This is a genomic window from Paraburkholderia sp. PAMB 6770, from assembly GCF_057748135.1.
Map to the genome: position 1 here is coordinate 111,625 of NZ_CM173238.1, position 55,493 is coordinate 167,117.

The window sequence follows — 55,493 nt, forward strand, 5'->3', positions numbered from 1 at the left end:
CGGTCTGGATCCTGAACCGCACCGATCGCATGCTCGCCGACGTGCGCAAGGCCGACAGCGAAGTCGCCGATCCTCACACCGAACATCCCTTCTCGATGCCGTTGCCGGCGTACTGCAACAACGAGTACCGCTCGCGGCCCGATCACAAGAACGTCCTCGTCGCCGTGGCGGTCTGCACGCATCTCGGCTGCACGCCGACGCCGCGCTTTCAGGAAGGTCCGCAACCGAATCTGCCGGACGACTGGCCCGGCGGCTTTCTGTGCCCCTGCCACGGCTCGACCTACGATCTGGCCGGCCGCGTCTTCAAGAACAAGCCCGCGCCGCAGAACCTGGACATTCCGCCCTACATGTTCACGTCGGATACCCAGGTCGTGATCGGCAAGGACGAGAAAGGAGAAGCGTGATGGCGCTCGAACACGAAGTGGAGACAACCGGGCTGGCCGGCTGGATCGACCGCCGTTTCCCGATGACGGCGACGTGGAAGAAGCACGTGTCCGAGTACTACGCGCCGAAGAACTTCAACTTCTGGTACTTCTTCGGCTCGCTCGCGCTGCTCGTGCTGGTGAACCAGATCGTCACGGGCATCTTCCTCACGATGAACTACAAGCCCGACTCGACGCTCGCGTTCGCGTCGGTCGAGTACATCATGCGCGAGGTGCCGTGGGGCTGGCTGATCCGCTACATGCATTCGACCGGCGCTTCGCTGTTCTTCGTCGTCGTGTACCTGCACATGTTCCGCGGGCTGCTGTACGGCTCGTACCGCAAGCCGCGCGAACTGGTGTGGATCTTCGGCTGCGCGATCTTCCTGTGCCTGATGGCCGAGGCGTTCTTCGGCTATCTGCTGCCGTGGGGCCAGATGTCGTTCTGGGGCGCGCAGGTGATCGTCAACCTGTTCTCGGCGATTCCGTTCATCGGCCCGGACCTGTCGCTGTGGATTCGCGGCGACTACGTCGTGTCGGACGTCACGCTGAACCGCTTCTTCGCGTTTCACGTGATCGCGATTCCGCTGGTGCTGCTCGGTCTCGTGTTCGCGCACATCGTCGCGCTGCACGAAGTGGGCTCGAACAATCCCGACGGCATCGAGATCAAGGCGAAGAAGGACGAAAACGGCATTCCGCTCGACGGCATTCCATTCCATCCGTACTACTCGGTGCACGACTTCATGGGCGTGTGCATCTTCCTGCTGATTTTCGCGGCCATCGTGTTCTTCGCGCCGGAGATGGGCGGCTATTTCCTCGAAGCGAACAACTTCATTCCCGCCAATCCGCTGCAGACGCCGCCGGAGATTTCGCCGGTGTGGTACTTCACCGCCTTCTACGCGATGCTGCGCGCGACCACCGACCCGTTCAAGATCGTGCTGATGATCGTCGTCGCGCTGCTCGGACTGCTTGCGCTCGTGCGCGCGCGCGGCAAGTGGCGGGTGGGACTGCCGGTGCTGGCGGTGCTGGTGATCGTTGCGATGTACGTGACCCAGTCGAAGTTCTGGGGCGTCGTCGTGATGGGCAGCGCGGTGCTTTCGCTGTTCTTCCTGCCGTGGCTCGACCGCTCGCCGGTCAAGTCGATCCGCTACCGGCCGTTTTTCCACAAGGTGTTTTACGCGATTTTCGTCATCGCCTTCCTGACGCTCGGCTTCCTCGGCACGCGGCCGGTTTCGCCCGCGGCGACGCTGATCGCGCAGGTCTGCGCGCTGCTGTATTTCGCGTTCTTCCTCGGCATGCCTTTCTGGACGCCGCTCGGCACCTTCAAGGAACCGCCCGAGCGGGTGCGCTACAAGCCCCATTAACTGCGAGCCAAGGAGACACGGACATGAAAACGATGCTTTCCCGGCTCGTGTGCTGCGGGGTCGCGGTGCTGACTGTCGCGCTCGCGCTCTGCGCGGCGCCGGCATGGGCCGACGACAGTTTTCCGCTCGACCGCGCGCCCGATAACGCCGACAATCTCGCGTCCTTGCAGCGTGGCGCCAGAATGTTTGTAAACTACTGCCTGAATTGCCACAGTGCGAGCCTGATGCGCTACAGCGAATTGACCGAACTTGGCATTTCGCCGCAGGAAATTCAGGCAAACCTGCTTTTCACGACCGATAAAATCGGCAACACGATGACGGTAGCCATGCAGCCGAGCGATGCGAAAGCGTGGTTCGGGGCGGCGCCGCCGGATCTGTCGGTGGAGGCGCGGGCGCGGGGCAAGGACTGGCTGTACACGTATCTGCGCAGCTTCTACCGGGACGATACGCGGCCGACGGGCTGGAACAATCTCGTGTTCCAGAATGTCAGCATGCCGAATGTGCTGTGGCAGCTTCAGGGGGAGCGCACGGCGAAGTTCGAGGACGAAGTCGACGAAGAAACCGGGGAAAAGGTGCGCAAGTTCGTCGGCTACCAGCAGGTCACGCCGGGGAAGCTCTCGCGGGTAGATTATGATTCGTCTGTGGCCGACCTCGTGTCGTACCTGGCCTGGATGGCCGAGCCGACGAAGCAGACGCGTCACCGTGTCGGCGTGTGGGTGCTGCTGTTTCTCGGCATCCTGAGCTTCTGCGCCTGGCGATTGAACGCCGCGTACTGGAAAGATATCAAATAATCACGCCGTGACTGGCGTGGGGCCAGCGCAAGGAAAGACCCGCTGGACGGTTTTTCCGTGTGCTGGCCCTTCAGCTTTTTGAGGAAACGCAAACATGATGGTTCTGTATTCCGGCACGACGTGCCCGTTCTCCCAGCGTTGCCGGCTGGTGCTGTTCGAAAAGGGCATGGATTTCGAAATTCGCGACGTCGACCTGTTCAACAAGCCAGAAGACATCGCCGTGATGAATCCGTATGGGCAGGTACCGATTCTCGTCGAACGCGACCTGATTCTGTACGAATCGAACATCATCAACGAATACATCGACGAACGCTTCCCGCACCCGCAGCTGATGCCGGCCGATCCGGTGCAGCGCGCCCGCGCGCGGCTGTTCCTGCTGAACTTCGAGAAAGAACTGTTCGTGCACGTGGCGACGCTCGAGAACGAGAAGGGCAAGGCGGCCGAGAAGAATCACGAGAAGGCGCGCCTCGCGATCCGCGACCGCCTCACGCAGCTGGCGCCGATTTTCCTGAAGAACAAGTACATGCTCGGCGAAGAGTTCTCGATGCTCGACGTCGCGATCGCCCCGCTGCTGTGGCGCCTCGACCATTACGGCATCGAGCTGTCGAAGAATGCGGCGCCGCTGATGAAGTACGCGGAGCGTATTTTCAGCCGCCCGGCTTATATCGAAGCGCTGACCCCGTCGGAAAAGGTGATGCGTCGTTGAGTGTGGCTTGAGGGCGGCGGGACTCGCGCACGATCCGGCGGTATCCGGCGGACTGAGACGGAGTCTGCGCCCCTCTGAGAGGACTGTTGATGCAAGAAATCTCCACCAAGCCGTATCTGCTGCGCGCGCTCTACGAGTGGTGCACGGACAACGGCTACACGCCGCACATCGCCGTGCGGGTCGACAATCACACGCGCGTGCCGCGCCAGTTCGTGCGCGACAACGAGATCGTGCTGAACGTCAGTTTCGAGGCGACCAGCCAGTTGCAGATGGGCAACGAATGGATCGAGTTCAGCGCGCGGTTTTCCGGCAAGGCACACAAGATCGAAGTGCCGGTGGCCAACGTGCTGGCGATCTACGCGCGGGAGAACGGTCAGGGCATGGCGTTTCCGGTCGAGTCCGCAGGCGGCGAGGCCACCGATTCCGGCGCGGACGATAGCGCGGAAGACGTGTCCGCCGCGCCCGAAGGCGTCGCGGCGGCCCCCGCTGAGGACGCGCAACCGGCGGCCGGTGCCGACGCGGGGAATACCGCGTCCGCGCGCGGTCCCGGCGAAGACGGCTCGAAAGGGCCGGGCCGGGGGCATCTGAAGGTCGTCAAGTGATCTGACGGGCGGGCGGTTCTTCAGACGGTTTCAAAAACAAAACGGGCTACGCAAATCTTGCGTAGCCCGTTGCATTTCTGGTGCCCCCTGTCTGATTCGAACAGACCACCTCATGATTACAAGTCAAGTGCTCTACCAAATGAGCTAAGGGGGCAAATCAGCGTGGGATTATAGGCCAAGACGCTCCCCGCCGCTACCCGGCCCAAGGGTTCGGGTACCATGTAGCCCTGTTCGATATGCCCGATATGTCGAACCCCCGCTCTCTGTCCGATGACTCCCATTTCCGCGCCCGCTCCCACCCTCACCTGGCCCGATGCCGATGGCCCGCGCACGCTCCGCTGGCGCTCCGAAGCGGCAGTGCCGCCGCCGCGGCGCGTCGTGCCGGCCGACGACCGGATGACGGCGGACGCCGCCTACCGGCTCGCCTGCGAGGGGACCGCCTTGCTGTGGCAGGGCGATTTCCAGAATGCGCGCCAGCTTCTCCAGGCGATGTCGCGCCGTGTCGATCGCCGTCCCCGCAAGCCTGCCGCAACGCCCACCGACGCCTTTCACCAGCACCGCCAGGCGCAGTCGCAGCGTGCCCGCACGCTCGGCATGCTGCTCATCCCGCTCGACGGCGACTACGGCATTGCCTTGCGCCGCGCGCCCGACGTGCGCGAGGCGTGCACCGAGGTCTACGGGCCGCCGGATGGGGAGGCGTCGGCCGTATCGCTGCGGGAGTTGCAAGGGCTGATCGGCGCGCACGAATGGCGCAGCAAAGGGGTGGAGATCGCCGCGCTCGGCGCACGCATTCACCCGTACTACGGGGTCTTTTCTCCGGTGCGGGGCGAGTATCTCGATCTCGTCGCGCGTGTGCCGCTGCCGTCGCTGGAGCGGGCGTTCGATATCGGTACGGGCACCGGCGTGCTCGCCGCGATTCTCGCGCGGCGCGGCGTGAAGCATATCGTTGCGACGGACCAGGATCCGCGCGCGCTGGCGTGCGCGCGCGAGAATCTCGCGCGGCTCGGTCTGTCGGCGCAGGTCGATGTCGTCGAAGCCGATCTGTTCCCGGCGGGATGCGCGCCGCTCGTCGTCTGCAATCCCCCGTGGGTGCCGGCGCGGCCGGCGTCGCCGGTCGAGCATGCGGTATTCGACATGGATAGCCGGATGCTGCTGGGATTCCTGAACGGACTGCCCGCCCATCTGACGCCCGATGGCGAAGGCTGGCTGATCCTGTCGGACTTCGCCGAGCATCTGGGCTTGCGCACCCGCGCGTTCCTGCTCGATGCGATTGCCGCGGCCGGCCTGGTGGTGGCGGGGCGAGAGGATATCCGGCCGAGGCACCCGAAGGCGGCCGACGCGTCGGATCCGCTGCACGCGGCGCGCGCGGCGGAGGTGACGTCGCTGTGGCGGCTGCGCGTCGGCGCGCGGTGAGCGCGTATCACGCTCACCTTGTCGATTCTGGACTTTTTGGTCTATTTATGGGCGCGCCGGATGGGTGAGGGGGGCGGCAAGCCGGACAGCGGACTGGCCGCGCACGCACGCACGCCGGTCGGTCCGCAAGAACGCCGCGGCAGGGCGGCCGGCTTCGCGTCGCCCCCTCCGTTCAGCGCGTAGGTCGACCCGGCGTTCAACCCGGCGTTCAACCCGGATAGGCCTCGTCGATCTTCAGCCCCGCGAGCTTGAAGATGACCCGCAGCGTTTGCGGCTTGATGTCGCGCCGCGATGCGAGCGTCGTCATCACGAAGTCGAGCACCTTCGCGTATTTGAGCAAGGTCAGGCAGGTTTCGAGGTCGGCGTTGCCGTCGCGCATCAGCTCCGCCAGCCGCAGCATCTCCACCGAAATGTCGCGCGCCATTTCGAGTTCGAGTTGCTGCTTTTCCGTCCATGCGGGCGTAGCGGTCAGCTTCGCCAGCAATTCCTGAAACTTCTGTTCGGCTTTGCCGTTCGGTATCGCATCCATTGCCGCCTCATCTTTTCTCTGAGCGCGCTTCCGGTTGAGATCGCGGCGCACTGTCAGGTTACGTAACGTTCGCACCCTTGTTCCGGGTGCGTCCTCCCCACACGTTTCCGGCTCGCCTGCGTACATGGCGCGGCGGGTCGCGGTCGGCGCCCGCCGGGCCTTATGCCACAGGCCTTGCCGGGACGACTTCCGGCGGCGCGCCGCTTGCGGCATTGCGCGCACGCCTGTCCGAGCAGGAAGCATTCCAGCCGCGCCGTTTTCGGGCCTTGCGCGGCAAACAGTCGATGCGGATGCCGCGCTTTGGGTAAACTGACAGACACTTTTTTCTTCTTCCGTCGCCTGTCGCACGTTCCATGAGCGATCGGCGGCGGTCTTCGCGATGTCCAGCAAAACTTACGAAGTCCGTCCCAACCAGTCCGTCGAGCTGCTGAAAGAGCTGCACATCCTCACGCGCGACGGCAAGATGAATCAGGACAGCCGCCGCAAGCTGAAGCAGGTCTATCACCTGTTCCAGTTCATCGAGCCGCTGCTCAAAGACCTGAAATCCGCGCGGCCCGATCTGACGCTGGTCGATCACGGCGCGGGCAAGTCCTATCTAGGTTTTATCCTCTACGACCTGTTTTTCAAGGAGCAGCAGGATCATTCGCACATCTACGGCATCGAGACGCGCGAAGCGCTGGTGACGAGCGCCGAGGCACTCGCGGCGCGGCTGGGTTTTCGCGGGATGTCGTTCCTGAATCTGTCGGTTGCGGACTCGATCACGTCCACGCAGTTGCCGGCGCAGGTGGACGTCGTCACTGCGCTGCACGCGTGCAACACGGCGACCGACGACGCCATCCGCTTCGCACTGCACAAACGCGCACAGTACATCGTGCTGGTGCCCTGCTGCCAGGCGGAGGTGGCGGGCGTGCTGCGCAAGAACAAGGGGAAGTCGCTCGGCCATGCGCTTGCCGAGATCTGGCGTCATCCGCTGCATACGCGCGAATTCGGCAGCCAGATCACCAACGTGCTGCGCTGTCTGCAGCTTGAAGCGCATGGCTACCAGGTCAGCGTGACCGAGCTGGTCGGCTGGGAGCATTCGCTGAAGAACGAACTCATTATCGCGCAATACAAGGATTTGCCGCGGCGGCGCGCCGCGCAGCGGCTCGACGAAATCCTGCAGACGCTCGGCCTCGACGAATTGCGCGAGCGATTTTTCAGCGGCGTCGCCGAAGCCTGAGCGGCTGGGTGCGCGTTATCCGTCGGCGCGCGTGCTCATCCAGCGGCGCCAGCCGGCGAGGCCGAGCCGGCGCAGCGTGTCCTGATTGCGCTCGTAGATGTCGGCCGCGTCCGGGAATGCGTCGACCGCGCGGTCGATGCTCGCTTCGCGCAGCAGATGCAGGATCGGATACGGCGCGCGATTCGTGTAGTTCTCGATGTCGTCCGCTTCCGTTCCGTCGAACTGGTAGTGCGGGTGAAAACTCGCAATCTGCAATTCGCCTTCGAGCCCGAGTTGGCGCAGCAGTCGCTCGGCGAAATACAGGCTGTCGTTGAATGCGAGAAAGTCGGCGAGCGCGTGCGGCACGATCAGCAGGGTTGTGTCGATGTGCGCGGGATCGGCTTGTACGAGCGTGTGCAGCTCGGTTTCGAGATCGCTGAGGACACCTGTCAGATCGGTTGCTTCGCTGATCACGTAGCAGATCTGCTCCTTCACGTAGACGGCTTTCGCGAATGGGCACAGGTTCAGGCCGATCACTGCGCGGGTCAGCCAGTGGCGGGTCGCGTCGAGGATCGCGGCGGAATCGGAAGAGGACGGCATGGCGGGTCCGCTGGCGGAAAGCGTCATTTTATCGGCGTGTTCGGCAGATTCGGCAGATTCGGCAGATTCGGCAGATTCGGCAGATTCGGCAGATTCGGCAGATTCGGCAGGTTCGGCAGGTTCGGCAGGTTCGGCAGGTTCGGCAGATTCAGCACGTCAGCCGTCGTGCCCTTTTTCGCGCCCGGCACGTCGGGGCGGCGCCGCTTCGACGCCGGGCGTCGCGTGCGGCGGCGTACCGGCGACCCCGACGAGCGGCGCGTCCGGACAGGCTGCCGCGATCAGCTGCGCCGCGACCCGCGGCGCGGCCAGGATCGGGCCGCAGCCGGGCCCGTAGGTCTGGCTCGCGGCGTACACGCCTTCGATCAGCAACCCGAGCGCGTCCGCGAGCGCAGCCGGATCGTCCGCGCGCGCGTCCGCCGCGAGTCCCGCGAGACGCGCGTGCAGCCGCGCCTTGTTCGCCGCAACGTACTGGCGCGCCGCGTGCGACGCGTCCGGAAACTCGACCGCCACATTGACGAACGGACAGCCGCGATACGCGTGCGCGGACGCCCGTGCGGCGAGATCCTCGAAGAACTGCAGAAGCTGGCGCGCCGGCGCGCCCGGGTGCCGGGCGAAGCTTGCTTCCACATAGCCGAAGAACTGCTCGTTCTTGCGCGCCAGATACGCGAGCACGAGTTCGTCCTTGGACGAGAACTGCCGGTACAGGCTCATCTTGTTCACGCCGGCCCGCTCGACCACCGCGTCGACGCCCACTGTGTGGACGCCTTCCCGGTAGAACAGCTCGCCGGCCGCGCGCAGCAGGTGCTCTTGCGCGTCGCGTGCCGCGGTTTGTGCGCGCCGGGGCGCGGCCGGTCGGATAACTTCGTTGCGTCGCATCATGACCTAGGTTTTTCTGACAGACACCTTGACATGTTACAGAGTGGTCACTAGTATCGCAACGCTAGTGTGACTGATCTGTCACACATCTTCGATGCAGCATTTCAACGTGTGACATTGCGCGGCGCGATCGGCGGCGCGCGCCAGGAGGCCGGATGAACCGGGTAGCGAAACTGATCGGCGGGCGCTTCCATTACGGCTGGTTTGCCGTCGCGGTGGTGTTTCTCGTGCTGCTGGCCTCCGCGGGCACGCGCGCGACGCCGAGCGTGATGATGGTGCCGCTCGAGCACGAATTCGGCTGGAGCCGCGCGACGATCTCGCTGGCGATTTCGGTGAATATCGCGCTGTATGGCTTGACCGGGCCGTTCGCGGCCGCCGCGATGCAGCGCTTCGGCGTGCGCCCGACGGTGCTCGTCGCGCTGGCGACCATGGCGGCGGGCGTCGCGCTGTCGTCGCTGATGAGGCACCCGTGGCAGATGATCCTCACCTGGGGCGTGATGGTGGGCAGCGCGACCGGCGTGGCGGCGCTGACGCTGTCGGCGACGGTCGTGAACCGCTGGTTCGTCACGCGGCGCGGCCTCGTGATGGGCATCCTGACCGCCAGCTCCGCGACGGGGCAACTGGTGTTCCTGCCGATGCTCGCCGCTATCGCCGAGCATCATGGCTGGCGTCCCGTGGTCTGGGTGGTGGCCGGCGCAGCCGTGGTCGTGCTGCCGCTGGTCGCGCTGCTGCTGCCCGAGCGCCCGGCGGATCTCGCGCTGCGCCCGTTCGGCGCGCCCGCCGACGCGCCGCTGGACGGCGCGGCGTCGAAGCAGAACCCGCTCGCCATCGCATTCGGCACGCTGGCGATGGCGGTCCGAAAGCGCGATTTCTGGCTGCTCTTTTTCAGCTTCTTCATCTGCGGCGCGAGTACGAATGGCTATATCGGCACGCACCTGATCGCGATGTGCGGCGATTATGGCCTGAGCGAAGTGCAGGGCGCATCGCTGCTCGCGGCCATGGGCGTATTCGACCTGTTCGGCACGACGATGTCCGGCTGGCTGTCGGATCGCTTCAGCAGCCGCGTACTGCTGTTCTGGTATTACGGGTTGCGCGGACTGTCGCTGATGTATTTGCCGCATGCGTTCGGCATCGATTTCTACGGGTTGCCGCTGTTCGCCGTGTTTTACGGTCTGGACTGGATCGCTACCGTGCCCCCGACCGTGCGCCTCGCAACCGACGTGTTCGGCAAGGAGGCCGCGCCGGTCGTGTTCGGCTGGGTGGTGGCGGGCCATCAGCTCGGCGCCGCGTTCGCCGCCTTCGGCGCAGGCCTGCTGCGCGCGGACCTCGGCACCTATACGCTCGCGTCGATGGTGGCGGGCGGCCTGTGCCTTGTCGCATCGGTGATCGTGCTGCGCATCAATCGCGGCACGCGGCGAGCGGCGCCGCAGCCGGCCTGAGCGGACGCGATGCGGTGCGCGGTGCAGCACGCGCGGCGCAGCGCGGGTATGCTATGGGGCCCGGGCGCAGCCCGCCGATCATGAACCTCAGCGAGAGAAGCGCATGACCCATAAACCCGCCGCCACCGAAGTCTCCATCCACGAACTGATCGCCGGCCGCTGGAGCCCGCGCGCGTACGCCAACACGCCGGTCAGCCGGGAGCAGCTGCACGCCGTGCTCGAGGCGGCGCGCTGGGCGCCTTCGTCGTACAACGCGCAGCCGTGGCGCTTCGTCGTGTTCGACCGCCACGAGGACGAAGCGTCGTTCAAGCGCGCCTTCGCGACGCTCGTGCCGTTCAATCAGGGCTGGAACGCGCCGGTGCCGGTGCTGATCGCAGTCACCACGCAGACGCTCAACAGCAAGGGCGAGGTGAACCGCTGCGCGCCCTACGATGCGGGCGCGGCGGCGATGGCGCTGGTGCTGCAGGCGCACGCGCTCGGCCTCGCCGCGCACCAGATGAGCGGCTTCGACGTCAACGCATTCCGCGAAACGTTCAAGATTCCCGACGATGTCGAAGTGATCGCGATGATCGCGCTCGGCCATTACGGGGACGCCGAAAAGCTCGACCCGGTGCTGCGCGAGCGCGAAAAATCGGCGCGCGCGCGACAGCCGCTCGGCGAGGTCGTGTACCGCGGCGCGTGGAAAAAGCCGTTTTGACGCCTCGCAGGCCGAGCCGATAATACGAGGATCACGTGCGCGCCGGCATCCGGCGCCGCGCGGCTGGCCGCCGCCGGGCGTGCCGGCCCTCCCCCGGGCGCCGCGCCGGACGGCATGCGCCGCCGGGCAGGCCACATGGACAGTTGCTCTGCGTGGCCTTTTTGTGATAAAAACCGGCTCCTTTCTCCGCGAGTATCCGCCCAAAGCGGCGGATTCCAGCCATGACCTATTGCGCGATAGATTTCGGCACGTCGAATTCGGCCGTTGCGGTGCCGGACGGCAACGCGCTACGGCTCGCGCCGGTCGAGGATAGCTACACGACGCTGCCTACCGCCGTCTTTTTCAACACCGACGAAAATACCCGCGAGTACGGGCGCGCCGCGCTCGAGGCGTACATCGACGGCTTCGACGGCCGGCTGATGCGCTCGATGAAGAGCATCCTCGGTTCCCCGCTCGCCGAACATTCGACCGATCTCGGCGACGGCAGCGCGATCCGCTACATGGACGTGATCGCGCTGTTCGTCGATTACCTGAAGCGGTGTGCGCAGGCCTGTACCGGCTCGCCCATCGGCCGCGCGGTGCTCGGCCGGCCGGTGTTCTTCGTCGACGACGATCCGCGCGCCGACCTGCTCGCGCAGCAGCAGCTCGAGGCGGCCGCGCGCAGCGTCGGCCTGCGCGAGATTCACTTCCAGTACGAGCCGATCGCCGCGGCGTTCGATTACGAATCGCACCTGAGCGCCGAGGAGCTGGTGCTGGTTGCCGACATCGGCGGCGGTACGTCCGACTTTTCGCTGGTGCGCGTCGGGCCGCAGCGGATGGCGCGGCTCGAACGCAAGGACGACGTGCTCGCGCACCACGGCGTGCACGTGGCAGGGACCGATTTCGACCGCCGCGTCGAACTCGCGACGATCCTGCGCGAACTGGGCTACCGGGCACTGGATCCCGAGGGGCGCGAGGTGCCGAACCGGGTCTACTTCGACCTCGCGACGTGGCACCTGATCAACACCGTCTACGGGCCGAAGCGCGTCGGCGAACTCGCGCTGATGCGGCATCTGTACACCGAGCCGCGGCATCACGACCGCCTGATGCGGGTGGTCGAGCAGCGTTTCGGCCATGCGCTCGCCGCGCGGGCCGAGGAAGCGAAGATCGGCGTGGCGGCCGGCGGCGAGACGATGATCGATCTCGAACAGGTCGAGGAGAGCCTGCGGCTGGCGTTTGACGAGGCGCAACTCGTCGAGGCGGGGCAGGAGGACATGCGGCGCATCGTGCAGGCCGCGCGCGATACCGTGCAGGCGGCCGGCGTCGCGCCACGCGACGTGAACGCGGTCTACTTCACCGGCGGCTCGACGGGGCTCGCGTTCCTGTCTTCCGCACTCGCGGCGGCGTTTCCTCAGGCGCGTCCAGTGTTCGGCGATCGTCTTGCCAGCGTCGCGACCGGTCTGGGGATCCACGCGCGGCGCCTGTTCGGTTAAGAACGCGCCGCAGCCATAAAAAAAACCTCGCCGAAGCGAGGTTTTTTGCGTCCAGAAGACGGCGCTTACGCCGGCTTGATGTTCGCCGCTTGCTTGCCCTTCGGGCCCGTCTTCACGTCGAACGTCACCTTCTGGTTTTCTTGCAGCGTCTTGAAGCCTTCAACGCGAATTTCCGAGAAGTGCGCGAACAGATCTTCGCCGCCGCCGTCCGGAGTGATGAAGCCAAAGCCCTTCGCGTCGTTGAACCACTTGACGGTACCGGTTTCCATATTACATTTTCCTAAAGAGAGTAAACAAGGCCAAGCCCGCGAGGCTTGAACCCAAGGTGTGCATGAAAATCAAGGAAGGGGGTAATGGAACAACCGGAGTACCGTTGAGGGGCGACCTACGAAAGACCACTTCACGCGCCGCTTGAAATCCTGCTCCTCCTTTATACGGCCATTTTGAGAGAAGGTCAACAGCTAAGCGCATTTCTTACAAGGTTTTTGTAGGCTTATGTAAGAGAATTCTTAAAATTCGTGCTGAATCGACTTTTCATCCAGGGATAACCCTAGTTTCACTGCAATCCGTCGGTGCAACCGGTAAACTACGCGCCGCGCTCGGGTTGCACCTCGTTTAGAGGGCAACCCGCGCTCATGCATGGCCGTCATCCGTCTCCAGCGTCAAAAGCAATGCAAGGCGGTGCGACATGTTTTTGATACAGGAGAGGATGTGAAGAGTTCTATACAACGAAACATTGGCCCGTTCGCGCTGATGCTGACCGGGCTGGGTTCGATCATCGGGTCGGGCTGGCTGTTCGGTGCATGGAAGGCGGCGAAGATTGCGGGTCCGGCGGCGATCTGTGCGTGGATGATCGGGGCGGTGGTGATCCTGGCGATCGCGCTGACGTATGCGGAGCTGGGGGCGATGTTCCCGGAGTCGGGCGGGATGGTGCGTTACGCGCGCTACTCGCACGGGGCGCTGGTGGGGTTCGTCAGCGCGTGGGCGAACTGGATTGCGATCGTGTCGGTGATTCCGATCGAGGCGGAGGCGTCGATCCAGTACATGAGCACGTGGCCGTATCCGTGGGCGCATGCGCTGTTCGTCGACGGGTCGCTGACGACGCACGGGCTGCTGCTCTCGGCGCTGCTGGTGATCGTGTACTTCCTGCTGAACTACTGGGGGGTGAAGCTGTTTGCGCGGGCGAACACGACGATCACGGTGTTCAAGTTCGTGATTCCGGCGGCGACGATCGCGGGGCTGATGTCGGCGGGTTTTCATCACGAGAACTTCGGCGACGCGTCGAGCTTTGCGCCGTACGGGTGGTCGGCGGTGTTCACGGCGGTGGCGACGAGCGGGATCGTGTTTGCGTTCAACGGGTTCCAGAGTCCGGTGAACCTGGCGGGGGAGGCGCGCAATCCGGCGCGCAGCGTGCCGGTTGCGGTGATCGGCTCGATCCTGCTGGCGCTGGTGATCTACGTGCTGCTGCAGGTGGCGTATCTGGGGGCGGTGAATCCGGCGGAGGTGGCGAAGGGGTGGAGCCACTTCAACTTCAAGTCGCCGTTTGCGGAGCTGGCGCTGGCGCTGAACCTGAACTGGCTGGCGTTCCTGCTGTACGTGGATGCGTTCGTGAGCCCGAGCGGCACGGGCACGACGTACATGGCGACGACCACGCGGATGATCTACGCGATGGAGCGCAACCACACGATGCCGAAGATTTTCGGCGCGGTGCATCCGCTGTACGGGGTGCCGCGCCAGGCGATGTGGTTCAACCTGCTGGTGTCGTTCATTTTCCTGTTTTTCTTCCGGGGGTGGAGTTCGCTGGCGGCGGTGATTTCGGTGGCGACGGTGATCTCGTACCTGACGGGGCCGATCAGCCTGATGTCGCTGCGGCGGGCGGCGACGGACCTGGAGCGGCCGCTGCGCATTGCGGGGATGAAGGTGATCGCGCCGTTTGCGTTCGTGTGCGCGTCGCTGGTGCTGTACTGGGCGAAGTGGCCGCTGACGGGGGAGATCATCCTGCTGATGGTCGTGGCGCTGCCGGTGTACTTCTACTTCCAGGCGAAGTCGGGGTTTGCGGGGTGGGGCAGGGACCTGAAGGCGGCGTGGTGGCTGGTGGCGTATCTGCCGGTGATGGCGGTGCTCTCGCTGATCGGCAGCACGCAGTTCGGCGGGCGCGGCGTGCTGCCGTACGGGTGGGATATGGGCGTGGTGATCGTGGTCGCGCTCGGGTTCTACTACTGGGGCGTGCACTCCGGCTATCGCAGCCCGTATCTGGATGAGCGAAAGGATCACGACGAAGTGCTCGAAGGCATCGGCGCGCACTGATCGCGCGCCCGGTTTGCGTCGGCGGCGCGCGGCACCGGCCGGCGCCGAGGTGAATGCCTGAAAGCCCGCCTGAGCGAGTCAGGCGGGCTTTTTTGCGGTCACCGGAAACGCACTGCCGACGGGCGTCACGCGCTGCCGAAAATGTAGTTCGTCATCGCCAGCGATTTCTGGAACGTACCGAGCGACTGGATCGCGAGCGCGTAATCGTCGTCCGCGGCGCCGAGCGCCGCGAATACCGGCAGCAGATGTTCGTCGGTCGGATGCATCAGTTGCGCATGCGGGGCCGCGCGACGATAGTCGAGCAGCGCGTCGGTGTCGTGCGCAGCGAGCTTCTCTTCGAACCAGCCGGTGAACTGCGTCACGCGCGGGTCGGCATCCTCCGGGCGCGCGGAGAAGTCGGCGGCGCGCAGGTTGTGTGTAATCTGCCCCGAGCCGATCACCATCACGCCCTGTTCGCGCAGCGGCCGCAGCGCGCGCCCTACCCGGTAGTGATGCGCGGCGTCGAGGTGCGGCTGGATCGACAGTTGTGCGACGGGGATGTCCGCGGCCGGGAACATCAGCAGCAGCGGCACCCAGGCGCCGTGGTCGAGTCCGTGTGGTTGGGTGCCGGCGGGCAGGCCGGCGTCGCCGAGCAGCGCGGCGGCGCGGCGCGCGACGTCGGGCGCACCCGGCGCGGGATAGCGGATTTCATAGAGCTCGCGCGGGAAACCGTAGAAATCGTGGATTGTCTCCGGCTGCGCAGCGGTACTCGCGAGCGGCTGCGCGGAGCCCCAGTGGGCCGACAGGATCAGGATCGCGTCGGGGCGCGGCAGACTCGCCGACAACGCACCGAACCGGGCGGACGGCATCGACGGATCGATCGGCAGCGTCGGCGCGCCGTGAGAGAGGAACAGCGACGGCAAACGGTTCATGGCAGCAGCATGCCGCATCGGCGGCATCATTCGGTTGGATTGTCCTCACTATAGAGGCCAACTGCCGCTTGATAAACGGGCCAGCCGAGATTTGATTGCGTCGCGAACGTTGTGAATGACGGCCGCTCGGCACGCCGCTCAGGATGACGGACCGGTCGGTGCGTCACGCAGCCCCGGCCACGCGGGCGCAAGCGCGGGGCCGAGCGCGAACAGGTCGAGCACGCGCGCGCTCGTGTGATCGACCATCTCGTCAATCGATGCCGGCTGGCTGTAAAACGCCGGCAGCGGCGGAAAGATCACCCCGCCCATCTCGGTGACGGCGGTCATGTTGCGCAGGTGGGCCAGATTGAACGGCGTTTCGCGCACCATCAGCACGAGGCGGCGGCGTTCCTTGAGCGTCACGTCGGCGGCGCGCGCGATCAGATTGTCCGACAGGCCGTGCGCAATGCTCGCGAGCGTTTTCATCGAGCAGGGCGCGACGATCATGCCGTCGGTCGAAAACGAGCCGGACGCGATGCTTGCGCCGACATCGCGCACGGAATGGACAACGTCGGCGAGCGCGTGAACCTCGTCCTTGTGCAGATGCAGTTCGTGCTGGATATTCAGCCAGCCGGCGCTGGAGACGAGCAGATGAGACTCGACGCCGCCGATGCGGCGCAGGATCTCGAGAATCCGTATGCCGTAGATTGCGCCGGTGGCGCCGGTGATCGCGACGATCAGCCGGCGCGGTGCCGCAGGGGACGCTTGCATGGCGGGCGGCGCCGGGGACGGACCCGCGCGGAATCAGGCTGCGGTGAACAGTTGCTGCAGTTCGCCGTTCTGGTACATCTCCATCATGATGTCCGAGCCGCCGATGAATTCGCCCTTCACGTAAAGCTGCGGAATGGTCGGCCAGTTCGAGAATTCCTTGATGCCCTGGCGGATCGCTTCGTCTTCGAGCACGTTGACGGTCTTGAACGTGTCGACGCCGCATGCCTTCAGGATCTGCACGGCGCGGCCCGAGAAGCCGCACATCGGGAACTGCGCGTTGCCCTTCATGAAGAGGACGACGGCGTTTTCGTCGACGATTTGCTTGATACGTTGTTGCGTGTCCATGGACTGGCCTTGCGGTGCGGGAAATGTGATCGGGATAGAGCGAAATGATAGCGGATTTCGTTGCGCCGGGCTGACCGTGCGCGGGCGCGGCGTCATGCGTGCGGCGTCCAGACGCCGCCGCTCGCCCGTTCGATGCCGGCGAGGTCGTGCAGCGAGCGCACCGCGTCAAAGCCCTGCGCGGCGAGCAGCGCGCGCACGGCGCCGGCCTGATCGTAGCCGTGTTCGAGCCAGAGCTGCGCGCCGCGGTCGGCAAGACGGGCCGGCGCGCCGGCCACGATCGCTCGCAGCGCGCTCAGGCCATCTGCCTCGTCGGTGAGCGCGCCGCGCGGCTCGAAGCGCAGGTCGCCCTCGGCCAGATGCGGGTCCCCGCTTGCGATGTAGGGCGGATTGCTGACGATCAGATCGAAGCGCAGGGCCGGGTCGAGGCCGGCGTACCAGTCGCCCGGCACGCAGTGGAGCGGGCCGCCCGGGCGTGCCGCGTCGAGCAGCCGCGCGGCGTTGCGTGCGGCGACGGCCAGCGCGCCGGTCGAGCGGTCGAGCGCCCATACCTGCGCATCGGGGCGCGTGGCGGCGATCGCGATCGCGATCGCGCCGCTGCCGGTGCCGAGGTCCAGCACCGCGGGTCGTGCGCGTCCGTCGAGTGCGGCAAGCGCGGCTTCGACCAGCAGTTCGGTTTCCGGGCGCGGGATCAGCACGTCGGGCGTGACGTCGAATTCGAGCCCGTAGAACTCGCGCACGCCGACCAGTTGCGCGACCGGTTCGCCTGCGACGCGGCGCGCTTCGAGCGCGCGATAGCGCGCGATCTGCGCGCCGTCGAGCGGCGCGTCGGCGCGCGTGATCAGTTCGGTGCGGCGCCAGCCGAGCGCGTGCGCAAGCAGGATGCGCGCTTCGAGCGGCGGCAGCGGCGACGCGCGCAGCAGGGCGGCGGCGGTCGTCGCGGCGTCCGGGCCGGTGGGCGCGCTCACTCGGCGTCGCCGAGCGACGCGAGCAGCTCGGCCTGATGTTCGCTCACGAGCGCGGCGATCAGTTCGTCGAGATCGCCGTCCATGATCGCTTCGAGCCGGTACAGCGTCAGGTTGATCCGGTGATCGGTGAGCCGGCCTTGCGGGAAGTTGTACGTGCGGATGCGCTCCGAGCGGTCGCCGGAGCCGATCAGGCTCTTGCGGGTGGCGGCCTCCTTCGCGTGCTGCTCGTGGTACTGCTTGTCCTTGATGCGCGCGGCGAGCACCTTCAGCGCACGATCCTTGTTCTTGTGCTGCGAGCGGTCGTCCTGGCATTCGACGACGATGCCGGTCGGAATATGCGTGACGCGCACCGCCGAATCGGTCTTGTTGATGTGCTGGCCTCCCGCGCCGGACGCGCGAAACGTATCGATGCGCAGATCGGCCGGATTGATCTCGACCTCGCCGATTTCGTCCGCCTCGGGCATCACCGCGACGGTGCAGGCCGACGTGTGGATGCGCCCCTGGGTTTCGGTGGCGGGGACGCGCTGCACGCGGTGTCCGCCCGACTCGAACTTGAGCTTCGAATAGGCCGCGTCGCCGGCGATCCGCACGATCACTTCCTTGTAGCCGCCGAGGTCCGACTCGCTCGCCGACATCATCTCGACCTGCCAGCGATTGCGTTCCGCATAGCGCAAATACATGCGCAGCAGGTCGCCCGCGAACAGCGCCGATTCGTCGCCGCCGGTGCCGGCGCGGATTTCGAGGAAGATGTTGCGCTCGTCGTTGGGATCCCTGGGCAGCAGCATCCGCTGGAGTTCGACGCCGAGCCGTTCCATCCGCTCGCGCGCCGCGCGGATTTCTTCCTCGGCGAATTCGCGCATCGACGGATCGGACAGCAATTCCTGCGCGGTCGCCGCATCCGTGCTCGTCTGACGCCACTGCGCGTAATGCTCGACCACCGGCTGCAGCTCGGCGTGCTCGCGCGTCAGCTTGCGGTACTGGTCGAGATTCGACGTCACGTCCTCGCGGCTCAACAGGTCGTTCAGTTCGGCCAGCCGGGTAGTGAGCTGGTCGAGCTTGCTTTGCATGCTCGTTTTCATGGGACTGGCGGAGCGGACTCCGGAAAGGACGGCTAACGGGGAAGATGGACGGGCACGCGCCCAGGACGGTGACGCCGGCCGGGCCGCAGCGCGGCATGGCGGGCCGAAGCGGCAGCGCCGCTAATGTTCCGAAGAACCGGGGTGGCTGTTGTGCTTGTAGAACCCGCCCATCAGTTCGATGAGCTTTTCGCGGTTTTCGCTGCTCGCCCGGTTCAGCGCGTGGGTCGGCCCGTGGATCAGCTTGTTGGTCAGCGCCTGCGACAGCGCTTCGATCACCGCGGCCGGATCTTCGCCGCGCGCGAGCATCCGCTGCGCGCGTTCGACCTCCGCGCGGCGCAGCGCGTCGGCCTGGGTATGCATGTGGCGGATCACCGGCACGATACTGCGCGCATCGAGCCACGCCATGAAATTCTGCACGCGGGCTTCGATGATCGTTTCCGCCTGCGCGACCGCCGCCTGGCGCGACGCATTGCCTTCGCGGACGATCGCGCCGAGGTCGTCGACCGTGTACAGGAACACGTCTTCCAGCTGGCCGACTTCCGGCTCGATGTCGCGCGGCACGGCGAGGTCGACCATGAAGATGGGCCGGTGGCGGCGCGCCTTGACCGCGCGCTCGGCCGCGCCCAGGCCGATGATCGGCAGCGTGGACGCGGTGCACGACACGATGATGTCGAACTCGTGCATGCGCGCCGGCAATTCCGCGAGCGGGATCGCGTTGCCCCCGAAGCGCGCGGCCAGCTGCGCGCCGCGCTCGGCGGTGCGGTTCGCGATGACCAGTTCGCGCGGCTGCTGCGCGGCGAAGTGCGCGGCGCACAGTTCGATCATTTCGCCCGCGCCGATGAACAGCACGCGCTGGTTCGCCACCTTGTCGAAGATGCGCTGGGCGAGCCGCACGGCTGCCGCCGCCATCGACACCGATTGCGCACCGATTTCGGTGCTGCTGCGCACTTCCTTCGCGACCGCGAACGTGCGCTGGAACAACTGGTTCAGATAGGTGCCGAGCGCGCCGGCTTCGGAGGCCGTGCGCACCGCGTCCTTCATTTGTCCGACGATTTGCGTTTCGCCGAGCACCATCGAATCGAGCCCCGATGCGACCCTGAATGCATGGCGTACCGCATCGGACTGCGGCAGCGCATACACGTGCGGCGCGAGGTCGCCGACCGGGACCCCGTGATAGCGCGACAGCCAATCGAGCGCGGCATCGCGGGCGGCGAGGTCTTCCGTGACGCAGTAGAGTTCGGTGCGGTTGCAGGTGGAGAGGATCGCCGCTTCAGACGTGGTGCGGGCCGACGCGTTTCCGGGCCACCCCTGCCTGAGCGCGTCGAGTGCAGGCTTGATCTGTTCGAGCGGAAACGCCACGCGTTCGCGCAGAGCGACAGGCGCGGTGTGGTGGTTGATTCCGATCGTTAAAAGCTGCATAGGTGGGGCAATGATTTAGGCCCATATTATAGCGATTCGGGGAATCCCACATTCCGTCCCGCGCATCGGCGCTATTTGTTCTGGCGCATTGTGCGCGCCGCCTCACGGGGCGGCCGGCGACTCGGCGGGCACCACGTCGAGCTGGTAGCCGTAGCCGTACAGGGGCGCGAGGCTGAAGCCGTGCTCGGGCCGCAGCTGCAGCTTGGTGCGCACGCGCGACGCATGGGTATCGAGGGTGCGCGACCTTACGTCGCGCCTGCGCGTCCAGACCGCTTCGAGGATGTGCGCGCGCGACACCGGCCGCGACAGGTTGTTGAACAGCAGCAGCGCGAAGCGGAATTCCTTCGGGGTGAGCGTGACGATCCGGTCGTGGAACGTGACCGTGCTGGCAGCGGCATCGAACACATAGTCGCCGAACCGGTCGCGCCGGCGGTTCGGCGGGCGGCGGATGCCGGCGCGGCGCAGCAGCGCATCGACGCGCGCGAGCATTTCCGGCCCGCGCACGGGTTTCGGCAGGCAGTCGTCGGCGCCGGCATGCAGCGCGGCGACGATTTCGCTCTCGCGCGGCTCGGGCAGCAGCATGATGACCGGCACGCTCGGCAGGATGCTGCGCGCGCGCGCAATGACGTCTTCGCCGGGACGGTCGCCGGCCCAGCGTTCGGTGACGAGGAGGTCGAAGAAATGTTCGGACGCGCTGTCGAGGAACGCCGCGCTGGCCGTGAAGTGCTGGCAGACATGGCCGCCCGCGAACAGAAGCCGGGCGACCAGTTCCGCATGCCGCGAGTCGGGCTCGATGAGGGCAATTCGCATCTTGGCTTGGGCGCTTCAGCCTGGCGGGCAGGCGGCCAGCTTACAGCTTGCCTAAATATGACACCGGCCCCTAAACTCGACCGCTATGCGGCAAGTGCCATGCTGATTTGTATAGTTAGAGAGACAAGAATGCTATCGGTCCGGGGGCGTATTACCCATGAGAGCAGTCTGAAAATTGCAGAAGGTGGCCGCTGATGGGCTGGCCCGGCATCCTGTGGCTCGGCGTGGTTATCGGTGCGGCCGGCTGGTGGCTGCATCCGCTGCGCCGGCCGGGCCGCGCCGGGCTCGTCGTCGCGGTGCTGGCCGGCCTGCTGGGCGCGGCGCTCGCGCGCATGGCCGGCGACGTGACCGGCCTGTTCCACGATGGCGACACGCTCGAATGGCCGGTGTGCACCGCTGTTGCGCTGCTTGCCGTTGCCGGGGCGGTCGGCCTGTTTTCCCGTCGATGAATCCTTGCAGGTGAATCCCATGAATGCCCGTCGTCCCGAGACTTCGTCCATCCCCGAGCGGATCGCGCGGCTGCGCGACGCGATGAAACGCGAAGGTCTCGCGGCCTGGCTCGCGCCGTCCGCCGACCCGCATCTGTCCGAGTATCTGCCGGGCCGCTGGCAGGCGCGCCAATGGCTGTCCGGCTTTACCGGATCGGCGGGCACGCTGGTCGTGACCGACGCTTTCGCCGGGGTCTGGACCGACAGCCGCTACTGGGAGCAGGCCGAGGCGCAACTCGCCGGCACCGGGGTCCAACTGATGAAAATGCTCGGCGGCCAGCAATCGCTGCCGCACTTCGACTGGCTTGCGCAGAACGTGCCCGCCGGGGCGAGCGTCGGGGTCGACGGCGCGGTGCTCGGCGTGGCCGCCGCGCGCGCGCTCACCCAGGCGCTCGAGCCGCGCGGCGTGCGGCTGCGCACCGACCTCGATCTGCTCGACGGTCTCTGGCCGGACCGGCCGTCGCTGCCCGCCGAGCCGGTGTTCGAGCACGCGGTGTCGTACGCGGGCGTGACGCGCGCCGACAAACTCGCCGCGGTCCGCCGCGCGATGCAGGACAAAGGCGCGCAATGGCATTTCGTGTCGACGCTCGACGACCTCGCATGGCTGCTGAACCTGCGCGGCGCCGACGTCAGCTACAACCCGGTGTTCGTCGCGCATGCGCTGATCGGGCCGCACGGTGTGTCGCTGTTCGTCGCCGAAGGCAAGGTGCCCGGTCCGCTCGCCGATGCGCTCGCGCGCGACGGCGTGCGCGTCGAGCCCTATGCGGGCGCCGCCGCCGCGCTGACGGCGCTGCCGGGCGGCGCGACGCTGCTCGTCGATCCGCGCCGGGTCACGTTCGGGCTGCTGCAGTCGGTGCCGTCGGCGGTGACGATCGTCGAGGCGGTCAATCCGTCGACGCTGCTGAAGTCGCGCAAGAGCGAAGCCGACGCCGCGCACGTGCGCGCGACGATGGAGCAGGACGGCGCGGCGCTCGCCGAATTCTTCGCGTGGTTCGAGCAGGCGCTCGGCCGCGAGACGATCACCGAGCTGACCATCGACGCCCGGCTGAGCGCTGCCCGCATGCGCCGGCCGGACTTCGTGTCGCTCAGCTTCGCGACGATCGCCGGCTTCAACGCGAACGGCGCGATGCCGCACTATCGCGCGACCCCGGAGTCGCACGCGGTGATCGAAGGCGATGGCCTGCTGCTGATCGATTCCGGCGCGCAGTATCTGGGCGGCACCACCGACATCACGCGGGTGGTGCCGGTGGGGCGTCTCGGCGACGCTCAGCGGCGCGACTGCACGCTGGTGCTGAAGGGAATGATGGCGCTCTCGCGCGCGCGGTTTCCGCGCGGCATCCGCTCGCCGATGCTCGACGCGATTGCCCGCGCGCCGATCTGGGAGGCGGGCGTCGACTACGGTCATGGGACCGGCCACGGCGTCGGCTACTTCCTGAACGTGCACGAAGGTCCGCAGGTGATCTCGCACTATGCGCCGGCCGAGCCGTGGACGGCGATGGAGGCGGGGATGATCACGTCCGTCGAGCCGGGCATCTACCGCCCCGGACAATGGGGCGTGCGCATCGAGAATCTGGTGCTGAATCGCGCGGCGGCGAGCACGGGCTTCGGCGATTTCCTCGAGTTCGAGACCCTCACGCTGTGCCCGATCGATACGCGCTGCATCGAGGTGTCGCTGCTGCGCGAGGACGAGCGCGCGTGGCTGAACGCGTATCACGCGATGGTTCGCGCGCGCGTCTCGCCGCACGTGTCGGGCGACGCGCGGGCGTGGCTCGACACCCGCACGCAAGCGCTCTGAGGCCGCACTGAAGGCTGGCTTTCCCGCCGACTTTTTCGCAAGGGAGTACGCATGAGCATCAAGGCGGTCGTGTTCGATTTCGGCGGCGTGCTGATCGACTGGAACCCCGAGTATCTGTTTCGCGAACTGATCGCCGACGCCGACGAGCGGCGCTGGTTTCTGACCCATGTGTGCTCGATGGACTGGATCGTGCGCCAGGACGGCGGTCAGCCGATCGCCGAAGGCACGGCCGAGCTCGTCGCGCGCTTCCCCGGCCACGAGCCGCTGATTCGCGCGTTCTACGCGCGCTGGCACGAGATGATCCGTGGCGTGCTGGATGAAGGCGTCGCGCTGGTCGACCAGCTCGACGCCGCGGGCGTGCCGCTGTTCGGGCTGACCAACTGGTCGGCGGAAACCTTTCCGTGGGCGTGGGAGCGCTTCGGCGTGCTGCGGCGCTTTCGCGATGTCGTCGTGTCCGGCCACGTGAAACTCGTGAAGCCGGATCCGGCGATCTTTGCCGAGATGCGGCGGCGCATCGATGCGCAATTGCCGGGCATCGCGCCGCACGAACTCGTGTTCATCGACGACAACCTGAAGAATGCCGAAGCCGCGAGCGCGCTCGGCTGGCACGGCGTGCATCATCGGTCGGCACAGCAGACCGGGGCGGCGCTGCGCGCGCTGGGGCTGCCGGTCTGAGCGGAGGGGCGGCGGCGCTCCGGGCCCCCGCCCCCGACCTGCTCACGACCCGCCCGGGCTTCCCCCGTTAGCGCTATTGGCCGAGCAGGTTCTTCAGCGCGTTGCCGAGCCCCTTCACCGTCTCGCCGGCGCCTTTCGCCACGCCTTCGACGCTCACGCCCATCGCCTGCGCGAAGCCATTGCCGATCTTCGCCAGCAGGTTCTCGTTCAACGAAAACGACGGGTCGTGCAGGTTGCCGGCGAGCACGAAGTGGACGGTCACGTTGCCGTCGCGCGACTTCAGCGCCGCGACGGCGGCGCGGGTCGGAATCGACAGGAACGTGTCGACCGGGTTGCCCGTCCCGGCGAGCTGCAGATGGTGCAGCGTCAGGGTGCCGGGCGCGTGCAGTTCGCCGTCGCGCACCGTCGAGTCGACCTTCAGATCGGCCGTGCCGCGTGCGGCGAGCGGCTGTGCGCCGGTTTTCCTGAACAGGTAGGGCGCGAGGATCGACACGTCGACGCCCTGCAGCGTCGTGGTGGTTTGCGAATCCTTGTTGGCGAGCCGGATCCAGCCGTCGAACGACACGCTTCCCGTATGCGCGGAGCTGGGGATCGCGCCGTGGGCCGCGATCTTCGTCTGGGTGTCCAGCGCGGGCAGCCGGAGATCGTCCACCTGCGCATCGGCCTGCGTGATGCGGATCCGGTACGGGGTCTTGCCGAGCGTCAGGTCGTAGAAGTCGAACTGCCCCTGGTCGAAATCGATGTGATCGATGCGCTTTTCGCTGGGCGCGGCCGCGCTGCCGCTGGCCGCCGGCGCGCCGCCCGCCGGGTGTCCGAGGCTTTGCCGCAGGTTCGGCAGGATGTGCAGCGACCCGTTGGCCTCGCGCACGACCGACATCTCGAACCCGCTCACCGTGACCGCTCGCAGGTGCAGCCGGTGCGCGAGGGCGTCGCGCACGTCGAATACGAGCGTGATCCGCTTCGCGCGCAGCGCGTCGGGCGCGGGCCACCCGGGCGGCGCCTTGAGGACTACCTCGTTCAGCTGTACCGACGTGAAGCCGACATCGATGCTTTGCGCGCTGCCGAGCGGTCCGAGCACGGCGATCACGCGCGCGCGAATCTCGCGTTGCGCGATGCCGAGCGCGACGACGGCGAGCACGACGAGCGCCAGCAGAACACCTGCGGTGACCGCTGTCGAGCGTGTGCGCGTCGAGCCCGGCATGCGTTGCTCCCTGCGCTCAGCGCGAGATCGGCTTGTAGCGCAGGCGCTTCGGCCGGGCGGCTTCCTCGCCGAGGCGGGCGCGCTTGTCCGCTTCGTATTCCTGGTAGTTGCCGTCGAAGAACGTCACCTGCGAATCGCCCTCGAATGCGAGGATGTGCGTGGCGATCCGGTCGAGGAACCAGCGATCGTGCGAAATCACCATCACGGAGCCGGCGAATTCGAGCAGCGCGTCTTCGAGCGCGCGCAGCGTTTCGACGTCGAGATCGTTCGACGGCTCGTCGAGCAGCAGCACGTTGCCGCCGGCGATCAGCGTTTTCGCGAGATGCAGACGGCCACGCTCGCCGCCGGAGAGCTGGCCGACGATCTTCTGCTGGTCTCCGCCCTTGAAGTTGAAGCGCCCGATGTACGCGCGCGACGGCGTTTCGTAGCGGCCGACCGTGAGCACGTCGGCGCCGCCGGAAATCGCCTCGAACACGCTTTTGCCGGCTTCGAGCGAATCGCGGCTCTGGTCGACGTAGGCGAGCTTGACCGTCGGCCCGGTGACGATCTCGCCCGAATCCGGCTGTTCCTTGCCGGTCAGCATGCGGAACAGCGTCGACTTGCCGGCGCCGTTCGGCCCGATGATGCCGACGATCGCACCCGGCGGCATCCGGAAGCTGAGGTTGTCGATCAGCAGGCGGTCGCCGTACGACTTGCTGACGTTCCTGAACTCGATCACTTCATTGCCGAGGCGCTCGCCCACGGGAATGAAGATTTCCTGCGTTTCGTTGCGCTTCTGGTAGTCCTGGCTGTTCAGTTCCTCGAAGCGCGCAATCCGCGCCTTCGATTTCGCCTGACGGCCCTTCGGGTTCTGCCGCACCCATTCGAGCTCCTTCTTGATCGCCTTCTGGCGCGCGGACTCGGACGCTTCTTCCTGCTTCAGACGCGCTTCCTTCTGGTCGAGCCAGCTGCTGTAGTTGCCTTTCCACGGAATGCCGTGGCCGCGATCGAGTTCGAGAATCCATTCGGCGGCGTTGTCGAGGAAGTAGCGATCGTGCGTGACCGCGACGACGGTGCCCGGAAAACGCGTGAGGAACTGTTCGAGCCATTCGACCGATTCGGCGTCGAGGTGGTTGGTCGGCTCGTCGAGCAGCAGCATGTCCGGCTTCTGGAGCAGCAGCTTGCACAGCGCGACGCGGCGCTTCTCGCCGCCCGACAGGTGCTCGATCTTCGCGTCCCACGGCGGCAGGCGTAGCGCGTCGGCGGCGATCTCGATCTGCTGCTCGGCGCTGCCGTCGCTCGTCGCGAGGATCGCTTCGTATTTGGCCTGCTCGGCGGCGAGCGCGTCGAAGTCCGCGTCCGGCTCCGCGTAGGCGGCGTAGATTTCGTCGAGCTTCTTCTGCGCATTGAACACGTCGCCCAGCCCTTCCTCGACCGTCTCGCGCACGCTCTTCTGCGGATCGAGCTGCGGCTCCTGCGGCAGATAGCCGATGTTCAGGTTCGGCATCGGCGTGGCTTCGCCCTCGATATCCTTGTCGACGCCCGCCATGATCCGGATCAGCGTGGACTTGCCCGAGCCGTTCAGGCCGAGCAGGCCGATCTTCGCGCCGGGGAAGAACGACAGCGAGATGTCTTTCAGGATCTGGCGCTTGGGCGGCACGATCTTGCCGACCCGGTTCATGGTGAAGACGTATTGAGCCATTTTGCTGGTAGAGAGAGCGTTGACGCTGCCGCCCGGGGGCAGGGCGGGCAGTCGTCGGGTGAACGGGAATCCGGTGCGTGGGCATGCCGGCCGCGGCAGGGCGCCGCGGCGGGCGACAGCGCGGTGCGCGCGGCAACAGCAGACGCCATTGTACTGCCCGGCGGCACGATGCGCGGCGCGGCGAGGCGGCGTGGCGCGCCGGCGGCAGGCACGCCGTATGCCGGACGGGGTCAGTTGGCGCGGCGGCCGCTTTCCGGGTCGAAGAAATGCAGGTGCTGCGCGGGCAGCGCCACCGGCAGCGCGCTGCCGGCAGCCGGACGGTGCCCGTGCGGCAGGCGCACGGTGATGTCGTGCTTGCCCCAGCGGCCGTGCGCGAGATTGTCCGCGCCGAGCAGCTCGCACGAATCGACGGCGAGCGTGGCGCCCGTGCCCGGTGCGCCGTCCGGGCTCATGTGCTCGGGCCGGATGCCGAGCGTCCACGCGCGGCCCGGGGCGACCTCGCGGCCGATGCACGGCACGCCCGCGAGCGGCAGGCGCGGACCGCCGTCGGCGACCTCGAAGGCCGAGCCGTCGTCCGCAAGGCGTCCCGCCAGCAGATTCATCCCCGGCGAGCCGATAAAGCCGGCGACGAACACGGTGGCCGGCCGCTCGTAGACTTCGGTCGGCGCGCCGATCTGCTCCGCGTGCCCGCGGTTCATCACGATGACGCGCTGCGCGAGCGTCATCGCTTCGACCTGATCGTGCGTCACGTACAGGCTCGTCGTGGCGAGGCGGGCGTGCAGGCGCTGGATTTCGAGCCGCATCTGCACGCGCAGCCGCGCATCGAGATTCGACAGCGGTTCGTCGAACAGGAACACCGCGGGCTCGCGCACGATCGCGCGGCCCATCGCGACACGCTGGCGCTGTCCGCCGGACAGCGCGCGCGGCTTGCGTTCGAGCAGCGCTTCGAGTTCGAGAATCTGCGCGGCCGCACGGACCCGCGCGTCGATCGCGTCGCGCGCCACGCCGGCGATCTTCAGTGCGTAGCCCATGTTCTGCGCGACGCTCATGTGCGGATAGAGCGCGTAGTTCTGGAACACCATCGCGATGTTGCGGTCTTTCGGTTCGAGCGCGTTGACGACCTTGCCGCCGATCGCAATGGTGCCCTCGGAGATGCGTTCGAGCCCGGCCACCATCCGCAGCAGCGTGGATTTGCCGCAGCCCGACGGGCCGACCATCACGACGAATTCGCCGTCGCCGATCGTCGCGTCGATGCCGTGCAGCACGAACTGCTTGCCGTCGTAGGTCTTCTTTACGTTGTCGAAACTCAGGGCTGCCATAGCGTATGCCTTCGATGACCCCGGCTGGCGGATCCGCGCGGCGGGCCGCGCCCGATGCCGGGGTGGTTGGATTCGGGCGTCGGCGCGCCGCTCTACTTTTCCGCGTCGATGAGTCCGCGCACGAACCAGCGCTGCATCGCGAGCACGACGACGAGCGGCGGCAGCATCGCAAGCAGCGTCGCTGCCATCACGAGATGCCATTCGGTCGCGGTATCGCCGGAGGCGATCATGCTTTTGATGCCCACCACCGCCGTGGTGAGCGACTGGCGGCTCGTGATCAGGATCGGCCACAGATACTGGTTCCAGCCGTAGATGAAGGTGATCACGAACAGCGCCGCGATATTCGTTTTCGACAGCGGCAGCACGATGTCCCGGAAGAAGCGCAGCGGTCCCGCGCCGTCGATGCGCGCGGCTTCCATCAGCTCGTCGGGCAGCGTCAGGAAGAACTGCCTGAACAGGAACGTCGCGGTGGCCGACGCGATCAGCGGCAACGTCAGTCCGGCGTAGGTGTTGCTCAGATGCAGCGACGAGACCACTTGCACGGTCGGGAAAATGCGCACCTCGACCGGCAGCATCAGCGTGATGAAGATCAGCCAGAACGCGGTGTTGCGCAGCGGAAAGCGGAAAAACACGATCGCGTAGGCCGAGATGATCGACACCGCGATCTTGCCGATCGCAATGGCGAGCGCCATCACGAGGCTGTTCAGCAGCATGCGGCCGAACGGGCTCGCGGCGTTGCCGGTGCCGTGCACCCACACGGTCGCGATGTTCTCGAACAGATGCGTGCTCGGCACGAGCGACAGCGGGACGGTGAATACCTCGTGCTCGTTCATCGTGGCTGCGCAGAACGCCACATATACCGGGAACACGATCAGCACGACGCCGGCGATCAGCACCGCGTGACAGAACAGGTCGAAGCCGCGACGGTTCTCGATCATGAGTATTGGACCTTACGCTCGACGAAGCGGAATTGCACGACGGTCAGCGCGATCACGATCACCATCAGCACCACCGACTGCGCGCCCGAACTGCCGATGTCGAGCCCCTGAAAGCCCTCGGCGAAGATGCGGTAGATCAGCGTGCGGGTGGCCTGCGCGGGACCGCCGCCGGTCGCGGCGTCGATCACCGGGAAGGTGTCGAAGAACGCGTAGACGAGGTTGATGACGAGCAGAAAGAACGTGGTCGGCGACAGCAGCGGCAGCGCGATGCCGAAGAAGCGTCGCACGGGACCGGCGCCGTCGATGGCGGCCGCCTCGATCAGCGAGCGCGGAATCGCCTGCAGGCCGGCATAGAAGAACAGGAAGTTGTAGCTCACCTGCTTCCAGACCGATGCGAGCACGACGAGAAACATCGCCTGTCCGGCATTGAGCGCGTGGTTCCAGACGATGCCGTATTTCGCCAGCGCGTACGTGACGAGGCCGATGCTCGGGTTGAACAGGAACGACCACAGCACTGCGGCGATCGCCGGCGCGACCGCGTATGGCCAGATCAGCAGCGTCTGGTAGGTCCGCGCGCCGCGCGTGACGCGATCCGCGCACGCGGCGAGCAGCAGCGAGATCGCCATGCCGGAGCCGGCGACGAGCGCGCAGAACACGAGCGTCGTATTGAACGACGCGAGGTAGCGCGGATCGGCGAACAACTGCCTGAAGTTGTCGAGGCCGACAAACTGGCTCGTCGTGCCGAACGCGTCCTGTGTCTGGGTGGATTGCCAGAGCGCGACACCGGCTGGCCACAGGAAGAACACCAGCGTGATCGCGAGCTGCGGGGCGACCAGCATGTAGGGCAGCACGCCGGTGCCGAAGCGGGATCGCTTTTCCATTCAAGCCTCTCGTGATGCGATGCATGGCGGCACGGCACGGATGCCCGCCGCGCGACCGCCGCACCACCGCCGTGTGCCGCTGCGGCAGCGGGCCGCGCGCCGGTGCCCGGCCCTGTGCCGGCCCGGTTAGCTACCCTGCTTCTGGAAGCGGCGCAGCAGTTCGTTACCACGCTCGACCGCGGAATCAAGCGCGGCCTTCGGCGTCTTCTTCTGCGCCCAGACCTGTTCGAGTTCCTCGTCGATCACGGTGCGGATCTGCGGCATGTAGCCAAGACGCAGGCCCCGCGTGTACGGCAGCGGCGGCTTGTTGAGCATCTGCCTGATCGCCGTTTCGCTGCCGGGGTTCTTCGCGTAGAAGCCCTGCTCGCGCGTGAGCTGGTAAGCCGCCGTCGTGACGGGCAGATAGCCGGTCTCCTGGTGCCACCTGGCGGCCACCTGGGGCGAGCTCAGGTACGCGAGAAACTTCGCGACGCCCTTGTAGACGTTCGGGTCCTTGCCGGCGAGCACCCACAGGCTCGCGCCCCCGATGATCGCATTCTGCGGCGCACCCTTGATGCTGGGGTCGTACGGCATCATGCCGGTGCCGAAGCTGAACTTCGCGTACTTGGCGATGTTCGCAAGCGAGCCCGACGAGTTCGTGATGATGCCGCATTCGCCGCTATAGAACTTCGACACCACTTCGTCCTTGCGGCCCACGTACGTGAAGCTGCCTTCCTTCGCCATATCCTGCAGGAACTGGATGTGCGCGATCTGCTGCGGCTTGTTGAATTCGAGCACCGCGTCGGTGCCGTCGAAGCCGTTGTTCTCGCTGGCAAAGGGCAGGCCGTGCCATGCGCTGTAGTTCTCCAGCTGGATCCAGCTTTGCCAGCCGGTCGAAAAGCCGCATGGCATGCCGGAGGCGCGCAGCTTCTGCGCGTCCGCGCGCACCTCGGCCCACGTGCGCGGCGGCTGGTTCGGATCGAGCCCGGCCTTCCTGAATGCGTCCTTGTTGTAGTAGAGCACCGGCGTCGAACTGTTGAACGGCATCGCCATCAGCTCGCCGGTTTTCGCGTCGCTGTAATAGCTCGCGATGGTCGGCACGAAGTCCTTCACGTCCAGCGGCACACCGGCCTGCCTGAATACTTCGGAGACCGGAATCACGGCCTTTTTCGCCTGGATCATCGTGGCCGTGCCGACTTCGTAGACCTGCAGGATCGCCGGCGCGTTGCCGCTGCGATACGCGGCGATGCCTGCGGCGAGCGTCTGGTCGTAGGTGCCCTTGAAAACCGGAACGATCCGGTAGTCGCTTTGCGACGCGTTGAAGTCCTTGACGATCTGGTTCAGCTGCTCGCCGAGCGCGGACTCCATCGCGTGCCAGAACGGGATGTCGGTGGTGGCCTGCGCGGACGGGCTGATACCCACGGCCAGCAGTACCGCCGCGGCGAGCGAACGGAACAGGGGCTTGCAATTCATCGATAGTCTCCTTTAGCGGGAAGGCGCGCAGCCTCGAAGATGCGCGATTCTAGTTATGCTCGATGACAGTTAAGCGTCAGACGTTCTGTTTTACTGACGATCCATAAGCCGGCGGTGATAGATGCGCCGCGCGACAGGTGCCGGAACGCGCAATGTAACACCGGCGGTGCGGAAACTGAAGGGCGGCGGGAACGGGGCTGGAGCGGGACGTCCCGCTCGCGCCGGGCGCTTCCGGGGTGCGTCCGCGGACCCGTTGTGTGTGCAACCAACGTGCGGGAGTGCCGGCGGTGCGGGTTGCGTGCGCGGTTTCGCGGTCGTCGGGAGTGGCGGGGAGCAACGGGAGAGTGTCAGCAAAAAGCAGAAGGCCCGCCGGTGGCGGGCCTTCCGGCGCTCGGCGGGAGCGGGCCCGGTGCTGCGAAAACGCAGCGCCGGCGCTGCCGTCAGACGTTGAACAGGAAGTTCATCACATCGCCGTCGTGCACCACGTACTCCTTGCCTTCGGCGCGCATCTTGCCCGCCTCCTTCGCACCCTGCTCGCCCTTGAAGGTCACGTAGTCGTCGAACGAGATGGTTTGCGCGCGGATGAAGCCGCGCTCGAAGTCCGTGTGGATCACGCCCGCCGCCTGCGGCGCCGTATCGCCGATGTGGATCGTCCACGCGCGCACTTCCTTCACGCCCGCGGTGAAGTACGTCTGCAGGCCGAGCAGCTTGAAACCCGCGCGGATCACGCGGTTCAGGCCCGGCTCCTCCATGCCGAGGTCGGCGAGGAACACTTCCTTGTCGGCGTCGTCGAGATCGGCGATCTCCGCTTCGATCGCCGCGCACACGGCGACCACCGGCGCGCTCTCCGCCTGCGCGTACTGGCGCACCGCATCCAGATGCGGATTGTTCTCGAAGCCGTTTTCCTTGACGTTGGCGACGTACATCGTCGGCTTCGCGGTGATCAGGCAGAACGGCTTGATGAGCGCCTGTTCTTCGTCCGACAGCGTGAGCGCGCGGACCGGCTTCGCCTGGTCGAGCTGTGCGCGGACCTTGTCGAGCACCGCGGCCAGCTTCACGGCCTCCTTGTCGTTGCCGGATTTCGCCGCTTTCGCGTAGCGCGAAAGCGCTTTTTCGACGGTCGCGAGGTCGGCGAGCGCGAGTTCGGTGTTGATCACCTCGATGTCCGACAGCGGGTCGACCTTGCCCGCGACGTGCACGACGTTTTCGTCCTCGAAGCAGCGCACGACGTGCGTAATCGCATCGGTTTCGCGGATGTTCGCGAGAAACTGGTTGCCGAGCCCTTCACCCTTGCTCGCGCCCGCGACGAGACCCGCGATGTCGACGAACTCCACGACTGCCGGCACCACGCGTTCCGGCTTGACGATCCCGGCGAGCGCCGTGAGCCGCGCATCCGGCACCTCGACGATGCCGACGTTCGGCTCGATCGTGCAGAACGGGTAGTTTTCGGCGGCGATGCCGGCCTTGGTCAGCGCGTTGAACAGGGTGGACTTGCCGACGTTGGGCAAGCCGACGATGCCGCATTTGAGGCTCATGGCGTATCTCTGGAAAGCGGGGGTTACGTGCAGCGGGGCCGCGGCGCGGGGCCGGACCGTGTGCGGCGGCCAGCGCGGCACGCCGGGACGGCGGGCGTGAAGCACCCAAAACCGCCATTGTAACCTTGTCCGCTGCCGCCTTCGCGCGGGGCGCGTGCGGTGCGGCTCCCCGCCGGCGCTGCCGCGGCGGGGCCCACGGGCGCCGCGCCGCGCGCTCGACGGAGCCGTCGCGAGACGGTCGCGGCGCCGCCCCGGCGCGCCCGCCAGCCCGGCCGTGCGGGCCCGCGCGGCTATAATGCGAGCATGACTGCTCATCATCAGACCTTTGATGTCGCTGTGATCGGCGGCGGCCTCGTCGGCAAGACCGCGGCGCTCGCGCTGACCCAGGGCGGGCTGCGCGTCGCGCTGCTCGCGCAGCCGTGCGCGCCGCTGCCGGCCGGCGCGGCGTTCGACGCACGGGTCTACGCGCTGTCTGCCAGCTCGCAGGCGCTGCTCGAACGGCTGCGGGTCTGGCAGGCGCTCGACACGGCGCGGCTCGGTCCCGTCTACGACATGCGCGTGTACGGCGACGCGCACGCCGAACTGCATTTCTCCGCGTTTCAGGCGTCGGTGCCGCAGCTCGCGTGGATCGCCGAATCGTCGCTGATCGAGCGCGCGCTCGATGCCGCGTTGCGCTTCCAGCCCGGTCTCGAATGGTTCGACACGCGCGCGCAGGCGCTCGAACTGACGCCGGGCGGCGCAACGCTCGGCCTCGCGAGCGGCAAGATGCTCGAGGCGGACCTGGTCGTCGGCGCGGACGGCGCGCACTCGTGGGTGCGCGCGCAGATCGGCTCGACGGTCGAGCGCCGCGACTACCGGCAGGTCGGCGTGGTCGCCAATTTCAAGGCGGCGAAGCCGCACGGCGAGACCGCGTATCAATGGTTCCGGGACGGCGAAATCGTCGCGCTGTTGCCGTTGCCGGGCCCCTGCGTGTCGCTCGTGTGGTCGGCCGAGGCCGGCCACGCGGAACGGCTGCTCGCGCTCGATCCGGCGCAGCTTGCCGCCGAGGTCGAGCAGGCGAGCGGCGGCCTGCTCGGCGCGCTCGAATGCGTGACGCCCGCGTGCGGTTTTCCGCTCGCGCTGCAGACGGTCGACCGTCTGGTCGCGCCGCGCGTCGCGCTGGTCGGCGATGCCGCGCATCTGATCCATCCGCTCGCCGGCCAGGGGATGAATCTCGGGCTGCGCGACGTCGCGGCGCTGGCGGCGACGATCGCCGCCAAGGAAGCCTTCCGCGATCTGGGCGACCGCGTGCTGCTGCGCCGCTACGAGCGGGCGCGCCGCGAAGACATCCGGGCGCTGATGGTCGCCACCGACGGGCTGCAGCGGCTCTTCGCGGCGCCCGGCACGCTCGCGCGCGTGCTGCGCAACACCGGCATGGCGTTCGTCGGCGCGCAGCCGCTCGTCAAGCGCTGGCTGGTCACGGCGGCGCTCGGCTAGCCGGGCCGGCGCGCCGCCGCCGGGTATCATGGTCGGCGCGACGGCTGGCCGCAGGCAGTGTGCTGACGCGCGTGGCGCGTCGTCATGAAACACAGGGGATTCATCCGTTATGAAAAATCGTATCCGTATTGCCGCGCTCGCTCTGGCCGCGGTATTCGTCTCGCTCGGCTGCTCCGCGCAGGCCGACCCGGTCACCGACAAGCTGAAGGCGACGCTGCAGGCGCGTCTCGGCGACGACGCCACGGTGAAGAGCGTCGCGAAGTCGCCGATCGCGGGGCTCTACGAGGTCAATCTCGGCCGGCAGATCGTCTATAGCGACGCGTCGGGCAATTACCTCGTGTTCGGCGACATCATCGACGTGAAAACGCGTCGCAACCTGACCGAAGCGCGTCAGGCGGAGCTGAACCGGATCGACTTCGCGAGCCTGCCGCTCGCCGACGCGGTCAAGGTCGTCAAGGGCAACGGCAGCCGCAAGATGGCCGTGTTCTCGGATCCGAACTGCCCGTATTGCAAGCAGCTCGAGAACACGCTGAAGTCGATCAGCAACGTCACCGTGTACACGTTCCTGTACCCGGTGCTCACGCCCGATTCGTCCGTGAAGGCGAAGTCGATCTGGTGCTCGCCGGATCGCGCGAAGGCCTGGGAGGCGTGGATGCAGGATCACAAGGCGCCCACCGCGCCCGGCACCTGCGACACCGCCGCGATCGACAAGAATCTGACGCTCGGCCGCGCGATGAACGTGGACGGCACGCCCACGGTGTTTCTCGCCGACGGCACGCGCCTGCCGGGCGCGGTGCCCGCCGACCAGCTCGACAAGGCCTTGTCGTCCGCCGTCCGCTAGTGTCACGCCGTTTCTGACGCTGTTTCCCGCGGGAGATGCCGGGCGTCTCCCGCGACGTCCGGGCCGCCCGCGTCCTCCTTCTTTTCCGTCGCAGCCGATGAAGCCGATCCGCTACAGCATCGTCCCGAAGCAACCCGCCGCTCACCTTTTCGAAGTCACGGTCACGGTGGACGAGCCGGATCCGTCCGGACAGCGTTTCATGCTGCCGGTCTGGATTCCGGGCAGCTACATGGTGCGCGAGTTCGCGCGCAACATCGTGACGTTGCGCGCGCTCAACGAGGCCGGGCGCAAGGTGCGCATCGAGAAGACCGACAAGCACACGTGGCAGGCCGCGCCGCTCAGCGGGCCGCTCACGCTGCGCTACGAGGTCTATGCGTGGGATCTGTCGGTGCGCGCCGCGCATCTGGACGATACGACCGGCTTTTTCAATGGCGCAAGCGTGTTTCTCGCGGCGCTCGGTCATGAAGACGCGCCGTGCACGGTCGATATCCTGAAGCCCGCCGGGCCGGGCTATCGCGACTGGCGGGTCGCAACCGCATTGCCGGAGGCGCGCGGCACGAAGCGCTACGGCTTCGGCACCTACGCCGCGCGGAATTACGACGAGCTGATCGACCATCCGGTGACGCTCGGCCGATTCGCGCTCGCAACCTTCAACGCACATGGCGTGCCGCACGATGTCGTGATCGCCGGCCGCGTCGTGTCGCTCGACATCGCGCGTCTCGTATCGGACCTGAAGCGGATCTGCGAAGCGCAGATCGCGCTGTTCGAGCCGAAGTCGAAGAAGTCGCCCGTCGAACGCTACGTCTTCATGACCCAGGCCGTGAGCGACGGCTACGGCGGTCTCGAACACCGCGCGTCGACCGCGCTGATCTGCAACCGCACCGATCTGCCCGTGCTCGGCCGGCCGCAAACCACCGAGGGGTACCGGACCTACCTCGGTTTGTGCAGTCACGAGTACTTCCACACCTGGAACGTGAAGCGCATCAAGCCGGCCGCGTTCGCGCCGTACGACCTGACCTGCGAGAACTACACGTCGCTGCTGTGGCTGTTCGAGGGGTTCACGTCCTACTACGACGACCTGATGCTCGCGCGCTGCGGGCTGATCACGCGCGACGAGTACCTGGCGATGCTCGGCAAGACGCTGGGCGCCGTGCAGCGCGGCAGCGGCCGTCTGAAGCAGACGGTCGCGCAAAGCTCGTTCGATGCATGGATCAAGTACTACCGGCAGGACGAGAATGCGCCGAACGCGATCGTCAGCTACTACACGAAGGGCTCGCTCGTTGCGCTCGCGTTCGATCTCGCGATTCGCGCCCACACCGGCGGCCGCAAGTCGCTCGACGACGTGATGCGGCTGCTGTGGCAGCGCTTCGGGCGCGATTTCTACCGCGGCCAGCCGCAGGGTGTGGCGGAGCAGGACGTCGAGGCGCTGTTCGCCGAGGCGACCGGCGTCGACCTGGGAGCGCTTTTCGAGCATGCGGTGCACGGCACGCGCGACCTGCCGCTTGCGACGCTGCTGCAACCGTTCGGCATCGCGCTCGCGCCCGAGTTCGACCGCGGCGCGAAGCCGTCGCTCGGCGCACGCGTGCGCGGCGGCGCCGACTGCACGCTGGCCGCGGTGCACGAGGGCAGCGCGGCGCAAAAGGCCGGCTTGTCGGCCGGCGACGTGCTGGTCGCCCTTGACGGCCTGCGCGTGAGCGCGGCCAACCTCGATACGCTGCTGGCGCGTTATCAGCCGGGCGCGAAGGTCGAGATCCACGCGTTTCGCCGCGACGAGCTGCGCACCGTGCGGGTCCGGCTCGACGGGCCGGAGGTGGTGCGCTACGCGCTCAATGTGACCGGCAACCAGGCGGCGGTGCGCCGTCTGCGCGAGCGCTGGCTGGCGGGTTGATTGGCGGGTTGATTGGCGGGCTGACCGCGGCAAGGGCGTCGGGGGCCGGGCGTGGCCGGAGCCCGACAACGGCGATTGTTCTGCTGATGCAACAATCCGTCGCTGCGGGATGGCTTTTTCGGTGCGGGGTAAAAAAACACAATGCCCTCACTCGCGCGATACCGCGCGCCCCACACTGGAGCCACCCATGACCACGATCCTGCAAATCAACTCGGCCGCCCGCTCGCAAGGCGCGAACTCGACGCTGCTCGTCAATGAGCTGACGGCGAAACTGCAACAATCGAATCCCGGTGCGCAAGTTGTCGCCCGCAACCTGCAGGCGGACCCGCTGCCGCACCTCGACGACGCGATCCTCGGCGCGTTCTTCACGCCGGCGGATAAGCGCACGGCGGAGCAGGCCGCCATCGCCGCGCGCAGCGACGCGCTGATCGCGGAACTGCAGGCGGCGGAGATCGTCGTGATCGGCGCGCCGATGTACAACTTCGGCGTGTCGTCGCAACTCAAGACGTATTTCGACTTCATCGCGCGCGCCGGGATCACGTTCCGCTATACCGAGAACGGTCCGGAAGGCCTCGTGAAGGGCAAGAAGGTGTATGTCGTGTCGGCGCGCGGCGGCAAGTACGCGGGCACGGCCCACGATAGCCAGACGCCGTACCTGAAGAGCTTCCTCGGCTTCCTCGGCATGACGGACGTGAGCTTCATCTATGCGGAAGGCCTGAACATGGGGCCGGACGCCGCCAGCGCCGCGCTCGCGGCCGCACGCGAAGCGATCGCGGCAGCGTAACGCGCCGCCCGCGGCAGCGGGCAGCGGGCAGCGGCCGCGCCTGCCGCCGCGCCCGCCGCGCTGTTTTCAGGGCTGTTCGGGCAGGCGCCAGTCGATCGGCGCGCGGTGATGCGCTTTCAGGTAGTCGTTCGCGAGCGCGAAGTGCCCGCAGCCCAGAAAGCCGCGATGCGCCGAGAGCGGCGACGGATGCGGCGCTTCGAGCACGTAATGCGCGTGACCGCCGAGCAGTGCGCGCTTGGCCTGCGCGTGCGCACCCCACAGCATGAAGACGAGGCCGTCGCGGCGCGTCGCGAGTGCGTGGATGAGCGTGTCGGTGCACTTTTCCCAGCCGCGCTTCGCGTGACTGGCCGCTTCGTTGCGCTCGACGGTCAGCACCGTGTTCAGCAGCAGCACGCCTTGCCTCGCCCATGCGTCGAGGCACCCGTGGCGCGGCGGCGGGTAGCCGAGGCTTGCCGCGATTTCCTTGAAGATGTTGCGCAACGACGGCGGCGGCCGCACCGACGGCGGCACCGAGAACGCGAGCCCGTGCGCTTGCGGCGTGCCGCGGTCTTCGCTGTGATACGGATCCTGGCCGAGGATCACGACCTTGACGTCGTCGGGAGACGTCAGGTGCAGCGCCCGAAACACGTCGGCCGGATAGACGGTCTTGCCTGCCGCGCGCTCGCCGTCCACGAAGCGGCATAGCGGCGCGTACGCGTCGCTGTCGATGAAGGGGTTCAGGTAGGCGCGCCACGCGGGCGGCAGCGCGTCGAATTGCGCTTCGAGCGACGGCGGCGAGGTGTCCTGAGTCGGCGGCGCGGGTGTGCGGGTCGTCGCAGCGGCGTCGTCGCCGAACAGCGACGCCTGCGATGCAGCAGGGCGGGAGCGGGCAGCAGAGTTCATGACGCGCAAGTGTCGCAGCAAATACGCCTTTGCTCAAGGCGCGCGGGCGTCGTGCGGCCGCCTGCGCTCGACTGCGTACGCGCTCACGCGCTTACACGGCGCGCAACTGATAGCCGCGCTGTGCCTTGCTGATATTGTCGGGCACGAGCCCCGGTACCTGCGCGCGCAGTTCGCCGGCGAACGCGTGCAGCGCGGCCTCGTCACCCTGCAGCAGTTCCAGTTCGACTTCGAGGATCGGTGTGCGGCGTACCGCGCCGTTCACGTCGGCATGGACTTCGCCCTGATCGATCGCGGCCTCGATCGTCGCGCCTTCGTGTGCGATCCGCCACAGCGTGCGCGTGAAGTCGGTCCGGAACAGCTCGATCAGATTCGCCGACGCGCCGCGCAGCGCGGCCGCGACGGTCGGTTCGTCGCAGGCGCGCAGCAGCGCGTCGATGTCGAGCGCGTCGCCCGCGACCGGCAGTTCCCATTCGTGCCGGCTGTGCATGCCCGCGACCGCCACGCCGGCGGTCTTGAAGGTCTGCAGCCAGCCGTCCGGCGTGCGGCGCAGGCGCAGCGCGCTTTTCGAGCGGGCCAGCGTCAGCGCCGGTGTGTCGAAGTAGCGGTTCGACAGCGCAATTGCACGCCCCTCGGCGCCGGCGCGCGCAGCGAGCCAGCGTGTGGCGGCGCCGAGCTGCCCCGCGGGCAGCGTCAGCTTGATTTCACGTTCGATACCCATGGCAGGTGGCCTTCGGTGCGTGTGCGGCGGCGCTCAGAAAAACATCTGTTCGAGCGCGACGCCGGGTTCCTCGGCGCGCATGAACGCCTCGCCCACGAGGAACGTGTGCACGTGATGCGCGCGCATGCGTTCGACGTCCGCGCGCGACAGGATGCCCGACTCCGTGACGACGATGCGCCCATCCGGGATCTGGTCGAGCATGCCGAGCGTCGTGTCCAGCGACGTCTCGAAGGTGCGCAGATTGCGGTTGTTGATGCCGATGAGCGGGGTGTCCAGCGTCAGCGCCTCGGCGAGCTCGTCGGCGTCGTGTACCTCGACGAGCACCGCGAGCCCGAGCGAGTGCGCAAGCGCTTCGAGGTCGCGCATCTGCGCGGTTTCGAGCGCCGCGGCGATCAGCAGGACCGCATCGGCCCCCATCGCCCGCGCCTCGACGACCTGGTACGGGTCGATGATGAAGTCCTTGCGGATCACCGGCAGCGCGCACGCGGCGCGCGCCTGCTGGAGGTACGCGACGCTGCCCTGGAAAAACTGCACGTCGGTGAGCACCGACAGGCAGGCCGCGCCGTGGTGCGCATACGAGCGCGCAATCTCGGCGGGAACGAAGTGTTCGCGCAGCACGCCCTTGGACGGACTGGCCTTCTTTACTTCGGCGATTACCGCCGCCTTGCCGGCCGCGTGCTTCGCGCGCAGTGCGCCGACGAAGTCGCGCCGCTCGCGGGTCGCGGCCTCGGCACGCAGCGCGTCGAGCGGGCGCGCCGCCTGGGCGGCGCGAACCTCTTCGCGCTTGACGTCGATAATGCGTTGAAGGATGTCGCTCATAGAATTCCCGATACAGAAGTCAATGCATGAATGGCTAGGCGAATTGCTGCGTGAAGCGCGCGAGCTCGTCGACCTTCGCGCGTGCCGTGCCGCTCGCGATCGCCTCGCGTGCGAGCCCGATGCCGTCGGCGATCGACGGGGCGACGTTTGCGGCATACAGCGCCGTGCCGGCGTTCAGCGTGACGATTTCGCGCGCGACACCCGGCTTGTTGCCGAGCGCGTCGAGCAGCATCGCCTTCGATTCGTTCGCGTCGGCCACTTTCAGCGAGCGGTTCGACACCATCTGCATGCCGAAGTCTTCCGGATGAATCTCGTACTCGCGCACTTCGCCGTTGCGCAGCTCGCCGACGAGCGTGGCCGCGCCGAGCGAGACCTCGTCCATGCCGTCCATTCCGTAGACGACGAGCACGTGCGAGGCGCCGAGGCGCTGCATCACGCGCACCTGGATGCCGACGAGATCGGGATGAAACACGCCCATGAGCTGGTTCGGCGCGTCGGCGGGATTGGTGAGCGGGCCGAGGATGTTGAAGATCGTGCGCACGCCGAGCTCGCGGCGCACCGGCGCGATGTTCTTCATCGCCGGATGGTGGTTCGGCGCGAACATGAAGCCCATGCCGGTTTCCGCGATCGACGCGGCGACCTGCTCCGGCTGCAGGTTGATGTTCACGCCGAGCGCCTCGAGCACGTCCGCGCTGCCCGATTTGCTCGATACGCTGCGCCCGCCGTGCTTGGCGACCTTCGCACCGGCGGCCGCGGCGACGAACATCGTGGCGGTGGAGATGTTGAAGGTGTTCGCGCCGTCGCCGCCGGTGCCGACGATGTCGACGAAGTTCGAGTTGTCGGGCACTTCCACGTGCCGCGCGAACTCGCGCATCACGGTGGCGGCGGCGGCGATTTCGCCGATCGTTTCCTTCTTCACGCGCAGGCCGGTGATGATCGACGCAGCCATCACCGGCGACAGTTCGCCGCGCATGATGAGCCGCATCAGGTGCAGCATTTCGTCGTGAAAGATTTCGCGGTGCTCGATCGTGCGCTGCAGCGCCTCCTGGGGGGTAATCGACATGATCGTTCCTCGGCGGCTCAGGCGGGATGCGCGACGCGCGACTGCTTCAGGAAGTTTTCGAGCAGCGCGTGACCGTGTTCGGACAGGATCGCTTCCGGATGGAACTGCACGCCCTCGACCGCGAGCGTCTTGTGACGCACACCCATGATTTCGCCGTCGTCGGTCCACGCGGAGACGGCGAGGCAGTCGGGCAGCGACTCGCGCTCGATCGCGAGCGAGTGATAGCGCGTGACCGTGAAATGCTTCGGCAGATCGGCGAAGACGCCCTGGCCGTCGGTTTCGATCTGGCTCACCTTGCCGTGCATGATGGTTTTCGCGCGCACGACGCGGCCGCCGAACGCTTCGCCGATCGCCTGATGGCCGAGGCAGACGCCGAGGATCGGCACCTTGCCGGCAAACGTGCGCAGCACGTCGAGGGTCACACCCGCATGCTGCGGGTTGCTCGGTCCGGGCGACAGGCAGATGCGCTCGGGCGCGAGCTTCGCGATCTCGTCGAGCGCGATTTCGTCGTTGCGAAAAGTCCGCACGTCCTCGCCGAGTTCGCCGAAGTACTGGACCAGGTTATAGGTGAACGAGTCGTAGTTGTCGATCATCAGCAGCATGGTCTGTCTCCGCTCAAAAGTCGCTGTCGAGTCCGTCTTGCACCTGCTCGGCGGCGCGCAGCACCGCGCGCGCCTTGTTTTCCGTCTCCTGCCATTCGGACTCGGGCACCGAGTCCGCGACGACGCCCGCCGCGGCCTGCACGTACAGGTTGCCGTTGCTGATCACGCCGGTGCGGATCGCGATCGCGAGATCCATTTCGCCGGTGAACGACAGGTAGCCGACCGCGCCGCCATACAGCCCGCGCTTGACCGGTTCGAGCTCGTCGATCAGCTCCATCGCGCGCACTTTGGGCGCGCCCGACAGCGTGCCGGCCGGGAAGGTCGCGCGCAGCACGTCGAAATTCGTCATGTCCGGCTTGAGCTTGCCCTCGACCGAGCTGACGATGTGCTGCACGTGCGAGTACTTTTCGATGACCATCTTGTCCGTGACGACCACCGAGCCGATCTGCGCGATGCGGCCGACGTCGTTGCGCGCGAGGTCGATCAGCATCACGTGCTCGGCGATTTCTTTCGGGTCGTTGAGCAGTTCGGTCGCCAGTTCGGCGTCGCGCTCGGGCGTGTTGCCGCGCGGGCGGGTGCCGGCGAGCGGGCGGATCGTCACGATCCGGTCTTCGCCGCGCTTTTCCTGGCGCACGAGAATTTCGGGCGACGCGCCGACCACGTGAAATTCGCCGAAGTTGTAGTAATACATATACGGCGACGGGTTCAGCGAACGCAGCGCGCGGTACAGCGACAACGGGTTGTCGCGATACGGCTTGACGAGACGCTGGCCGACCTGCACCTGCATCAGCTCGCCCGCCGCGATGTATTCCTTTGCCTTGCGCACCGCGGCAAGGTAATCGTCCTTCGCGAATTCGCGGTACGTTTCGGTGCGCACGCTGGCGGACGTGACCGGCGGCTGCACGGTCGTGCGCAGACGCTGGCGGAATTCGCGCAGCCGCTGCTTTGCGCGCGTGTACGCTTCCGGGGCGCCCGGATCCGCGTACACGACGAGGTAGAGCTTGCCCGCGAGGTTGTCGATCACCGCGACTTCCTCGGTCAGCAGCAACTGGATGTCGGGCAGGTTCAGATCGTCCGGCGGGGCGGTGTGAGCGAGCTTCTTCTCGATGTAGCGCACGGCGTCGTAGCCGAAGTAGCCGGCGAGGCCGCCCGCGAAACGCGGCAGACCCGGGCGCTGCGCGATCTTGAAGCGGCGCTGGAACTGCTGGATGAATTCGAGCGGATCGCCCTCGTGCGTTTCGATGACGGCGCCGTCTTTCAGCACCTCGGTGACGCCCTCGCGGGTGCGCAGCATCGTGCGCGCCGGCAGACCGATGAACGAATAGCGGCCGAAGCGCTCGCCGCCGACCACCGATTCCAGCAGGAACGAATTCGCGCCGTTGCGCTCGGTCTGCGCCAGCTTCAGGTACAGCGACAGCGGTGTTTCGAGGTCGGCGAGCGCCTCGGCGATCAGCGGGATGCGGTTGTAACCCTCGTTTGCGAGGGACTGGAATTCGAGTTCGGTCATGTTCCGATCCTGTTCAGGGGTCCGGTGCGCGGCGCACGCGGGACAAAGCGGGGGGACGGTGCTGCGCGCGCTGCCGGTCCGCCATGAGCGGCGTGTGTTCGACAAGCTTAGGCCAATCGGCGTGCGCTTTCCCGGCGATGCATGCGACGGCCCTGCGGGTCGCGCAGGCCGTCTGTGCAGCGGTCGTGACAGAAACCGGTGCTGCAGGCGTTCAGAGGGAAAGGCGCGTGAGCGCGGCGAAGCAAAAAACGGCGCTGAAGACGGGCTTCAGCGCACCTCACGAGAGAGGTTAGCGCGACCAGCGACGCCAGGGCCAGGCTCCCCGGTCGATGCTGCTCAGACTCCGTTTTTTGTTCAGAAACATGAGGGTGATGGACGGTTCAGGTCGTCGAGTTATGGGCTGCGATCGCCTTGGCGGCGTCCAGCAGCGAGGCAACTATACCATCCGATTTTATCGTTTGTACAGCCTGGCCATGGTTGTAGCCATACGGCACGCTCAGTGTGGCCATGCCGGCTGCGCGGCCGGCGAGCGCGTCGTTTTCCGAGTCGCCGATCGCCACCGCGGCGGCGGCGGCCACCTGCAGTTGCGCGCAGGCAGTCAGCATCGGCAGCGGGTCGGGTTTCTTTTTCGGCACGCTGTCGCCGCCGATCACCGTGTCGAAGCAGCCGATCAAGCCGTATTGCTGCAGCAGTTCCACGGCGAAACGGTGGGGCTTGTTGGTGACGCACGCGAGCTTCAGCCCGGCGTCGCGCATCGCCTGCAAGCCGGCCTCGACGTCCGGGTAGAGCCGCGTGTGGCGGCCGTTGATCTTCGCGTACTCCTCCTGATAGATCGCCAGCGCTTCGTCGAAACGCTGTTGCGCGCCGGTCGCGTCGAAGCGCGGCGCGAGCACGCAGCGGATCAGGTGCTCGGAGCCCTTGCCGACATAGTCGATCACTTCCTCGCGCGTCGTTTCGGCCGCATCGAGTTGCGCGAGCATGCCGTTCAGGCCCGCGGTGAAGTCGTCTGCCGTGTCGACCATCGTGCCGTCGAGGTCGATGATGGCCGCGTCAATCCGTGTCGCGGCGAACGCGGGGGCGGGAAACCGGGGCGTCGCGGCGGCCGTCATGCGGTCTGCCCCGCGTGCGCGAGTTCGGCGCGCATCTGGTCGATCACGGCGCGGTAGTCGGGCTTGCCGAAAATCGCCGAGCCGGCAACGAACGTATCGGCGCCGGCCTCGGCGATTTCGCGGATGTTGTCGACCTTCACGCCGCCGTCGACTTCGAGATGGATCGTGCGCCCGGTTTTGTCGCGGTAGGCGTCGATGCGCCGGCGGGCTTCGCGCAGCTTGACGAGCGCCTCGGGAATGAACGACTGGCCGCCGAAGCCGGGATTCACCGACATGATCAGCACGAGATCGAGCTTGTCCATCACATAGTCGAGGTAGTGCAGCGGGGTGGCCGGGTTGAACACGAGGCCGGCCTTGCAGCCGTGATCGCGGATCAGCGACAACGTGCGGTCGATGTGATCCGAGCCTTCGGGGTGAAAGCTGATCACGTTGGCGCCTGCCTTCGCGAAGTCGGGCACGATGCGGTCGACCGGGCGCACCATCAGGTGCACGTCGATCGGCACGTCGACGTGCGGGCGGATCGCTTCGCAGACGAGCGGGCCGATCGTCAGGTTGGGCACGTAATGGTTGTCCATCACGTCGAAATGGATCCAGTCGGCGCCGGCGGCGACCACGTTGCGGACTTCTTCGCCGAGCCGGGCGAAGTCGGCGGACAGGATGCTGGGAGCGATGTGGAATGGCGTCATGGCGAGCGGAGGGCAGGCATAAAACGCCATTTTACCGTCTGCAGGTCGCGAGCCTTGTCCGGCTGGCCAGTCGGGTTGCGGGCGTGGCGCGCATGACGCAGAATGCCTATCCATGACAAACCCGTGCCCGGCAGCGCCTTGCGGCCAGCGCGGACCCGCCGCGCGCGGTATCAGCAGACCGGAACAGGGATGAGCCAATACGAATTCAGCGTGTCGGCGCAGGTGCGCTACCTGCCCGACGAGTCGGACCCGGAGCGCCGCCAGTATGCGTTCGCCTACACGCTGACCATTCGCAATAGCGGTCAGGTTCCGGCGCAGCTGATTGCGCGCCACTGGATCATCACGGACAGCGAGCAGCATCAGCAGGAGGTGAAAGGGCTCGGCGTGGTCGGCCATCAGCCCCTGCTCAAGCCGGGCGAACAGTTCGAATATACGAGCTGGGCGGTGATCGCGACGCCGGTCGGCACCATGCGCGGGGAGTATTTCTGCGTGGCCGAGGACGGCGAGCGTTTCGAGGCGCCTGTGCCGGAGTTCGTGCTGCGCATGCCGCGCACGCTGCATTGAACGGATCGCCGCGCGCGCGGTCTGTGCCTGTCATACCAGCCGGGTTCGCTGCGCAATGACGGCGCACGCCGGCCGAAGCGGCGGTGCCCGCCACGCGGGAACGGGCATCGGAAATACGTCGAAAAGATCACACATGGCGGGTTTCATCATCAGGAACGAATGGGCGGGATGGGCGCGGCGGCTGCGTACGTGCGCGGGCTGGTTCGGGGTGCTTTCGGTGGCGGTGCTGCTCGCGTCGTGCGCCGGCAGCGGCGGGGTGCGGACATCCGGGCGGCAGGTCGGTCCGGCCTATGTCACCGGGCAGCTTGCTGCCGAGCGGCTCACGCCGGTGGCCTGGCAGCAGGTGCCGGGATGGGACGACGATTCGCTGATCGGCGCGACGGCGGCGCTGCGGGAAAACTGCTTGCGGCTCGCCAGTCGGCCGAACTGGCGGCGTGCCTGTGCGGCGGCCGTGCATCTCGACGATCTGGACCTCGTCGGCGCCCGGACCTTTTTTGAAACCTACTTCACGCCGTTTCAGTTTGCCAACGCGGACGGTACGCTCGACGGACTCGTGACCGGCTATTACGAGCCCTTGCTGCACGGCTCGCGTACGCGTCACGGGGTCTACCAGACTGCGCTCTATCACTGGCCGTACGGTGCGCGCGCCGGTAGCGAGCTGCCCGCGCGCGCGCAGCTCGAACGTTCCGGCGTGCTGGACGGCAATGAAATCGTCTGGGTCGACGACCCGATCGAGGCGTTCTTTCTGCAGGTGCAGGGCTCGGGGCGCATCGTGATGGACGACGGCAGCGTGCTGCGCCTCGGCTTTGGCGGGACCAACAACCAGCCGTATCGCTCGATCGGACGCTGGCTGCTCGATCACGGCGAGATTACGCCGGCGCAGGCGACGATGCAGGGCATCAAGGCGTGGGCGCGCGCGAATCCGACGCGTGTCGCTGCGCTGCTCGATACCAACCCGCGTTTCGTGTTTTTCCGCGAGATGCCGGCGTCCGGCGACGATCCGGGCGGCGCCGACGGCCCGATCGGCGCACTCGGTGTGCCGCTGACGCCGGAGCGCTCGATTGCCGTGGATCCGTCCGCGATCCCGCTCGGCACGCCGGTGTTCCTTCAGACGACGCGTCCGCTGACGAACGAGCCGCTCGATCGCCTCGTGTTCGCGCAGGACACCGGCTCGGCGATCAAGGGGGGGGTGCGCGCAGACTATTTCTGGGGACTCGGCGATCAGGCCGGCGACCTCGCCGGGAAGATGCGGCAAACCGGGCGGATGTGGCTGCTGCTGCCCAACTCGTGAGCAGCAGGGGGAGCCGTCCGTCTTGCGCTAGGCGTTCGCGCTGCGTTTGTCGACCACCCGGCGGGCCTTGCCGACCGATCGCTCGATGCCGTTGACCGGCAGCACGTTCACCACCGCACTGATGCCGATCAACGCCTTGATGTCGTAGCTGAGCGCCTGCTTCGCGGCGCCGAGCGCGGACGTGTCCGGCGCGGTTTCGGGGCACGGTTCGACGTTCAGGGTCATCACGTCGAGCGGTCCTTCTTTCGTCAGCACGATCTGGTAGTGCGGCGCGAGCGCCGGCTGCTTCAGCAGCAGCTCTTCGATCTGTGTCGGGAAGACGTTGACGCCGCGTACGATCATCATGTCGTCGGAGCGGCCGGTGATCTTCTCCATGCGGCGCATCGTGCGCGCGGTGCCCGGCAGCAGGCGCGTAAGGTCGCGGGTGCGATAGCGGATGATCGGCAGCGCTTCTTTCGTGAGCGAGGTGAACACGAGTTCGCCGGGTTCGCCGTCCGGCAGGACCTCGCCGGTCTCGGGATCGATGATCTCCGGGTAAAAATGATCTTCCCAGATCGTCGGACCGTCCTTCGTCTCGACGCATTCCGATGCCACGCCGGGGCCGATGACTTCCGACAGCCCGTAGATGTCGACCGCGTCGATGCCCATGCGTTTCTCGATGGCCGTGCGCATGTCGTTGGTCCAGGGTTCCGCGCCGAAGATGCCGATGCGCAGCGAGCAGCTTGCCGGATCGACGCCCTGCCGTTCGAGTTCGTCGGCAATCGACAGCATGTAGCTTGGCGTGACCATGATGATGTCGGGACGGAAGTCCTGAATCAGCTGGACCTGCTTTTCTGTCTGGCCGCCGCCGAACGGAATCACGGTGAGGCCGGCGCGCTCGGCGCCGTAGTGGGCGCCGAGGCCGCCGGTGAACAGGCCGTATCCGTAGCTCACGTGCACCTTGTCGCCGCGCCGCGCGCCCGCGGCGCGAATCGAGCGCGCGACGAGGTTGGCCCATGTGTCGATATCGCGCGCCGTGTAGCCCACCACGGTCGGTTTGCCGGTCGTCCCCGAGGAGGCGTGAATCCGCGAGATCCGCTCCTGCGGCACCGCGAACATTCCAAACGGGTAATTTTCGCGCAGATCTTTTTTTGTCGTGAACGGAAAGCGTGCGAGGTCGGCGAGCGTCTTCAGGTCGTCCGGGTGAACACCGGCGTCGTCGAACTTGCGGCGGTAGACGGGCGAATTCTCATACGCGTGCGCGAGCGACCATTTCAGTCTTTCGAGTTGTAGCGCGGCGAGCTCGTCGCGGCTGGCCGTCTCGATCGGGTCGAGCGGAAGCGGCGTGTTCATCGAATGTCTCCTTGTGTACTCGGGATGCGGATGTCCGGGGGGCATCCTGTCAGTTCGCTGCGGGGATGACGGTGCCCTTGATCTGTGCGGATTTGCCGCGAAACATCGCGACTGTTTCACCGGCGCGGTTCGTCACGCGGATGTCATAGATGCCGGTGCGCCCGGTGAGCGTCTGTTCGACGGCTTCGGCTGTCAGCAGCTCGTCGGCGTGCACCGGGCGCAGAAATTCGATCGCGCAGCCCGACGCAACCGTGCTGATGTTGTACGTGTTGCATGCGAATGCGAAGGTAGAGTCGGCGAGCGTGAAGATCAGGCCACCGTGGCAGATCTGGTGGCCGTTCAGGAAGTCGGGGCGGACCTTCATGCGCATGCGCGCGTAGCCGGGGCGCACATCGAGCAATTCGAGCCCGAGGGCGCGGCTGCAGGCATCCGCGGCGTACATCGCGTCGGCGGTGGCGCGCGCGAGCGCGTCGGCGTCGGACGGGGTGTCGTAATGGCGATTGTTCATGCTAGCGGCCCTCGAAGCGCGGCGCGCGTTTTTCGATGAAGGCACGGACGCCTTCCGCATAGTCGTACGAGGCGCCCAGTTCGCGTTGCAGGTCGCGCTCGAGGTCGAGTTGCTGATCGAGCGTGTTCGTGATTCCGGTCCGCATTGCCTGCCGGGTAGCGGCGATCGCGCGGGTCGGAAGCTGCGCGAGACGGGTCGCGAGCGCATGGGCTGTATCCGCGAGTTCCGCGTCCTCGACAACCTGCCACACGAGGCCCCAGTCGAGCGCCTGCTCGGCGCCGAGCCTGTCGCCCGTAAGCGCGAGACCGAGCGCGCGCGCCATGCCGACACGCTGCGGCAGGAACCACGTGCCGCCCGAGTCGGGGACAAGGCCGATCTTTACGAACGCCTGGATGAAGCTCGCCGAGCGCGCCGCGACAACGAGGTCGCAGGCCAGCGCGAGATTGGCGCCCGCACCGGCCGCTGTGCCGTTGACTGCGGCGATGACGGGCAAGGGCAGCGCTTGCAGGCGGCGGATCAGCGGGTTGAAGTATTGGTCGATCAGGTTGCCGAGATCGGTGCTTGCCTGTGGCGTGAAGTCGAGATCGGCCAGGTCCTGGCCCGCGCAGAAGCCGCGTCCCGCGCCGGTCATGACGAGCGCCCGCGCACCCGCGGCTACCACCTCGTCAAGCGCGGTGCGCAGTTCGTCGTGCATCGCCCGGGTGAAACTGTTGAGTTTGTCCGGCCGATCGAGCGTCACGGTGGCAACGCGGCTCGATGCGTCGAACTCGACGCGGATCGTCTGAAATGACATCGCCTGTCTCCTCCTGATCGTATGTTGAGCTGGATCAGATGCGCTCGATTGCGAGTGCGACGCCTTGGCCTACGCCGATGCACATCGTAGCGAGCGCAAACCGACCGCCGGTCCGCTCGAGCTGGTAGAGCGCCGTGGTCACGAGCCGCGCACCCGATGCCCCGAGCGGATGGCCGAGCGCGATGGCGCCGCCGTTCGGATTGACGCGTGGATCGTCGTCGCGCAGGCCGAGCAGTCGCAATACGGCAAGGCCTTGGGCTGCGAACGCTTCGTTCAGCTCGATGACGTCGAACTGGTCGAGCGACATGTCCAGTTGCTTCAGCAGCTTCTGCGTGGCCGGTGCCGGGCCGATCCCCATGACCCGCGGCTCGACGCCCGCCGTTGCCATGCCGATGACCCGGGCGCGGCGGCGCAGCCCGAACCGCTCCGCCGCGGCATGGCTGGCGAGCAGCAGCGCGCAGGCGCCGTCGTTCACGCCCGATGCGTTGCCTGCGGTGACGCTACCGTCCGCACGCACGACACCCTTCAGCTTGCCGAGCGCTTCGAGCGAGGTTTCGCGCGGGTGCTCGTCGAGCGTCACCTGAACCGGATCTCCCTTTTTCTGTGGAATCGAAACCGGGACGATTTCCTGCGCGAGCGTGCCGTTGCGCTGGGCGAGCGCGGCCTTTTGCTGGCTTCGCAGTGCGAATGCGTCCTGGTCGGCGCGGCTCACGCCGAAATCGACGGCGACGTTTTCGGCGGTTTCGGGCATGGAGTCCACGCCGTAGTCGCGCTTCATCGTTGCGTTCACGAAACGCCAGCCGATCGTCGTATCGTAAATGTCCGCCTGACGCGAGAACGCGCTGGTCGCCTTGCCCATCACGAACGGCGCGCGCGTCATGCTCTCGACACCGCCTGCGATCATCAGGTGTGCTTCGCCAGCCTTGATTGCGCGCGCCGCCGTGCCGACCGCGTCCATCCCCGAACCGCACAAGCGGTTGAGCGTTGCCCCGGGTGCGTCGGCCGACAGTCCGGCGAGCAGTGCGGCCATGCGCGCGACGTTGCGGTTGTCCTCGCCGGCCTGGTTCGCGCAGCCGTAGATCACGTCGTCCAGTGCGGACCAGTCGACGCCGGGATTGCGTTCGACCAGTGCGCGAATGGGAACGGCGGCCAGGTCGTCGGCACGAACCTCTTTCAGGGCGCCGCCGTAGCGGCCAAACGGGGTACGGATCGCATCGCAGATGAAAGCGTCATTCATGTCGGGTTCCTGCTGAGCAAAGCGGCCGGGTGGGGAGTCCGGAGCGCTGATTTATGTTAGCGGGTGCAACGCGCGTCTTCCATTCGGCCGGATGGCATAGGGCGTTGTGCATGGCCTAGGCCATTCAGCCGACTGCCGGCGAAGCAGCCTTAGGTTCAACATGGACCCGGCTTTGAACGACGCGATAGCGGTTCGCCACGAATGCGGCGTCGGCGAGCGCCGCGTTGGCGGCCGGGTTGGCGCCGGTGCCGTGGAAATCGGAGAAGGCGGCGGACTGGTTCACGAACACGCCGCCCGTCAGGTTGATCGACAGCGCGACGCCGCCGCGAATCGCGGCTTCCTCCGCTGCGGCGACGACCGTTTCACGGGTGCTATAGACGGAGAGCGTCAGTGCGCCGTGTTCTGCGGCGATCGTGCCGGCAAGCTCGAGCGACTGTTCGGTCGAGTCGGTCGCGATCACGAAGGAGATGGGGCCAAACCATTCCTCGCTGAAGCGCGCCGAGTCGATCGCGGCATCCAGTTGCAGCATCAGCGGCGTGCGCACTTGTGCGTCAGCGAAGGTGGGATGCGCAAGCGCCTTGCTGTCGACGAGCACGTGTCCAAGGCTGCGCGCGGAGTCGATGCGGGCGAGCACGCCATCGTTCTGGATGGCGCCGAGAAATTCGACTGCGCGTGCCGGATCGGCAACCAGTTTTTGCACGGCGTCCGCGAGCGCCTGGGTGACCGCGTCGAAGCTCATCGGGCCGTCAGCAGTGGCGATGCCGGTGCGCGGGACGTAAATGTTCTGGGGGGCGGTGCACATCTGGCCGGAATAGAGCGCGAGCGAAAAAGCAATGTTTCGCGCAGCGGCCTTGATGTCGGAGACCGAGTCGATCACGATCTGGTTGACGCCGGCTTTCTCGGTGTACACCTGTGCCTGATGAGCGTGGCGTTCGAGCCAGGTGCCGTTCGGCGTGCTGCCGGTGAAGTCGATCAGCCGGATCTCGGGGCGCTGCGCGAGATTCTGGACGAGTGCGCCATCGTTCGGCCCGGTGGCGAGCAGGGTCACGACGTCGGGGTTGAAGCCGGCTTCGCGCAAGACCTCACGCGCGATACGCACGGTGATCGCCAGCGGCAGGATCGCGCCCGGATGAGGTTTGACGATGACCGTGTTGCCGGTGGCGAGGTCAGCGAAGAGGCCGGGATAGCCATTCCAGGTCGGAAACGTGCAGCAGCCCAGCACGAGGCCGGTGCCGCGCGGTACCACCCTGTAGCGCTTGTGCATCGCCAGTGGCGGATTTTTGCCCTGCGGCTTTTCCCAGTAGGCGTCGGCAGGAATCCGGCGCAACTGGTCCCATGCGTATGCCACGGCTTCCAGCGCGCGATCCTGGGCGTGCGGGCCGCCGGCCTGAAAGGCCATCATGAACGCCTGGCCGGTCGTATGCATGACGCTGTAGGCGAGTTCGAAGCTCGCCCGGTTCAGCCGCGCGAGTATTTCCAGGCATACGCCGATCCATGCCTGCGGACCGGCGGCGCTCCAGGCAGCTTGCGCGCGGGCAGAGGCTTTCAGCAACGCGTCCGGATCTGCCTCCGGGTAGCGGGTGCCCAGCGAGAAGCCGTATGGCGAGCGCTCGGCACCGACCGTTTGGCCGGTGGTGGGCTGGTCGAGTTCGAATGTCCGGTTCAGGTGCGCCTTGAACGCTGCCTCGCCGTCTGCACTGGCCGTTTCCCCGTACACTTTCGGACTGGGCATTTCGGCAAACGGACTCCAGTAGCCGCGCGTTTCGATGGCGGCGAGCGCCCGCTGCAGTGTGTCTTCGTGTCGGGAAAAGAGCGGATGTGTCATGGCGGAAGATGGGGGGGCTAGACATCAGGAATGTCGGACGATTAATTAACCGACCGACCGGTTGGCGAATGGTAGCATTATACGCGCGGCGGCGCGAAGCGTTTTTGCACGATTGACTCTTCATACGAAGGAGGATGCATGGCTTACGAGAATATTCTGGTCGAGACGCGCGGACGCGTGGGTCTTGTCACGCTGAATCGACCGAAGGCGCTGAACGCGTTGAACGACGCGCTCATGGACGAACTGGGCGAAGCGCTGCGCGCCTTTGATGGCGACGACGGGGTTGGGGCGATCGTCATCACGGGCAGCGAGAAAGCGTTTGCGGCGGGCGCCGACATCGGGATGATGGCGAAATACAGTTACATGGACGTCTACAAAGGCGACTACATCACCCGTAACTGGGAAACGGTGCGCTCCATACGCAAGCCGATCATTGCCGCCGTCGCCGGCTTTGCGCTCGGGGGCGGTTGTGAGCTTGCCATGATGTGCGACATCATTTTTGCGGCCGATACCGCCCGGTTCGGGCAGCCGGAAATCAAGCTGGGAATCATGCCGGGAGCGGGCGGAACGCAGCGCTTGCCGCGTGCGGTGTCAAAAGCGAAAGCGATGGACCTGTGCCTGACCGCGCGTTTCATGGATGCCGCCGAGGCGGAGCGCTCCGGTCTGGTTTCGCGCGTGGTGCCCGCAGCAGGGCTGCTCGACGAGGCGATTGCCGCCGCAACGACGATTGCCGAATTTCCGTTGCCGGCGGTGATGATGGTGAAGGAGTCGGTGAACCGGGCGTATGAAACAACGCTGGCCGAAGGGGTTCATTTCGAGCGTCGTCTGTTCCACTCGCTGTTTGCGACCGAGGATCAGAAAGAGGGGATGGCTGCGTTCGTCGAGAAGCGCAAGCCGGTGTTTCAGCACAAGTAGGTGAGATTGCGCGCATTGTGCTGATCCAGGTGTTGCGCCGATGTGTTTCGTCCAGGCCAGCGTCGGCTTTGGCGAAACACGCGCCTCGCGATACAGATGCAATCCGTCCGGTCACACAGTTTTCACGCGATCGTCACTGCGCTGCAAATTTTTTCGCAGGTGGAGTTGACGAAGGGAAGGAGGATCTGCATAATCTCGTTTCTCTGCTGCAGACGCAGCAACGCAGCGAAGCAGCGCCGGAGTGAACAGGGCAGTAGCGGGGCGCAGCACGCAGCGAATGTTCTTTAAAAACATACAGCCGATAAGTGTGGGCACTTGATGCAGGGCGCGCAGCGCGGGGTTCGCAAGAGCCGCGCGCAGGGCAAAAGTATCAAAGTGTCTCACACAGTATTGAAAGGAAGGTCAGGGCTGCTTCGTCAAGGGGCAGGGCCTGGCCGCAACGTCAGTACGTTGAGTGAGCGACCGGTTTAGCGGGAGACCGCGGAACCGAAAACAGTAACAGGTTTGAACTGAAGAGTTTGATCCTGGCTCAGATTGAACGCTGGCGGCATGCCTTACACATGCAAGTCGGACGGCAGCGCGGGCTTCGGCCTGGCGGCGAGTGGCGAACGGGTGAGTAATACATCGGAACGTGTCCAGTAGTGGGGGATAGCCCGGCGAAAGCCGGATTAATACCGCATACGATCTGTGGATGAAAGCGGGGGACCTTCGGGCCTCGCGCTACAGGGGCGGCCGATGGCAGATTAGCTAGTTGGTGGGGTAAAGGCCTACCAAGGCGACGATCTGTAGCTGGTCTGAGAGGACGACCAGCCACACTGGGACTGAGACACGGCCCAGACTCCTACGGGAGGCAGCAGTGGGGAATTTTGGACAATGGGGGCAACCCTGATCCAGCAATGCCGCGTGTGTGAAGAAGGCCTTCGGGTTGTAAAGCACTTTTGTCCGGAAAGAAAACCTTTGAGCTAATACCTCGTGGGGATGACGGTACCGGAAGAATAAGCACCGGCTAACTACGTGCCAGCAGCCGCGGTAATACGTAGGGTGCGAGCGTTAATCGGAATTACTGGGCGTAAAGCGTGCGCAGGCGGTGCTGTAAGACCGATGTGAAATCCCCGGGCTTAACCTGGGAACTGCATTGGTGACTGCAGCGCTGGAGTATGGCAGAGGGGGGTGGAATTCCACGTGTAGCAGTGAAATGCGTAGAGATGTGGAGGAACACCGATGGCGAAGGCAGCCCCCTGGGCCAATACTGACGCTCATGCACGAAAGCGTGGGGAGCAAACAGGATTAGATACCCTGGTAGTCCACGCCCTAAACGATGTCAACTGGTTGTCGGGCCTTCATTGGCTTGGTAACGTAGCTAACGCGTGAAGTTGACCGCCTGGGGAGTACGGTCGCAAGATTAAAACTCAAAGGAATTGACGGGGACCCGCACAAGCGGTGGATGATGTGGATTAATTCGATGCAACGCGAAAAACCTTACCTACCCTTGACATGGATGGAACCCCGCTGAGAGGTGGGGGTGCCCGAAAGGGAGCCGTCACACAGGTGCTGCATGGCTGTCGTCAGCTCGTGTCGTGAGATGTTGGGTTAAGTCCCGCAACGAGCGCAACCCTTGTCCCTAGTTGCTACGCAAGAGCACTCCAGGGAGACTGCCGGTGACAAACCGGAGGAAGGTGGGGATGACGTCAAGTCCTCATGGCCCTTATGGGTAGGGCTTCACACGTCATACAATGGTCGGAACAGAGGGTAGCCAAGCCGCGAGGTGGAGCCAATCCCAGAAAACCGGTCGTAGTCCGGATCGCACTCTGCAACTCGAGTGCGTGAAGCTGGAATCGCTAGTAATCGCGGATCAGCATGCCGCGGTGAATACGTTCCCGGGTCTTGTACACACCGCCCGTCACACCATGGGAGTGGGTTTTGCCAGAAGTGGCTAGTCTAACCGCAAGGAGGACGGTCACCACGGCAGGATTCATGACTGGGGTGAAGTCGTAAC

At 66.4% G+C, this 55,493-nt stretch carries 53 protein-coding genes, 1 tRNA gene and 1 rRNA gene (2 of these 55 only partly in view); 22 read left to right on the forward strand and 33 right to left on the reverse strand.

The annotated features are described in order from the left end of the window. From petA to AC3AP7_RS00635, 5 genes are all read left to right on the forward strand, one after another. Positions 1-404: the 3' portion of a ubiquinol-cytochrome c reductase iron-sulfur subunit gene (gene petA / locus AC3AP7_RS00615; RefSeq protein ID WP_475766634.1), read on the forward strand. It extends 217 nt beyond the left edge of the window; 404 of the gene's 621 nt are visible here — the last part of the coding sequence; its start codon lies off the left edge, out of view; its stop codon occupies positions 402-404. After that, positions 404-1,783, forward strand: coding sequence for a cytochrome b (locus tag AC3AP7_RS00620; protein ID WP_475766632.1), 1,380 nt, complete (start codon positions 404-406; stop codon positions 1,781-1,783). Before petA ends, AC3AP7_RS00620 begins: the two co-directional genes overlap by 1 nt. A gap of 23 nt (positions 1,784-1,806) precedes the next feature. Then, positions 1,807-2,574: a cytochrome c1 gene (locus AC3AP7_RS00625; RefSeq protein ID WP_475766631.1), complete on the forward strand. Its 768-nt coding sequence runs from the start codon at positions 1,807-1,809 to the stop codon at positions 2,572-2,574. A gap of 94 nt (positions 2,575-2,668) precedes the next feature. Beyond that, entirely contained in the window at positions 2,669-3,280 is a 612-nt protein-coding gene (locus AC3AP7_RS00630; RefSeq protein ID WP_475766629.1) for a glutathione S-transferase N-terminal domain-containing protein, read from the forward strand. An 89-nt stretch (positions 3,281-3,369) separates the two neighbouring features. Next, the gene (locus AC3AP7_RS00635) at positions 3,370-3,882 is read left to right on the forward strand and encodes a ClpXP protease specificity-enhancing factor (protein WP_475766627.1); all 513 of its coding nucleotides are present in this window, start codon (positions 3,370-3,372) and stop codon (positions 3,880-3,882) included. 78 nt (positions 3,883-3,960) lie between these two features. On the opposite strand, the gene AC3AP7_RS00640 is transcribed toward AC3AP7_RS00635, so the two are convergent. After that, positions 3,961-4,036, reverse strand: a tRNA-Thr gene (locus AC3AP7_RS00640). A 125-nt stretch (positions 4,037-4,161) separates the two neighbouring features. Between AC3AP7_RS00640 and AC3AP7_RS00645 the strand changes: the two genes are divergently transcribed. Continuing rightward, entirely contained in the window at positions 4,162-5,295 is a 1,134-nt protein-coding gene (locus tag AC3AP7_RS00645; protein WP_475767858.1) for a methyltransferase, read from the forward strand. A 208-nt stretch (positions 5,296-5,503) separates the two neighbouring features. Here the strand turns inward: AC3AP7_RS00645 and AC3AP7_RS00650 are convergent, their stop codons facing one another. Further along, a complete protein-coding gene (locus tag AC3AP7_RS00650) occupies positions 5,504-5,824 on the reverse strand; it encodes a DNA-binding protein (RefSeq protein WP_475767856.1) in 321 nt (106 codons plus the stop codon). Positions 5,825-6,203: 379 nt separating this feature from the next. On the opposite strand from AC3AP7_RS00650, the gene AC3AP7_RS00655 reads away from it, so the two are divergent. Then, positions 6,204-7,043: a class I SAM-dependent methyltransferase gene (locus tag AC3AP7_RS00655; RefSeq protein ID WP_475766625.1), complete on the forward strand. Its 840-nt coding sequence runs from the start codon at positions 6,204-6,206 to the stop codon at positions 7,041-7,043. A 15-nt stretch (positions 7,044-7,058) separates the two neighbouring features. On the opposite strand, the gene AC3AP7_RS00660 is transcribed toward AC3AP7_RS00655, so the two are convergent. Genes AC3AP7_RS00660 through AC3AP7_RS00670 form a run of 3 tightly spaced genes read right to left on the reverse strand, consistent with a single transcriptional unit; the run spans position 7,059 to position 8,501 of the window. Next, on the reverse strand, positions 7,059-7,622 hold the full coding sequence (locus tag AC3AP7_RS00660) for a DUF1415 domain-containing protein (protein ID WP_475766623.1): 564 nt from the start codon (positions 7,620-7,622) through the stop codon (positions 7,059-7,061). Between the two features lie 23 nt (positions 7,623-7,645). Further along, positions 7,646-7,777, reverse strand: coding sequence for a hypothetical protein (locus AC3AP7_RS00665; RefSeq protein ID WP_475766621.1), 132 nt, complete (start codon positions 7,775-7,777; stop codon positions 7,646-7,648). Between the two features lies 1 nt (position 7,778). Continuing rightward, positions 7,779-8,501 carry a TetR/AcrR family transcriptional regulator gene (locus AC3AP7_RS00670; RefSeq protein ID WP_475766619.1) on the reverse strand — a complete coding sequence of 241 codons (723 nt, stop codon included), beginning with the start codon at positions 8,499-8,501 and terminating at the stop codon, positions 7,779-7,781. Positions 8,502-8,653: 152 nt separating this feature from the next. On the opposite strand from AC3AP7_RS00670, the gene AC3AP7_RS00675 reads away from it, so the two are divergent. The 3 genes from AC3AP7_RS00675 to AC3AP7_RS00685 all read left to right on the forward strand — a co-directional run bounded on the left by AC3AP7_RS00675 (position 8,654) and on the right by AC3AP7_RS00685 (position 12,106). After that, positions 8,654-9,937, forward strand: a complete 1,284-nt coding sequence (locus tag AC3AP7_RS00675; protein ID WP_475766617.1) for an MFS transporter — start codon at positions 8,654-8,656, stop codon at positions 9,935-9,937. 103 nt (positions 9,938-10,040) lie between these two features. Then, entirely contained in the window at positions 10,041-10,634 is a 594-nt protein-coding gene (locus tag AC3AP7_RS00680; protein ID WP_475766615.1) for a nitroreductase family protein, read from the forward strand. A 221-nt stretch (positions 10,635-10,855) separates the two neighbouring features. Then, positions 10,856-12,106 carry an Hsp70 family protein gene (locus tag AC3AP7_RS00685; protein ID WP_475766613.1) on the forward strand — a complete coding sequence of 417 codons (1,251 nt, stop codon included), beginning with the start codon at positions 10,856-10,858 and terminating at the stop codon, positions 12,104-12,106. Between the two features lie 65 nt (positions 12,107-12,171). On the opposite strand, the gene AC3AP7_RS00690 is transcribed toward AC3AP7_RS00685, so the two are convergent. Continuing rightward, positions 12,172-12,375, reverse strand: coding sequence for a cold-shock protein (locus AC3AP7_RS00690; RefSeq protein WP_475766611.1), 204 nt, complete (start codon positions 12,373-12,375; stop codon positions 12,172-12,174). A gap of 442 nt (positions 12,376-12,817) precedes the next feature. On the opposite strand from AC3AP7_RS00690, the gene AC3AP7_RS00695 reads away from it, so the two are divergent. Further along, positions 12,818-14,413, forward strand: a complete 1,596-nt coding sequence (locus tag AC3AP7_RS00695) for an APC family permease (RefSeq protein ID WP_475766609.1) — start codon at positions 12,818-12,820, stop codon at positions 14,411-14,413. 125 nt (positions 14,414-14,538) lie between these two features. Here AC3AP7_RS00695 and AC3AP7_RS00700 read toward each other — a convergent pair whose 3' ends face one another. From AC3AP7_RS00700 to AC3AP7_RS00730, 7 genes are all read right to left on the reverse strand, one after another. Further along, on the reverse strand, positions 14,539-15,324 hold the full coding sequence (locus AC3AP7_RS00700; RefSeq protein ID WP_475766607.1) for a DODA-type extradiol aromatic ring-opening family dioxygenase: 786 nt from the start codon (positions 15,322-15,324) through the stop codon (positions 14,539-14,541). A gap of 138 nt (positions 15,325-15,462) precedes the next feature. Next, entirely contained in the window at positions 15,463-16,074 is a 612-nt protein-coding gene (locus AC3AP7_RS00705) for a UbiX family flavin prenyltransferase (RefSeq protein ID WP_475766605.1), read from the reverse strand. Positions 16,075-16,107: 33 nt separating this feature from the next. Next, entirely contained in the window at positions 16,108-16,419 is a 312-nt protein-coding gene (grxD, locus tag AC3AP7_RS00710; RefSeq protein ID WP_475766603.1) for a Grx4 family monothiol glutaredoxin, read from the reverse strand. A 92-nt stretch (positions 16,420-16,511) separates the two neighbouring features. Continuing rightward, positions 16,512-17,384, reverse strand: coding sequence for a peptide chain release factor N(5)-glutamine methyltransferase (prmC, locus tag AC3AP7_RS00715; protein WP_475766601.1), 873 nt, complete (start codon positions 17,382-17,384; stop codon positions 16,512-16,514). Further along, complete coding sequence (prfA, locus tag AC3AP7_RS00720; protein ID WP_475766599.1) at positions 17,381-18,463, reverse strand: peptide chain release factor 1; 1,083 nt, start codon at positions 18,461-18,463, stop codon at positions 17,381-17,383. Before prfA ends, prmC begins: the two co-directional genes overlap by 4 nt. Positions 18,464-18,583: 120 nt before the next feature. Then, positions 18,584-19,882 (reverse strand): glutamyl-tRNA reductase, encoded by a 1,299-nt coding sequence (gene hemA / locus AC3AP7_RS00725; protein WP_475766597.1) that lies wholly within the window; start codon positions 19,880-19,882, stop codon positions 18,584-18,586. A 102-nt stretch (positions 19,883-19,984) separates the two neighbouring features. Beyond that, positions 19,985-20,692, reverse strand: a complete 708-nt coding sequence (locus AC3AP7_RS00730; RefSeq protein ID WP_475766595.1) for a response regulator transcription factor — start codon at positions 20,690-20,692, stop codon at positions 19,985-19,987. Between the two features lie 194 nt (positions 20,693-20,886). Here AC3AP7_RS00730 and AC3AP7_RS00735 point away from each other — a divergent pair, with 194 nt between their 5' ends. From AC3AP7_RS00735 to AC3AP7_RS00745, 3 genes are read left to right on the forward strand one after another with little or no spacing between them, the layout of a single operon-like run. After that, complete coding sequence (locus AC3AP7_RS00735; protein WP_475766593.1) at positions 20,887-21,141, forward strand: hypothetical protein; 255 nt, start codon at positions 20,887-20,889, stop codon at positions 21,139-21,141. Between the two features lie 19 nt (positions 21,142-21,160). Further along, a complete protein-coding gene (locus AC3AP7_RS00740) occupies positions 21,161-22,975 on the forward strand; it encodes an aminopeptidase P family protein (protein ID WP_475766592.1) in 1,815 nt (604 codons plus the stop codon). A 51-nt stretch (positions 22,976-23,026) separates the two neighbouring features. Beyond that, positions 23,027-23,650 (forward strand): HAD family hydrolase, encoded by a 624-nt coding sequence (locus tag AC3AP7_RS00745; protein WP_475766590.1) that lies wholly within the window; start codon positions 23,027-23,029, stop codon positions 23,648-23,650. A 73-nt stretch (positions 23,651-23,723) separates the two neighbouring features. On the opposite strand, the gene AC3AP7_RS00750 is transcribed toward AC3AP7_RS00745, so the two are convergent. The 7 genes from AC3AP7_RS00750 to ychF form a co-directional block, all read right to left on the reverse strand. After that, positions 23,724-24,851, reverse strand: a complete 1,128-nt coding sequence (locus tag AC3AP7_RS00750; protein WP_475766588.1) for a DUF748 domain-containing protein — start codon at positions 24,849-24,851, stop codon at positions 23,724-23,726. 16 nt (positions 24,852-24,867) lie between these two features. Beyond that, positions 24,868-26,532 carry an energy-dependent translational throttle protein EttA gene (ettA, locus tag AC3AP7_RS00755; protein WP_475766586.1) on the reverse strand — a complete coding sequence of 555 codons (1,665 nt, stop codon included), beginning with the start codon at positions 26,530-26,532 and terminating at the stop codon, positions 24,868-24,870. A gap of 230 nt (positions 26,533-26,762) precedes the next feature. Next, complete coding sequence (locus AC3AP7_RS00760) at positions 26,763-27,851, reverse strand: sn-glycerol-3-phosphate import ATP-binding protein UgpC (protein WP_475766584.1); 1,089 nt, start codon at positions 27,849-27,851, stop codon at positions 26,763-26,765. Positions 27,852-27,943: 92 nt separating this feature from the next. Beyond that, positions 27,944-28,789, reverse strand: a complete 846-nt coding sequence (gene ugpE, locus AC3AP7_RS00765) for a sn-glycerol-3-phosphate ABC transporter permease UgpE (protein ID WP_475766582.1) — start codon at positions 28,787-28,789, stop codon at positions 27,944-27,946. Then, positions 28,786-29,670: a sn-glycerol-3-phosphate ABC transporter permease UgpA gene (gene ugpA, locus AC3AP7_RS00770; protein WP_475766580.1), complete on the reverse strand. Its 885-nt coding sequence runs from the start codon at positions 29,668-29,670 to the stop codon at positions 28,786-28,788. Before ugpA ends, ugpE begins: the two co-directional genes overlap by 4 nt. Before the next feature lie 126 nt (positions 29,671-29,796). Beyond that, entirely contained in the window at positions 29,797-31,122 is a 1,326-nt protein-coding gene (gene ugpB, locus AC3AP7_RS00775) for a sn-glycerol-3-phosphate ABC transporter substrate-binding protein UgpB (protein WP_475766578.1), read from the reverse strand. A gap of 440 nt (positions 31,123-31,562) precedes the next feature. Next, positions 31,563-32,657 carry a redox-regulated ATPase YchF gene (gene ychF, locus AC3AP7_RS00780; protein WP_475766576.1) on the reverse strand — a complete coding sequence of 365 codons (1,095 nt, stop codon included), beginning with the start codon at positions 32,655-32,657 and terminating at the stop codon, positions 31,563-31,565. 303 nt (positions 32,658-32,960) lie between these two features. On the opposite strand from ychF, the gene AC3AP7_RS00785 reads away from it, so the two are divergent. From AC3AP7_RS00785 to AC3AP7_RS00800, 4 genes are all read left to right on the forward strand, one after another. After that, positions 32,961-34,133, forward strand: coding sequence for a UbiH/UbiF family hydroxylase (locus AC3AP7_RS00785; RefSeq protein ID WP_475766574.1), 1,173 nt, complete (start codon positions 32,961-32,963; stop codon positions 34,131-34,133). A 109-nt stretch (positions 34,134-34,242) separates the two neighbouring features. Continuing rightward, positions 34,243-34,974, forward strand: a complete 732-nt coding sequence (locus AC3AP7_RS00790) for a DsbC family protein (protein WP_475766572.1) — start codon at positions 34,243-34,245, stop codon at positions 34,972-34,974. A 97-nt stretch (positions 34,975-35,071) separates the two neighbouring features. Continuing rightward, positions 35,072-36,862, forward strand: a complete 1,791-nt coding sequence (locus AC3AP7_RS00795; protein WP_475766571.1) for a M61 family metallopeptidase — start codon at positions 35,072-35,074, stop codon at positions 36,860-36,862. Between the two features lie 187 nt (positions 36,863-37,049). Beyond that, on the forward strand, positions 37,050-37,646 hold the full coding sequence (locus AC3AP7_RS00800; RefSeq protein ID WP_475766569.1) for an FMN-dependent NADH-azoreductase: 597 nt from the start codon (positions 37,050-37,052) through the stop codon (positions 37,644-37,646). A gap of 66 nt (positions 37,647-37,712) precedes the next feature. On the opposite strand, the gene AC3AP7_RS00805 is transcribed toward AC3AP7_RS00800, so the two are convergent. From AC3AP7_RS00805 to rpe, 8 genes are all read right to left on the reverse strand, one after another. Next, positions 37,713-38,528 (reverse strand): uracil-DNA glycosylase, encoded by an 816-nt coding sequence (locus AC3AP7_RS00805; protein WP_475766567.1) that lies wholly within the window; start codon positions 38,526-38,528, stop codon positions 37,713-37,715. Between the two features lie 91 nt (positions 38,529-38,619). Then, positions 38,620-39,246, reverse strand: coding sequence for a CYTH domain-containing protein (locus tag AC3AP7_RS00810; protein ID WP_475766565.1), 627 nt, complete (start codon positions 39,244-39,246; stop codon positions 38,620-38,622). A 33-nt stretch (positions 39,247-39,279) separates the two neighbouring features. Continuing rightward, the gene (trpC, locus tag AC3AP7_RS00815; RefSeq protein ID WP_475766563.1) at positions 39,280-40,065 is read right to left on the reverse strand and encodes an indole-3-glycerol phosphate synthase TrpC; all 786 of its coding nucleotides are present in this window, start codon (positions 40,063-40,065) and stop codon (positions 39,280-39,282) included. Between the two features lie 34 nt (positions 40,066-40,099). Further along, positions 40,100-41,128, reverse strand: coding sequence for an anthranilate phosphoribosyltransferase (gene trpD, locus AC3AP7_RS00820; protein ID WP_475766561.1), 1,029 nt, complete (start codon positions 41,126-41,128; stop codon positions 40,100-40,102). A gap of 17 nt (positions 41,129-41,145) precedes the next feature. Beyond that, positions 41,146-41,730: an aminodeoxychorismate/anthranilate synthase component II gene (locus tag AC3AP7_RS00825; protein WP_475766559.1), complete on the reverse strand. Its 585-nt coding sequence runs from the start codon at positions 41,728-41,730 to the stop codon at positions 41,146-41,148. A 13-nt stretch (positions 41,731-41,743) separates the two neighbouring features. After that, positions 41,744-43,237, reverse strand: coding sequence for an anthranilate synthase component I (gene trpE, locus AC3AP7_RS00830; RefSeq protein WP_475766557.1), 1,494 nt, complete (start codon positions 43,235-43,237; stop codon positions 41,744-41,746). A 380-nt stretch (positions 43,238-43,617) separates the two neighbouring features. Then, positions 43,618-44,346 carry a phosphoglycolate phosphatase gene (locus tag AC3AP7_RS00835; RefSeq protein WP_475766555.1) on the reverse strand — a complete coding sequence of 243 codons (729 nt, stop codon included), beginning with the start codon at positions 44,344-44,346 and terminating at the stop codon, positions 43,618-43,620. Further along, positions 44,343-45,032, reverse strand: a complete 690-nt coding sequence (gene rpe / locus AC3AP7_RS00840) for a ribulose-phosphate 3-epimerase (protein ID WP_475766553.1) — start codon at positions 45,030-45,032, stop codon at positions 44,343-44,345. The genes AC3AP7_RS00835 and rpe overlap by 4 nt, the downstream gene beginning before the upstream one ends. Positions 45,033-45,221: 189 nt before the next feature. On the opposite strand from rpe, the gene apaG reads away from it, so the two are divergent. Together apaG and mltA are read left to right on the forward strand one after the other, a co-directional pair. Next, a complete protein-coding gene (gene apaG / locus AC3AP7_RS00845) occupies positions 45,222-45,596 on the forward strand; it encodes a Co2+/Mg2+ efflux protein ApaG (protein ID WP_475766551.1) in 375 nt (124 codons plus the stop codon). Between the two features lie 55 nt (positions 45,597-45,651). Beyond that, entirely contained in the window at positions 45,652-46,887 is a 1,236-nt protein-coding gene (gene mltA / locus AC3AP7_RS00850) for a murein transglycosylase A (RefSeq protein ID WP_475766549.1), read from the forward strand. A 27-nt stretch (positions 46,888-46,914) separates the two neighbouring features. On the opposite strand, the gene paaK is transcribed toward mltA, so the two are convergent. The 5 genes from paaK to paaN all read right to left on the reverse strand — a co-directional run bounded on the left by paaK (position 46,915) and on the right by paaN (position 52,582). Further along, positions 46,915-48,219, reverse strand: a complete 1,305-nt coding sequence (gene paaK / locus AC3AP7_RS00855) for a phenylacetate--CoA ligase PaaK (RefSeq protein ID WP_475766547.1) — start codon at positions 48,217-48,219, stop codon at positions 46,915-46,917. Positions 48,220-48,268: 49 nt separating this feature from the next. After that, positions 48,269-48,727, reverse strand: a complete 459-nt coding sequence (gene paaI, locus AC3AP7_RS00860; RefSeq protein WP_475766545.1) for a hydroxyphenylacetyl-CoA thioesterase PaaI — start codon at positions 48,725-48,727, stop codon at positions 48,269-48,271. A 1-nt stretch (position 48,728) separates the two neighbouring features. Further along, positions 48,729-49,520, reverse strand: a complete 792-nt coding sequence (gene paaG, locus AC3AP7_RS00865) for a 2-(1,2-epoxy-1,2-dihydrophenyl)acetyl-CoA isomerase PaaG (protein ID WP_475766543.1) — start codon at positions 49,518-49,520, stop codon at positions 48,729-48,731. A gap of 34 nt (positions 49,521-49,554) precedes the next feature. Then, positions 49,555-50,757, reverse strand: coding sequence for a 3-oxoadipyl-CoA thiolase (gene pcaF / locus AC3AP7_RS00870; RefSeq protein ID WP_475766541.1), 1,203 nt, complete (start codon positions 50,755-50,757; stop codon positions 49,555-49,557). Positions 50,758-50,881: 124 nt separating this feature from the next. After that, positions 50,882-52,582, reverse strand: a complete 1,701-nt coding sequence (gene paaN, locus AC3AP7_RS00875; RefSeq protein ID WP_475766539.1) for a phenylacetic acid degradation protein PaaN — start codon at positions 52,580-52,582, stop codon at positions 50,882-50,884. A 138-nt stretch (positions 52,583-52,720) separates the two neighbouring features. On the opposite strand from paaN, the gene AC3AP7_RS00880 reads away from it, so the two are divergent. Beyond that, a complete protein-coding gene (locus AC3AP7_RS00880) occupies positions 52,721-53,497 on the forward strand; it encodes an enoyl-CoA hydratase (RefSeq protein ID WP_475766537.1) in 777 nt (258 codons plus the stop codon). 506 nt (positions 53,498-54,003) lie between these two features. Then, positions 54,004-55,493, forward strand: a 16S ribosomal RNA gene (locus AC3AP7_RS00885); it runs 41 nt beyond the window's last position.

Bases quoted from the DNA above. Each gene is read 5' to 3' on its own strand.
- ettA (WP_475766586.1), bottom strand. From the start codon at position 26,532: ATGGCTCAATACGTCTTCACCATGAACCGGGTCGGCAAGATCGTGCCG.
- trpC (WP_475766563.1), bottom strand. From the start codon at position 40,065: ATGAGCGACATCCTTCAACGCATTATCGACGTCAAGCGCGAAGAGGTT.
- paaN (WP_475766539.1), bottom strand. From the start codon at position 52,582: ATGACACATCCGCTCTTTTCCCGACACGAAGACACACTGCAGCGGGCG.
- AC3AP7_RS00685 (WP_475766613.1), top strand. From the start codon at position 10,856: ATGACCTATTGCGCGATAGATTTCGGCACGTCGAATTCGGCCGTTGCG.
- AC3AP7_RS00735 (WP_475766593.1), top strand. From the start codon at position 20,887: ATGGGCTGGCCCGGCATCCTGTGGCTCGGCGTGGTTATCGGTGCGGCC.
- AC3AP7_RS00880 (WP_475766537.1), top strand. From the start codon at position 52,721: ATGGCTTACGAGAATATTCTGGTCGAGACGCGCGGACGCGTGGGTCTT.
- hemA (WP_475766597.1), bottom strand. From the start codon at position 19,882: ATGCAGCTTTTAACGATCGGAATCAACCACCACACCGCGCCTGTCGCT.
- rpe (WP_475766553.1), bottom strand. From the start codon at position 45,032: ATGACGCCATTCCACATCGCTCCCAGCATCCTGTCCGCCGACTTCGCC.
- pcaF (WP_475766541.1), bottom strand. From the start codon at position 50,757: ATGAATGACGCTTTCATCTGCGATGCGATCCGTACCCCGTTTGGCCGC.
- AC3AP7_RS00655 (WP_475766625.1), top strand. From the start codon at position 6,204: ATGTCCAGCAAAACTTACGAAGTCCGTCCCAACCAGTCCGTCGAGCTG.
- AC3AP7_RS00690 (WP_475766611.1), bottom strand. From the start codon at position 12,375: ATGGAAACCGGTACCGTCAAGTGGTTCAACGACGCGAAGGGCTTTGGC.
- AC3AP7_RS00825 (WP_475766559.1), bottom strand. From the start codon at position 41,730: ATGCTGCTGATGATCGACAACTACGACTCGTTCACCTATAACCTGGTC.
- AC3AP7_RS00760 (WP_475766584.1), bottom strand. From the start codon at position 27,851: ATGGCAGCCCTGAGTTTCGACAACGTAAAGAAGACCTACGACGGCAAG.
- trpD (WP_475766561.1), bottom strand. From the start codon at position 41,128: ATGTCGATTACCCCCCAGGAGGCGCTGCAGCGCACGATCGAGCACCGC.
- AC3AP7_RS00790 (WP_475766572.1), top strand. From the start codon at position 34,243: ATGAAAAATCGTATCCGTATTGCCGCGCTCGCTCTGGCCGCGGTATTC.
- AC3AP7_RS00800 (WP_475766569.1), top strand. From the start codon at position 37,050: ATGACCACGATCCTGCAAATCAACTCGGCCGCCCGCTCGCAAGGCGCG.
- AC3AP7_RS00635 (WP_475766627.1), top strand. From the start codon at position 3,370: ATGCAAGAAATCTCCACCAAGCCGTATCTGCTGCGCGCGCTCTACGAG.
- AC3AP7_RS00675 (WP_475766617.1), top strand. From the start codon at position 8,654: ATGAACCGGGTAGCGAAACTGATCGGCGGGCGCTTCCATTACGGCTGG.
- AC3AP7_RS00745 (WP_475766590.1), top strand. From the start codon at position 23,027: ATGAGCATCAAGGCGGTCGTGTTCGATTTCGGCGGCGTGCTGATCGAC.
- AC3AP7_RS00740 (WP_475766592.1), top strand. From the start codon at position 21,161: ATGAATGCCCGTCGTCCCGAGACTTCGTCCATCCCCGAGCGGATCGCG.
- AC3AP7_RS00805 (WP_475766567.1), bottom strand. From the start codon at position 38,528: ATGAACTCTGCTGCCCGCTCCCGCCCTGCTGCATCGCAGGCGTCGCTG.
- grxD (WP_475766603.1), bottom strand. From the start codon at position 16,419: ATGGACACGCAACAACGTATCAAGCAAATCGTCGACGAAAACGCCGTC.
- paaG (WP_475766543.1), bottom strand. From the start codon at position 49,520: ATGTCATTTCAGACGATCCGCGTCGAGTTCGACGCATCGAGCCGCGTT.
- trpE (WP_475766557.1), bottom strand. From the start codon at position 43,237: ATGACCGAACTCGAATTCCAGTCCCTCGCAAACGAGGGTTACAACCGC.
- ychF (WP_475766576.1), bottom strand. From the start codon at position 32,657: ATGAGCCTCAAATGCGGCATCGTCGGCTTGCCCAACGTCGGCAAGTCC.
- AC3AP7_RS00680 (WP_475766615.1), top strand. From the start codon at position 10,041: ATGACCCATAAACCCGCCGCCACCGAAGTCTCCATCCACGAACTGATC.
- AC3AP7_RS00650 (WP_475767856.1), bottom strand. From the start codon at position 5,824: ATGGATGCGATACCGAACGGCAAAGCCGAACAGAAGTTTCAGGAATTG.
- AC3AP7_RS00625 (WP_475766631.1), top strand. From the start codon at position 1,807: ATGAAAACGATGCTTTCCCGGCTCGTGTGCTGCGGGGTCGCGGTGCTG.
- AC3AP7_RS00670 (WP_475766619.1), bottom strand. From the start codon at position 8,501: ATGATGCGACGCAACGAAGTTATCCGACCGGCCGCGCCCCGGCGCGCA.
- AC3AP7_RS00660 (WP_475766623.1), bottom strand. From the start codon at position 7,622: ATGCCGTCCTCTTCCGATTCCGCCGCGATCCTCGACGCGACCCGCCAC.
- AC3AP7_RS00700 (WP_475766607.1), bottom strand. From the start codon at position 15,324: ATGAACCGTTTGCCGTCGCTGTTCCTCTCTCACGGCGCGCCGACGCTG.
- paaI (WP_475766545.1), bottom strand. From the start codon at position 48,727: ATGAACAATCGCCATTACGACACCCCGTCCGACGCCGACGCGCTCGCG.
- AC3AP7_RS00620 (WP_475766632.1), top strand. From the start codon at position 404: ATGGCGCTCGAACACGAAGTGGAGACAACCGGGCTGGCCGGCTGGATC.
- AC3AP7_RS00810 (WP_475766565.1), bottom strand. From the start codon at position 39,246: ATGGGTATCGAACGTGAAATCAAGCTGACGCTGCCCGCGGGGCAGCTC.
- ugpB (WP_475766578.1), bottom strand. From the start codon at position 31,122: ATGAATTGCAAGCCCCTGTTCCGTTCGCTCGCCGCGGCGGTACTGCTG.
- AC3AP7_RS00705 (WP_475766605.1), bottom strand. From the start codon at position 16,074: ATGCAAGCGTCCCCTGCGGCACCGCGCCGGCTGATCGTCGCGATCACC.
- AC3AP7_RS00630 (WP_475766629.1), top strand. From the start codon at position 2,669: ATGATGGTTCTGTATTCCGGCACGACGTGCCCGTTCTCCCAGCGTTGC.
- AC3AP7_RS00730 (WP_475766595.1), bottom strand. From the start codon at position 20,692: ATGCGAATTGCCCTCATCGAGCCCGACTCGCGGCATGCGGAACTGGTC.
- mltA (WP_475766549.1), top strand. From the start codon at position 45,652: ATGACGGCGCACGCCGGCCGAAGCGGCGGTGCCCGCCACGCGGGAACG.
- ugpE (WP_475766582.1), bottom strand. From the start codon at position 28,789: ATGATCGAGAACCGTCGCGGCTTCGACCTGTTCTGTCACGCGGTGCTG.
- AC3AP7_RS00835 (WP_475766555.1), bottom strand. From the start codon at position 44,346: ATGACGGCCGCCGCGACGCCCCGGTTTCCCGCCCCCGCGTTCGCCGCG.
- AC3AP7_RS00795 (WP_475766571.1), top strand. From the start codon at position 35,072: ATGAAGCCGATCCGCTACAGCATCGTCCCGAAGCAACCCGCCGCTCAC.
- apaG (WP_475766551.1), top strand. From the start codon at position 45,222: ATGAGCCAATACGAATTCAGCGTGTCGGCGCAGGTGCGCTACCTGCCC.
- ugpA (WP_475766580.1), bottom strand. From the start codon at position 29,670: ATGGAAAAGCGATCCCGCTTCGGCACCGGCGTGCTGCCCTACATGCTG.
- AC3AP7_RS00785 (WP_475766574.1), top strand. From the start codon at position 32,961: ATGACTGCTCATCATCAGACCTTTGATGTCGCTGTGATCGGCGGCGGC.
- paaK (WP_475766547.1), bottom strand. From the start codon at position 48,219: ATGAACACGCCGCTTCCGCTCGACCCGATCGAGACGGCCAGCCGCGAC.
- prfA (WP_475766599.1), bottom strand. From the start codon at position 18,463: ATGAAAACGAGCATGCAAAGCAAGCTCGACCAGCTCACTACCCGGCTG.
- AC3AP7_RS00750 (WP_475766588.1), bottom strand. From the start codon at position 24,851: ATGCCGGGCTCGACGCGCACACGCTCGACAGCGGTCACCGCAGGTGTT.